Source organism: Methylobacterium sp. BI1 (assembly GCF_056680125.1).
This window is the reverse complement of the sequence record NZ_CM155267.1, coordinates 2,051,581-2,108,359: the sequence shown is the minus strand read 5'-3', so window position 1 is coordinate 2,108,359 and position 56,779 is coordinate 2,051,581. Positions and strand designations below refer to the sequence as shown.

47 protein-coding genes and 3 tRNA genes (2 of these 50 running past the window's edge) are annotated in these 56,779 nt (G+C 68.3%); 14 read left to right on the top strand and 36 right to left on the bottom strand.

The window, feature by feature from the left end; genetic code table 11:
* Both pncB and pdxR read right to left on the bottom strand, forming a co-directional pair.
* Nucleotides 1-1,097 carry the 5' portion of a nicotinate phosphoribosyltransferase gene (pncB, locus tag AC1MGR_RS09825; RefSeq protein WP_480234464.1) on the bottom strand. Its footprint begins 196 nt before the window's first position, so 1,097 of the gene's 1,293 nt are visible here — the first part of the coding sequence; its start codon is at nt 1,095-1,097; its stop codon lies off the left edge, out of view.
* Nucleotides 1,098-1,240: 143 nt separating this feature from the next.
* Nucleotides 1,241-2,707, bottom strand: coding sequence for a MocR-like pyridoxine biosynthesis transcription factor PdxR (gene pdxR, locus AC1MGR_RS09820; protein WP_480234463.1), 1,467 nt, complete (start codon nt 2,705-2,707; stop codon nt 1,241-1,243).
* A 240-nt stretch (nt 2,708-2,947) separates the two neighbouring features.
* Between pdxR and AC1MGR_RS09815 the strand changes: the two genes are divergently transcribed.
* The gene (locus AC1MGR_RS09815; RefSeq protein WP_108038654.1) at nt 2,948-5,110 is read left to right on the top strand and encodes a molybdopterin oxidoreductase family protein; all 2,163 of its coding nucleotides are present in this window, start codon (nt 2,948-2,950) and stop codon (nt 5,108-5,110) included.
* A 162-nt stretch (nt 5,111-5,272) separates the two neighbouring features.
* Here the strand turns inward: AC1MGR_RS09815 and AC1MGR_RS09810 are convergent, their stop codons facing one another.
* Nucleotides 5,273-5,776, bottom strand: a complete 504-nt coding sequence (locus AC1MGR_RS09810) for a pyridoxamine 5'-phosphate oxidase family protein (protein ID WP_108038652.1) — start codon at nt 5,774-5,776, stop codon at nt 5,273-5,275.
* 65 nt (nt 5,777-5,841) lie between these two features.
* Complete coding sequence (locus AC1MGR_RS09805) at nt 5,842-7,215, bottom strand: GGDEF domain-containing protein (RefSeq protein WP_480234462.1); 1,374 nt, start codon at nt 7,213-7,215, stop codon at nt 5,842-5,844.
* Nucleotides 7,216-7,585: 370 nt separating this feature from the next.
* Here AC1MGR_RS09805 and AC1MGR_RS09800 point away from each other — a divergent pair, with 370 nt between their 5' ends.
* Complete coding sequence (locus tag AC1MGR_RS09800) at nt 7,586-8,734, top strand: Mrp/NBP35 family ATP-binding protein (RefSeq protein ID WP_480234461.1); 1,149 nt, start codon at nt 7,586-7,588, stop codon at nt 8,732-8,734.
* Nucleotides 8,735-8,739: 5 nt separating this feature from the next.
* Complete coding sequence (gene mobA, locus AC1MGR_RS09795) at nt 8,740-9,360, top strand: molybdenum cofactor guanylyltransferase MobA (RefSeq protein ID WP_480234460.1); 621 nt, start codon at nt 8,740-8,742, stop codon at nt 9,358-9,360.
* A 4-nt stretch (nt 9,361-9,364) separates the two neighbouring features.
* Here mobA and AC1MGR_RS09790 read toward each other — a convergent pair whose 3' ends face one another.
* From AC1MGR_RS09790 to AC1MGR_RS09725, 14 genes are all read right to left on the bottom strand, one after another.
* Nucleotides 9,365-10,267: an EamA family transporter gene (locus AC1MGR_RS09790; protein WP_480234459.1), complete on the bottom strand. Its 903-nt coding sequence runs from the start codon at nt 10,265-10,267 to the stop codon at nt 9,365-9,367.
* A gap of 118 nt (nt 10,268-10,385) precedes the next feature.
* Entirely contained in the window at nt 10,386-10,844 is a 459-nt protein-coding gene (locus AC1MGR_RS09785; RefSeq protein ID WP_108038642.1) for a peptidylprolyl isomerase, read from the bottom strand.
* Nucleotides 10,845-10,848: 4 nt separating this feature from the next.
* Nucleotides 10,849-11,277 carry a hypothetical protein gene (locus tag AC1MGR_RS09780; protein ID WP_480234758.1) on the bottom strand — a complete coding sequence of 143 codons (429 nt, stop codon included), beginning with the start codon at nt 11,275-11,277 and terminating at the stop codon, nt 10,849-10,851.
* A gap of 46 nt (nt 11,278-11,323) precedes the next feature.
* On the bottom strand, nt 11,324-11,869 hold the full coding sequence (locus tag AC1MGR_RS09775; RefSeq protein ID WP_480234757.1) for a peptidylprolyl isomerase: 546 nt from the start codon (nt 11,867-11,869) through the stop codon (nt 11,324-11,326).
* 51 nt (nt 11,870-11,920) lie between these two features.
* Nucleotides 11,921-12,421: a pantetheine-phosphate adenylyltransferase gene (gene coaD, locus AC1MGR_RS09770; RefSeq protein WP_056221017.1), complete on the bottom strand. Its 501-nt coding sequence runs from the start codon at nt 12,419-12,421 to the stop codon at nt 11,921-11,923.
* Nucleotides 12,422-12,540: 119 nt separating this feature from the next.
* Entirely contained in the window at nt 12,541-15,285 is a 2,745-nt protein-coding gene (gene gyrA, locus AC1MGR_RS09765; protein ID WP_480234458.1) for a DNA gyrase subunit A, read from the bottom strand.
* A gap of 226 nt (nt 15,286-15,511) precedes the next feature.
* A complete protein-coding gene (locus AC1MGR_RS09760; RefSeq protein ID WP_108038638.1) occupies nt 15,512-17,074 on the bottom strand; it encodes an efflux transporter outer membrane subunit in 1,563 nt (520 codons plus the stop codon).
* A gap of 101 nt (nt 17,075-17,175) precedes the next feature.
* Nucleotides 17,176-20,337 (bottom strand): efflux RND transporter permease subunit, encoded by a 3,162-nt coding sequence (locus AC1MGR_RS09755; RefSeq protein ID WP_480234457.1) that lies wholly within the window; start codon nt 20,335-20,337, stop codon nt 17,176-17,178.
* Nucleotides 20,338-20,394: 57 nt separating this feature from the next.
* A complete protein-coding gene (locus tag AC1MGR_RS09750) occupies nt 20,395-21,678 on the bottom strand; it encodes an efflux RND transporter periplasmic adaptor subunit (RefSeq protein ID WP_480234456.1) in 1,284 nt (427 codons plus the stop codon).
* 576 nt (nt 21,679-22,254) lie between these two features.
* Nucleotides 22,255-22,332, bottom strand: a tRNA-Pro gene (locus AC1MGR_RS09745).
* Nucleotides 22,333-22,435: 103 nt separating this feature from the next.
* Nucleotides 22,436-25,648: an efflux RND transporter permease subunit gene (locus tag AC1MGR_RS09740; RefSeq protein WP_480234455.1), complete on the bottom strand. Its 3,213-nt coding sequence runs from the start codon at nt 25,646-25,648 to the stop codon at nt 22,436-22,438.
* Nucleotides 25,649-25,810: 162 nt separating this feature from the next.
* A complete protein-coding gene (locus AC1MGR_RS09735; protein ID WP_108038787.1) occupies nt 25,811-26,962 on the bottom strand; it encodes an efflux RND transporter periplasmic adaptor subunit in 1,152 nt (383 codons plus the stop codon).
* A 122-nt stretch (nt 26,963-27,084) separates the two neighbouring features.
* Complete coding sequence (locus AC1MGR_RS09730) at nt 27,085-27,408, bottom strand: rhodanese-like domain-containing protein (RefSeq protein ID WP_108038630.1); 324 nt, start codon at nt 27,406-27,408, stop codon at nt 27,085-27,087.
* A 61-nt stretch (nt 27,409-27,469) separates the two neighbouring features.
* Nucleotides 27,470-28,774, bottom strand: a complete 1,305-nt coding sequence (locus AC1MGR_RS09725; RefSeq protein WP_480234454.1) for a glycosyltransferase family 4 protein — start codon at nt 28,772-28,774, stop codon at nt 27,470-27,472.
* Nucleotides 28,775-28,892: 118 nt separating this feature from the next.
* Here AC1MGR_RS09725 and AC1MGR_RS09720 point away from each other — a divergent pair, with 118 nt between their 5' ends.
* Nucleotides 28,893-29,762, top strand: coding sequence for an MBL fold metallo-hydrolase (locus AC1MGR_RS09720; RefSeq protein WP_480234453.1), 870 nt, complete (start codon nt 28,893-28,895; stop codon nt 29,760-29,762).
* Nucleotides 29,763-29,811: 49 nt separating this feature from the next.
* Here AC1MGR_RS09720 and AC1MGR_RS09715 read toward each other — a convergent pair whose 3' ends face one another.
* Entirely contained in the window at nt 29,812-30,516 is a 705-nt protein-coding gene (locus AC1MGR_RS09715; protein ID WP_480234452.1) for a glutathione binding-like protein, read from the bottom strand.
* A 184-nt stretch (nt 30,517-30,700) separates the two neighbouring features.
* On the opposite strand from AC1MGR_RS09715, the gene AC1MGR_RS09710 reads away from it, so the two are divergent.
* Nucleotides 30,701-30,934, top strand: a complete 234-nt coding sequence (locus tag AC1MGR_RS09710; RefSeq protein ID WP_108038622.1) for a hypothetical protein — start codon at nt 30,701-30,703, stop codon at nt 30,932-30,934.
* Between the two features lie 40 nt (nt 30,935-30,974).
* Nucleotides 30,975-31,166 carry a hypothetical protein gene (locus AC1MGR_RS09705; protein ID WP_108038620.1) on the top strand — a complete coding sequence of 64 codons (192 nt, stop codon included), beginning with the start codon at nt 30,975-30,977 and terminating at the stop codon, nt 31,164-31,166.
* Nucleotides 31,167-31,464: 298 nt separating this feature from the next.
* Here AC1MGR_RS09705 and AC1MGR_RS09700 read toward each other — a convergent pair whose 3' ends face one another.
* Nucleotides 31,465-31,764, bottom strand: a complete 300-nt coding sequence (locus tag AC1MGR_RS09700) for a hypothetical protein (RefSeq protein ID WP_480234451.1) — start codon at nt 31,762-31,764, stop codon at nt 31,465-31,467.
* Nucleotides 31,765-31,911: 147 nt separating this feature from the next.
* On the bottom strand, nt 31,912-32,061 hold the full coding sequence (locus tag AC1MGR_RS09695) for a hypothetical protein (RefSeq protein WP_156394287.1): 150 nt from the start codon (nt 32,059-32,061) through the stop codon (nt 31,912-31,914).
* A 623-nt stretch (nt 32,062-32,684) separates the two neighbouring features.
* Between AC1MGR_RS09695 and AC1MGR_RS09690 the strand changes: the two genes are divergently transcribed.
* Nucleotides 32,685-34,559: a hypothetical protein gene (locus AC1MGR_RS09690; protein WP_480234450.1), complete on the top strand. Its 1,875-nt coding sequence runs from the start codon at nt 32,685-32,687 to the stop codon at nt 34,557-34,559.
* A gap of 493 nt (nt 34,560-35,052) precedes the next feature.
* Here AC1MGR_RS09690 and AC1MGR_RS09685 read toward each other — a convergent pair whose 3' ends face one another.
* Nucleotides 35,053-35,595, bottom strand: a complete 543-nt coding sequence (locus AC1MGR_RS09685) for an NUDIX hydrolase (RefSeq protein WP_480234449.1) — start codon at nt 35,593-35,595, stop codon at nt 35,053-35,055.
* 295 nt (nt 35,596-35,890) lie between these two features.
* Here AC1MGR_RS09685 and AC1MGR_RS09680 point away from each other — a divergent pair, with 295 nt between their 5' ends.
* The 3 genes from AC1MGR_RS09680 to AC1MGR_RS09670 all read left to right on the top strand — a co-directional run bounded on the left by AC1MGR_RS09680 (nt 35,891) and on the right by AC1MGR_RS09670 (nt 36,736).
* Nucleotides 35,891-36,073: a hypothetical protein gene (locus AC1MGR_RS09680; RefSeq protein ID WP_108038609.1), complete on the top strand. Its 183-nt coding sequence runs from the start codon at nt 35,891-35,893 to the stop codon at nt 36,071-36,073.
* Between the two features lie 236 nt (nt 36,074-36,309).
* Nucleotides 36,310-36,386, top strand: a tRNA-Pro gene (locus AC1MGR_RS09675).
* 38 nt (nt 36,387-36,424) lie between these two features.
* On the top strand, nt 36,425-36,736 hold the full coding sequence (locus AC1MGR_RS09670) for an ETC complex I subunit (protein ID WP_055950667.1): 312 nt from the start codon (nt 36,425-36,427) through the stop codon (nt 36,734-36,736).
* A gap of 212 nt (nt 36,737-36,948) precedes the next feature.
* Here the strand turns inward: AC1MGR_RS09670 and AC1MGR_RS09665 are convergent, their stop codons facing one another.
* The 10 genes from AC1MGR_RS09665 to AC1MGR_RS09620 all read right to left on the bottom strand — a co-directional run bounded on the left by AC1MGR_RS09665 (nt 36,949) and on the right by AC1MGR_RS09620 (nt 47,086).
* Nucleotides 36,949-38,520 carry a SpoVR family protein gene (locus AC1MGR_RS09665; RefSeq protein ID WP_480234448.1) on the bottom strand — a complete coding sequence of 524 codons (1,572 nt, stop codon included), beginning with the start codon at nt 38,518-38,520 and terminating at the stop codon, nt 36,949-36,951.
* 76 nt (nt 38,521-38,596) lie between these two features.
* On the bottom strand, nt 38,597-39,898 hold the full coding sequence (locus AC1MGR_RS09660; RefSeq protein WP_480234447.1) for a YeaH/YhbH family protein: 1,302 nt from the start codon (nt 39,896-39,898) through the stop codon (nt 38,597-38,599).
* A gap of 106 nt (nt 39,899-40,004) precedes the next feature.
* Nucleotides 40,005-41,951, bottom strand: a complete 1,947-nt coding sequence (locus AC1MGR_RS09655; RefSeq protein ID WP_056474078.1) for a PrkA family serine protein kinase — start codon at nt 41,949-41,951, stop codon at nt 40,005-40,007.
* A gap of 198 nt (nt 41,952-42,149) precedes the next feature.
* The gene (locus AC1MGR_RS09650) at nt 42,150-42,596 is read right to left on the bottom strand and encodes a 4-aminobutyrate aminotransferase (protein WP_108038599.1); all 447 of its coding nucleotides are present in this window, start codon (nt 42,594-42,596) and stop codon (nt 42,150-42,152) included.
* A gap of 133 nt (nt 42,597-42,729) precedes the next feature.
* Nucleotides 42,730-43,260 (bottom strand): MerR family transcriptional regulator, encoded by a 531-nt coding sequence (locus AC1MGR_RS09645; protein ID WP_480234446.1) that lies wholly within the window; start codon nt 43,258-43,260, stop codon nt 42,730-42,732.
* A 7-nt stretch (nt 43,261-43,267) separates the two neighbouring features.
* The gene (locus AC1MGR_RS09640) at nt 43,268-43,588 is read right to left on the bottom strand and encodes an integration host factor subunit alpha (RefSeq protein WP_055950496.1); all 321 of its coding nucleotides are present in this window, start codon (nt 43,586-43,588) and stop codon (nt 43,268-43,270) included.
* 116 nt (nt 43,589-43,704) lie between these two features.
* Nucleotides 43,705-44,712: a beta-ketoacyl-ACP synthase III gene (locus tag AC1MGR_RS09635; protein WP_480234445.1), complete on the bottom strand. Its 1,008-nt coding sequence runs from the start codon at nt 44,710-44,712 to the stop codon at nt 43,705-43,707.
* 28 nt (nt 44,713-44,740) lie between these two features.
* On the bottom strand, nt 44,741-45,775 hold the full coding sequence (plsX, locus tag AC1MGR_RS09630) for a phosphate acyltransferase PlsX (RefSeq protein ID WP_480234444.1): 1,035 nt from the start codon (nt 45,773-45,775) through the stop codon (nt 44,741-44,743).
* Nucleotides 45,776-45,965: 190 nt separating this feature from the next.
* Nucleotides 45,966-46,490, bottom strand: coding sequence for a YceD family protein (locus AC1MGR_RS09625; protein WP_480234443.1), 525 nt, complete (start codon nt 46,488-46,490; stop codon nt 45,966-45,968).
* Nucleotides 46,487-47,086 (bottom strand): ubiquinol-cytochrome C chaperone family protein, encoded by a 600-nt coding sequence (locus tag AC1MGR_RS09620; protein ID WP_480234756.1) that lies wholly within the window; start codon nt 47,084-47,086, stop codon nt 46,487-46,489. Before AC1MGR_RS09620 ends, AC1MGR_RS09625 begins: the two co-directional genes overlap by 4 nt.
* Before the next feature lie 267 nt (nt 47,087-47,353).
* Between AC1MGR_RS09620 and AC1MGR_RS09615 the strand changes: the two genes are divergently transcribed.
* Both AC1MGR_RS09615 and AC1MGR_RS09610 read left to right on the top strand, forming a co-directional pair.
* Complete coding sequence (locus AC1MGR_RS09615; RefSeq protein ID WP_108038591.1) at nt 47,354-47,851, top strand: outer membrane protein assembly factor BamE; 498 nt, start codon at nt 47,354-47,356, stop codon at nt 47,849-47,851.
* A gap of 115 nt (nt 47,852-47,966) precedes the next feature.
* Entirely contained in the window at nt 47,967-50,420 is a 2,454-nt protein-coding gene (locus tag AC1MGR_RS09610; protein WP_480234442.1) for a PAS domain-containing protein, read from the top strand.
* Nucleotides 50,421-50,425: 5 nt separating this feature from the next.
* Here AC1MGR_RS09610 and AC1MGR_RS09605 read toward each other — a convergent pair whose 3' ends face one another.
* From AC1MGR_RS09605 to AC1MGR_RS09590, 4 genes are all read right to left on the bottom strand, one after another.
* Nucleotides 50,426-50,650, bottom strand: a complete 225-nt coding sequence (locus AC1MGR_RS09605; RefSeq protein ID WP_480234441.1) for a hypothetical protein — start codon at nt 50,648-50,650, stop codon at nt 50,426-50,428.
* Nucleotides 50,651-50,691: 41 nt separating this feature from the next.
* Entirely contained in the window at nt 50,692-51,414 is a 723-nt protein-coding gene (locus tag AC1MGR_RS09600) for an HAD-IA family hydrolase (protein ID WP_480234440.1), read from the bottom strand.
* Nucleotides 51,411-53,309, bottom strand: coding sequence for a PAS domain S-box protein (locus tag AC1MGR_RS09595; RefSeq protein ID WP_480234439.1), 1,899 nt, complete (start codon nt 53,307-53,309; stop codon nt 51,411-51,413). Before AC1MGR_RS09595 ends, AC1MGR_RS09600 begins: the two co-directional genes overlap by 4 nt.
* A 168-nt stretch (nt 53,310-53,477) precedes the next feature.
* Complete coding sequence (locus tag AC1MGR_RS09590; protein ID WP_480234438.1) at nt 53,478-54,569, bottom strand: alkene reductase; 1,092 nt, start codon at nt 54,567-54,569, stop codon at nt 53,478-53,480.
* Nucleotides 54,570-54,877: 308 nt separating this feature from the next.
* Between AC1MGR_RS09590 and AC1MGR_RS09585 the strand changes: the two genes are divergently transcribed.
* Together AC1MGR_RS09585 and AC1MGR_RS09580 are read left to right on the top strand one after the other, a co-directional pair.
* Nucleotides 54,878-54,953, top strand: a tRNA-Ile gene (locus AC1MGR_RS09585).
* A 104-nt stretch (nt 54,954-55,057) separates the two neighbouring features.
* Nucleotides 55,058-56,779, top strand: the 5' portion of a protein-coding gene (locus tag AC1MGR_RS09580; RefSeq protein ID WP_480234437.1) for a DUF6538 domain-containing protein. 21 nt of this gene lie beyond the right edge of the window; 1,722 of the gene's 1,743 nt are visible here — the first part of the coding sequence; it begins with the start codon at nt 55,058-55,060; its stop codon lies off the right edge, out of view.

The window sequence follows — 56,779 nt, the reverse complement described above, 5'->3', positions numbered from 1 at the left end:
TTGGTGAGCAGCGTGCCCCAGCCGTAGCCGATCCGCATCCGGCCGTGAAAATGGGCGTGGATCGCCTCGATGGTGTCGATGTCGAGCCCGTCGGAGAAGATGGCGAGCTTTTCGCGCGGGTCGGAGCCCCGGGACCGCCACCAGGCGATGGCCTCCTCGCCGCCGGCGATCGGCTCCTTCGAGTCGATCCGGATGCCGGTCCAGGCGTTCATCCAGTCGGGGGCGTTCGCCAGGAAGCCCGTGGTGCCGTAGGTGTCGGGCAGCATCACCAGGAGGTTGCCGGCATAGTCCTGCTGCCAGTCGGCCAGCACCTCGTAGGGCGCGCGGGCGAGGCCCGCATCGTCGTCGGCCAGCGCGGCGTAGACCATCGGCAGCTCGTGGGCGTTGGTGCCCACCGCCTCGACCTCGCGGCGCAGGGCGATGAGGCAGTTCGAGGTGCCGAGAAAGCGGTCGCCCAGGGCCTCGTGCATCGCCTCCACGCACCAGTCCTGCCAGAGGAAGCCGTGGCGGCGCCGGGTGCCGAAATCCGCGATGGAGAGGCCGGGCAGGCGCTGCAGCTGCTCGATCTTCTCCCAGACCCGGGTCATCGCCCGGGCATAGAGCACCTGCAGGGCGAGCTTGCCGAGGTGGCGCACCACGCCCCGCGTGCGCAGCTCGTTGAGGATGGCAAGGGCCGGCACCTCCCACATGGTGGTCTCGATCCAGGGGCCGTGGAAGGTGAGGACGTACTGCCCGTCCCGGGCCTCCAGCTCGTAGTCCGGCAGGCGGAACCCCTCGAGCCAGTCCATGAAGTCGGCCGAGAACATCTGGCGCTGGCCGTAGAAGGTGTTGCCGCGCAGCCAGGTGGATTCGCCCCGGCTCAGGCGCACCGAACGGGCATGGTCGAGCTGCTCGCGCAATTCGCCGGCATCGACGAACTCGGCCAGCCGCACCTGCCGCGAGCGGTTCTGGATGCCGAAGGTGACGCGGGCATCGCGATGGCGGCGGAAGATCGTCTGCGCCATCAGGAGCTTGTAGAAGTCCGTATCGAGCAGCGACCGGACGATCGGGTCGATCTTGAAGCTGTGGTTGTACACCCGCGTGGCAAGATCGAGCATGGTTCGGATCACGGCCCCTCTGAGGGCGCTCCCGGCGCCCGCGCGGCCGCAGAGGCGCACGGCTTCGCGGGTCGAGTCAATCGGTCGCCGCGCAGGGTGGGGGTGCGGGGGCGACGGCAGGGGGCGGCCTCGGATCCGTCGCGTCAGTCCGGGGCCCGAAGCATCCGGTGCAGCTGGCCGACCGCCGCCTCGATCTGCAGCTCGGTGAGCGACGAGTACCCGAAGACCAGCATGTCGTCCCGGGCTTCGGGGTCGAAGTCGTAAGCCGCGCCGCTCGAGAGGGCGTAGACGCCGATGCCCTGGGCGCGGGCCCTGAGCTGGATCTGCCGGGCGGGCGGAAAGCCCGCCGGCAGGCGCCAGACCAGGTGGAGGCCGCTCTCGCTGCCCAGGACGACGGCCCCGTCGAACGTCGTCCGCAGCGCCGCGACGAGGCAGTCCCGTCGCGCCTTGTAGACCTGCCTCAGCCGGCGCAGGTGCCGGTCGAAGTGCCCCTCGTCGATGAAGGCGGCCAGCGCGGCCTGCTCCAGCCAGGCCTGGCCGTTGCTCATCCGGGCCTTCAGCATCCGGGCCTCGTCCCAGAACATCCGCGGGACGGTGGCGTAGCCGATGCGCAGGCCCGCCCCGACGGACTTGGAGAAGGTCCCGACGTAGAAGACCCGCCGTCCCCCATCGAGTCCGGCCAGGGCGGTCAGCGGCGGCCCGTCGTACCGGAAGTCGCTGTCGTAGTCGTCCTCGACGATGTAGCTGTCGGTCTCCTCCGCCCAACGCAGCAGGGCCAGGCGCCGCGTCAACGGCAGGGTGGACCCGGTGGGGAACTGGTGCGAGGGCGTGACGTAGAGCAGGCTGCCCCTGGCGGCGGGCAGGAGGTCCGTCCGCAGACCCTCGCCGTCGACCGGGACCGGATGGATCTCCAGGCCGGCGTTCCGGAAGATCAGCGAGGCGCCGAGGTAGCAGGGGTTCTCGATGCAGAGCTGCCTGGTATGTCCCTTCAGCAGGTGGAACACGAGGTTGAGGGCGTCCTGACCCCCGGTGGTCACGATGACCTGATCCTCGGTGACCGCCACCGCCCGCGCCCGCCGGAGATGCGTGCTGATGGCCGTGCGCAGGTCCGGGAGACCGGCCGGATCGCAGTAGTCGGTGAGATAGGCCGTCTCCCGGCCGAGGAGCCGCGTCACGATCCGTCGCCAGATCGCCAGCGGGAAGCCGGCCGGGTCGGACCGCCCGACCCAGAAGTCGAGCTCGGGCCGGTCCCCGCCGCCGCCGGGCGAGCCCGCGAAGCACAGCAGGGGCTCGCTCGACGCGTCCGGTACCGGTCCGTTCGTGAGCGACCGGCTGCCCTGCTGGATCAGCAGGAGGCTGTCCGGCGGGATCGGCTCCACGAACAGGCCCGCCGTCCCGCGCGCCTTGACGTAGCCCTCCGCCGTCAGGCGTTCATAGGCCAGCATCACCGTGTTGCGTGACACGCGAAGGCGCTCCGCCAGCAGGCGGCTGGGCGGCAGCGCCATCCCGGCCTTGAGCTGGCCACCCAGGATGATCTCGCGAACTTGATCGAAGACCTGGGCCTGGAGAGGCTTCTCGGACTTGGCGTCCAGCGTCAGTGTCAGTTCCACAGGGTCCATCCCGTCCGGCTTCGCGCAGTCCGGCACAAACTCCGGTCCGCGCCCTCACGCCCGCGATCCCGGACGCCCGGTCCGCCTCCGCGACAAAACGGTTGGTACCATGGCTGGCCATGCATTTGGCCCTTCCGCCAGTCCAAAATTTGGAATTGTTAGCACTTCAGTGCATTGTGTCGGCGCACCGAGCCGGCCCGCCAGGAACAATAAGGCGGGACGCTCGGCCGTGGAGGAAACATGAACGAGATCGTCAAGCCCGACTCCCTGCTGGTCGCCCAGGCCGAGAGCCTGACCGAGACCTTCTTCGGCGGCTGCCCGCACGATTGCCCCGACACCTGCTCGATGCTGTTCGAGGTCAAGGACGGGGAGCTGCTCGGGGTGCGCGGCAACCCGGACCACCCGATGACCCGGGGCGGCCTCTGCGTGAAGCTGAAGGACTACGAGAAGCGCCACTACCACCCGGACCGGCTGCTCTACCCGATGAAGCGGGTCGGGCCGAAGGGCTCCAAGCAGTTCGAGCGCATCAGCTGGGACGAGGCGCTGGACACCATCGTGACGCGCTGGAAGGCGATCATCGACCAGTACGGGCCGCAGGCCATCGCGCCCTACAGCTATCTCGGCAACCAGGGCCTCGTGCACGGGCTGAACGGCGGCGACGCCTTCTTCAACCGCATGGGCGCCACGGTCATGGAGCGCACCTTCTGCGGCGAGGGCTCCTGCACGGCGTGGCTGCTGACGGTCGGCCCGACCGCCGGCCTCGACCCGGACAGCTACATCCACTCCAAGTACATCGTCATCTGGGCCTGCAACTCGGTCAGCACCAACCTGCACCACTGGGCCATCGTGAAGGATGCCCAGAGACAAGGCGCCAAGGTCGTCGTTATCGACACCTACGCCTCGCGCACCGCCAAGGCGGCCGACTGGCACATCGCGCCGAAGCCCGGCACGGACGGCGCGCTGGCCATGGCGCTGATCAACTCCATCATCGAACAGGGCCTCGTCGACCAGGACTACGTCGACAACTACACCGTCGGCTTCGAGGAGCTGAAGGAGCGGGCCAGCACCCGCACGCCGGAGTGGGCCGCCGAGATCACCGGCATCCCGGCCGAGGACATCCGCAAGCTCGCCCGCGAGATGGCGACCGAGCAGCCGGTGGGCATCCGCATGGGCGTGGCGCTGGAGCGCCACTACGGCGGCGGCCAGACCATCCGGGCGGTCTCGTCCATTCCGGCGCTGACGGGCGCCTGGCGCCATGTCGGCGGCGGCGTCACCCAGTTCGGCGTGTGGGAGCATCCCTACAAGTTCGACGTGATGTGCCGGCCCGACCTGATCCCCGAGGGCACCCGCGTCGTCTCGAACCTGCAGATCGGTCGCGCCCTCACCGGCGAGATGAAGCTCGATCCGCCGATCATGTCGATGATGTGCTGGAACTCGAACCCGGTCACGCAGGCCCCCGAAACCGACAAGATCGTCGAGGGCCTGATGCGCGAGGACCTGTTCATGGTCTCCGCCGAGCATTTCATCTCGGACACCGCCTCCTACGCCGACATCGTTCTGCCGGCGACGATGGGCGCGGAGATGGAGGACATGATCCTGTCCTGGGGCCACCTCTACCTGACCTACAACACCAAGTGCGCGGACGCGCCCGGCGAGGCGATCCCGAACAACGAGATCTTCCGCCAGCTCGCCGCCCGGCTCGGCTTCGAGGAAGAGAACTTCAAGTGGACCGACACGGAGTGCCTGGAGCACTACGTCGACTGGAACGCCCCGGCCTGCGAGGGCATCGACCTGCAGTACATGCGCGAGCACGGCTTCGCCCGGCTCAAGGTCGGCACGCCGGACGACCGGGCGCCGCATAGGGAGGGCAACTTCCCGACGCCGACCGGCAAGTGCATGTTCATGGTCGAGGGGGCCACGAACTTCGTCGCTCCGCCGTTCCGGCAGATGTACGAGGGCTTCCAGCCCGGCGAGGCGCTCGATCCGCTGCCCGACTACCTGGGCCCGCGGGAATCCCACACCAACGATCCGGAACTCGCCAAGCGCTTCCCGCTCAACATCGTCTCGCCCAAGAGCCACTACTTCCTGAACTCCTGCTACGCGAACATGGAGGACAAGCAGAAGGGCCAGGGCGAGCAGTTCGTGATGATCAACCAGGTCGACGCCGATGCCCGCGGCATCCGGGACGGCGACCGGGTCCAGGTCGCCAACGATCGCGGCGCGTTCAAGGGCGTGGCGCGCATCACCGACGACGTGAAGGCCGGCATCGTGGTGGCCACGCTCGGCTACTGGCGCCAGCTCAACGAGGGCACGGTCAACAGCATCTCGTCGCACGCGTTCACCGACATGGGCCACGCGCCGTCCTTCTCGGACAACCTCGTCGAGGTCGCCCGGGCGAACTGAGGCCGACGGCGGGAACGCGCGGGGGTCCCACGGGGCGCTTGCGCGTCCGGCCGGGCGCCCGCGGTTCCGGCGCGATGCCTGCATGCCGACGGGGCGTCACGAACGACGGAGGGCGGCGCGCCTCTCGGCACGCCGCCCTCCGGGTCACCGAAAGCCCGAGGCTCAGGCGAGGTCGACCTTCTTGGTCTCGGTCTTGGGCGACTCGCCGGTCAGGGCGGCCTTCACGTAGCCGTAGATGTGCAGCATCGTGGCGTTGGGGCTGTCCCAGTACTCGCCCTTCTCCGGGTGCACGCGCAGGAGGGCGACCTCGGGATCCTCCTTGCCGTTGGGGAACCAGGTCTTCAGGCTCTCGCTCCACTTGTCGTTGATGATCGCCTGGTCGGTGACGATCTCGGCCTTGCCGGCGATCGAGACGTAGGTCTGGCTCGACGGATCCGAGTAGGCGAGGTTGATCTGGTTGTCCTTGCTGATCTCGGCGGTCTTGGGCGAGTGCAGCTTGGTGAAGAACCACAGGTCGCCGTTCTCGTCCGCCTCCTGGCACCACATCGGGCGGCTGTAGAGCTTCCCGTCCTGGTCGGCGGTGGTCATCATCGCGACCTTGACGTCCTTGATGAGGGCGAACAGCTTCTTGGCGCCCTCGTGGTCGCGGTGGTTGCCCTGGTGCATGGGATCGCAGTCTCCAACTCGTCGAAAGGCTTTCCGGCGCGCTGATCGGCAGCCGGACCGTGTGCTCAACGAGCCAGGACCGCATTGGTTTCGGCGTGGCGCGCCGGCGCCGGCGGCGCAAGGTTATGTATCGGCGCTTGCCGGGCGGACTTCCGGCGCATCGCGCCGAACCGGCCGAGGCGACGGTCGTCGAGGCCGACCGCCGGCTCGCCGATGGCCCGGACCACGTGGCAGTTCCGGCCCAGGCCCTTGGCCGCGTAGAGGGCTGCGTCCGCCTCGGCCAGGAGCTCGGCCGGCGAGGTCGTCCGGCCGGCGGGCGCCATCGCGACGCCGATGCTGACCGTGACGCAGGGATGGCCGTCGCCCCGGGCCGCATGCGGGATCTCCAGCCCGGCGATGCCCGCCCGCAGGCGGCGGACCACGCGGGCGACGGCGCGGGCGTCGCAGCCGCGCATCAGCACGGAGAATTCCTCGCCGCCGTAGCGGGCGACGCAGTCGCGCCCGCCCCGCGTCTCCCGCGCCAGCGCCTCGGCGATCCGGCGCAGGCAGGCATCCCCGGCCGGGTGCCCGTAGGCGTCGTTGAAGCGCTTGAAGTGGTCGACGTCGATCATCAGCAGGGCGGTGCCGCGCGCCTCGCGGGCGGTCCGGGCCAGGGCGGCATCGAGGGCGCGGCGGTTGGCGAGGCCCGTCAGGGCATCCGTCTCCGACAGAACGGTCAGGACCCGGCGATCCTGCTCGAGGCCGGCCGAGCGCAGGATCTCGCGCAGGGAGACGAGGTAGGCCCGGCGGCGCACGCCCTCGATCTGGTGATTTCCGTAGAGGACGAAGAAGGCGCCCGCCACGGTCTGGAAGGCGAGGCAGAGGGCGAGCTCCGGGGCGAGGTCCGTCCGCAGGGCGATGCTGGCGAACGAGGCCGCCGCGCTGAGGCCGGTGAGGAGGAGCGCGTGGGGGAAGCGCAGCACAAGCATCATGGTGGCGAACACCATCATGAGCGGGTACTCGATGTAGCAGATGGCGCTCACCGCCTCCCGCTCCAGGCTGAACAGCAGGATCGGCACCGCCGTCACCAGCAGCATCGTGGCGGTGACCATGCGCTCGCGCCGCGGCCCCGGCATCCGGGTGACGGACCAGGCGAGCAGCAGGCCGAGGGGCGTGACCAGGAGCAGCCGCAGGGCGATCGCCAGGGGCAGCATGCCCGGCATCAGCAGGGCGGTGGTCAGGTTGTAGGCGTTGTGGAAGATCAGGCCGATGAGGATCGTGCGCCGCAGGTGGAGCGCCCGCTCCCGGCCGGTATCGATCTCGTAGCGCGCCGAGACGGGCCGGGAGAACCGCAGCAGGTACGGGCTCATGGTCAGGTCGCCCTGGGCGACGTCGCCGCGCGGGCGCAGCCGCGACGGCCGCGCGGGGGCGGAAAACCTCTGTCGGATCCAGGCGTACACGGATGAGCGATCCTGCAACGGTCGAGGCCGCCGACGGGCGGTCTCTTTGTGCTGCATCGAACGTTGCGACGGGCCGCGCGGACCCATATCGACGGCCCTCCCGTCGACTCATGCCTAGCGAAACCTGAACGCCGTCGCGGAAAGCCTCCCCGCCCGTTCGCGGCACGGCGCCCCGCCCCGGAGCGTCCGAGATGCTGCCGCGACCAGGGGTCTCGCCCCCGACAGGCCCGGGAAGCGCTTGCACTCGGGCACCGCCTGTGCTGTCGCATGGGTTCGTCGCGCGTGGGCCGGTCGAGGCCGCAGCGTCCGCGATCCCCTCTGTGTCGCCGCGTCTCGGCCCTCCGGCCGGTCCCGGCAAGGAGCCCGAACCTTGGCGATCACCCGTGACGACGTGCTGAAGGTGCTCTCGAGCGTGACCGTCGATGCCGCGGGCACCACCCTGCCCGCCTCGGGGCGCCTGTCCCAGGTGGTGGTGGACCCGACCAACCGGGTGATGTTCTCCATCCTGATCGACCCCAGCGAGGCCGAGCGCTTCGAGCCGATCCGGCGCCGGGCCGAGGGCGCGATCCTGGCGACCCCGGGCGTCTCGGGCGTGTTCGCCAGCCTGACCTCCGAGCGCGGCCCGAACCAGCCGGCCCAGAACGCCCCGCAATCCGCCGCGCCGCAGCCGCCCTCCCCCGGGCGACCCGCCGCGCCGCCGCCGCCGCGGACCGGCCCAGCCCTGCCGGGCGTGCGCCACATCGTGGCCGTCGCCTCCGGCAAGGGCGGCGTCGGCAAGTCGACCACGGCCTGCAACCTCGCGCTCGCGCTATCGGCCCAGGGCCTGAAGGTCGGCCTGCTCGATGCCGACATCTACGGGCCCTCGGTGCCCAAGCTGTTCGGCCTGTCGGGCAAGCCCCGCGTCATCGAGGAGCGTCTGCTGGCCCCGATGGAGGGCTTCGGCATCAAGGTCATGTCGATCGGCTTCCTGATCGAGCCCGAGACGGCGATGATCTGGCGCGGGCCCATGGTGCAGTCGGCCATCACCCAGATGCTGCGCGAGGTCGCCTGGGGCGAGCTCGACGTGCTGGTGGTCGACATGCCCCCCGGCACCGGCGACGCGCAGCTCACCATGGCGCAGGCGACCCCGCTCTCCGGGGCGGTCATCGTCTCGACGCCGCAGGATCTGGCCCTCATCGACGCGCGCCGCGGCGTGACGATGTTCCGCAAGGTCGCGGTGCCGATCCTCGGCGTCATCGAGAACATGGCGACCTTCATCTGCCCCCATTGCGGCACGGCCTCGCACATCTTCGGGCATGGCGGCGCGCGGGCCGAGGCCGAGCGGCTGGAGGTGCCGTTCCTCGGCGAGGTGCCGCTGAACATGACGATCCGCGAGACCTCCGACGCGGGCCGCCCGGTGGTGGCGGTGGACCCGGACGGGCCGCACGCGCAGGTCTATCGCGGCATCGCCGCCAAGCTCTGGGGCAACCTGACCGGCGGCCCCGCGCCGCGGGCGGCACCCCGCATCGTCATCGAGTAGCCGCGATGGCGCCGGTGCTGGGCGTGATCCTCGCCGGCGGGCTGGCGCGCCGCATGGGCGGGGGCGACAAGCCCCTGCGGCTCCTCGGCGGGCGCACCCTGCTCGACCGGGTGCTCGCGCGCTTCGCACCCCAATGCGCCGCCGGGGTGATCCTCAACGCCAACGGCGATCCCGGCCGCTTCCCGGATTTTCCGGGCGCGGTCGTGCCCGACGGCGTGCCGGACAATCCGGGGCCGCTCGCCGGCATCCTCGCCGGGCTGGACCACGCGGCCGCCCATCATCCGGCCGCGTGCCACGTCGCCAGCGTCTCCGGCGACGCGCCGTTCCTGCCCCGCGACCTCGTCGCCCGCCTCGCCGAAGCGGGCGGGCGGGCCGACACCATCGCCATGGCGGCGTCGGGCGAACGCGAGCACTTCACGGTGGCGCTCTGGCCGGTGGCCCTGCGGGCGGACCTGCGCGAGGCCCTGGTCACGCGCGGCGAGCGCCGGGTCGGCGCCTTCCTGAGGCGCCACGGCGCGGTGGCGGTGTCCTGGCCGGCGGAGCCCGACGACCCCTTCGCCAACATCAACGCGCCGGAGGATCTGGCGGCGGCCGAGGCCCGCCTCGCCGGGCGCGACGACGCCTGACGCCTCAGGTCGGGGCGCTCCTGGCCGCGGCGCGGGCGCGCCAGCGCGGATAGAGCAGCCCGAGGGCGAGGCCGCCGAGGACGAGGCCGGCGGCCCCGAGCTTCCAGGCCGGCAGGGGCTCGCCGAGCCAGACCGCCGAGGCCCCCATGCCGAAGACCGGCACCAGCAGGGCCATCGGGGTGATCTGGGCGGCGGGATGGCGCGCGAGCAGCCAGCCCCAGATGGCGTAGCCGAACATCGTGTTGCCCACCGACTGCCAGACCACCGCGGCCCAGGTCGTCAGGTCGGCCCGCAGGAGACCGTCCCGGATGGCCTCCCAGCCCTCCAGCAGGAACGAGGCGGCCAGCAGCGGCGGTGCCGAGAACAGGCTCGCCCAGACGACGTAGGGCAGCATCGCCCGCGCCCCGCTGCGTTTGGCCGCCATGTTCCCGCCGGCCCAGCTCGCGGCGGCGCAGACCACGAGTCCGAGGCCGAAGGGCGTCGTCGTGGCATCGGTATGGGCGGCGATGACGGCGAGACCGGCGGCGGCGAGAGCGAGGGCCGCCCATTGATGACCGGGCACCCGCTCCCCGGTCAGCCGCATCGACAGGCCGATGGTGAAGAAGACCTGGACCTGGATCACCAGGGAGGCGAGGCCGGGGGCGATGTGTCCCCGCAGGGCGATGAAGAGCAGTCCGAACTGTCCGGCCCCGATCAGCAGGCCGTAGGCGGCGAGGTTGCGCCAGGGGACCGCTGGGCGGGGCAGCAGGAACACGCCGGGCACGGCCGCGAGGACGAAGCGCAGGGCGGCGAACAGCAGCGGCGGCAGGTGGTCGAGCCCGATCCGGATCACCACGAAGTTCGTGCCCCAGACCGCCACCACCGCGAGGGCGAGGAGGCTGTCGCGAAGCGGGAGGGTGCCGGTCATGGGCCGCCATGTCCCAGGTGGCGGGCGCCCTGCCAAGTCGTGGCGGGCCCCGAAACGAAAGAAGTGTCCGCACCTTCGCGCGGACACTTCCCTCGAACGTCGATAGTGGCGGGCCGGATCAGGCGGCGCCGACGGTGGCCTTGACGATCTTGTCGGGGGAGCGCGGCGGCTCGCCCTTGTTCAGGGTGTCGACCACGTCCATGCCTTCCACGACCTTGCCCCAGACGGTGTACTGCTTGTCGAGGAAGCGGGCATCGCCGAAGCAGATGAAGAACTGCGAGTTGGCCGAGTGCGGGAAGTTGGTCCGCGCCATCGAGCAGGTGCCGCGCACGTGCGGCTCGGCGTTGAACTCGGCATTGAGGTCGGGCAGGTCGGAGCCGCCCGAGCCGGTGCCGGTCGGGTCGCCGGTCTGGGCCATGAAGCCGTCGATCACGCGGTGGAACGGCACGCCGTCGTAGAAGCCCTGGGCGGCGAGCGTCTTCAGGCGCTCGACGTGGTTGGGGGCGAGGTCGGGACGAAGCCCGATCACGACGCGTCCCTTGGTGGTCTCCAGGATGATGGTGTCGGTCTCTGCCATGGGTCTAGACTCCTTTTCCCTTGGGCTCTTGGTAGATGAAGCGGAGCGCGATGGGGCGCCCCGCGATGGCCGCGCCGAGGGCGGGGGTGATCCGGGCCGGCGTGCAGCGCCGGATCGCCGCCAGGGTCGCATCCGCGAGGATGCGTTGGGCGCGGGTGTTGGAATTCGGCGTCGAGAAGGTGACGCGCGGCGTCCCGATGACGCTGCCGTCCCGCCGGAGCGCGAAGCGGGTGGTGATCTCGGCTTCGCCGGTGCGGGACAACCCCCGGGGGACCTCCCAGCACGCCGCGAGGATGGGATAGAGGTCCCGCAGGGTGTCGGCCGGTTTCGCGCTCTCGGCCGGGCCGCTCAGCGGAACCCGTACCGTGCCGCGCAGGGTTTCCGGGAGGGTCAGCGGGCCCGTGGAGGGCGCCGCCCGCGCGGGGAGCCCCACGGCGACGAGCGCCGCGAGAGCCCCGAGGTGGGCGCCGCCCCGCAAACTACTTGGCTCCCTGCGCCATCTGCATCTTCACGATCTTGTCGGGGTTCTGCACTGCCCCGCCGGGCGCGCCGGGGGCCGCCTTCTTGATCGCGTCCACGGCCTCCATGCCCGAGGAGACGAGGCCGACCACGGTGTACTGCCCGTTGAGGAAGGGGGCGTCGCCGAGGCAGATGAAGAACTGCGAGTTGGCGGAGTTCGGGTCGGACGAGCGGGCCATGCCGACCGTGCCGCGGCGGAACGGCGCCTGCGAGAACTCGGCCGGAATGTTCGGCAGGCTCGAGCCGCCGGTGCCGTTGCCCTTCGGGTCGCCGGTCTGGGCCATGAAGCCGTCCATCACCCGGTGGAACTTGAGGCCGTTGTAGAAGCCCTGCTTGATCAGGGTCTTGAGCTGGGCGACGTGCTTCGGCGCGATCTCCGGGCGCAGCTCGATGGTGACGCGGCCATCCTTGGTGTCGAGGTACACCGTGTTCTCGTCCACCGCCCAGGCTGCGGGCGCCGTCGCGAGGAGGCCGGCGAGGCTGAGGAAGGCGATGCGGCGATTCAGTCCAAAGGCCATGGTGTCAGCATGCTTTCGTTGGTCGTGGCGAAGGAGGGCTCAGGCCGCCCGGAAGCGCTGCGCGAGGCGCGTCGCAACCAGCGGCGGCACGAAGGGCGAGACGTCGCCGCCCATGGCGGCGATCTGGCGGACGAGGGTGGCGGTGATCGGCCGGACGCCGGTGGAGGCCGGCAGGAACACGGTCTGCACCTCCGGCGCCATGGCGCCGTTCATGCCGGCGAGCTGCATCTCGTAATCGAGGTCGGTGCCGTCGCGCAGGCCGCGGATGAAGACGCTGGCGCCGACCCGCCGGGCCGCCGTGACCGCGAGGTCGTCGAAGGTCACGATCGTCAGCGCCGTGCCCTCGGCCTCGGCCAGGGGCTCGCAGGTGGCGCGGAGCAGCTCCGCCCGCTCCTCGGGCGAGAACATCGGCGCCTTGCCGGGATGCACGCCGATGGCGATGACGAGGGTCTGCACGAGTCGACAGGCCTGACGGATGACGTCGAGGTGTCCGTTCGTGACCGGGTCGAACGAGCCGGCGTAGAGGGCGGTGCGGATCATCGCGGCCCGGGGTAGAGCATTTCGTCCCGAAACGGAACCTCCGGCCCGGACACGAAAACGGCGTAAGCCTCCCGACGCGGCGCGGACGGCCGTGAGGCCGCCCGCGCCGGCGCGTGCGATCAGGCCTGCACGGCCTCCTCGCCGCCGTCGGTCTCGTCCTCGCCCTCGATGTGCTCGACGGACACGACCTTCTCGGTCTTCTCCGTGTTGAACACGGTCACGCCTTGCGAGGCGCGACCGACGATGCGGATGTCGTCCACCGGCACGCGGATGAGCTGGCCGCCATCGGTGACCAGCATGATCTGGTCGGAGGGCTGGACCGGGAAGGAGGCCACGAGGTTGCCGTTGCGGGCATTGACCCGCATCGCCGTGATGCCTTTGCCGCCGCGGCCCGAGGTCCGGTACTCGTAGGACGAGGTCCGCTTGCCGAAGCCGCGCTCGGAAAGAGTGAGGACGAACTGCTCGTTCGCGCCCATCTCGTTGTAGCGGTCCAGGGAGATGGCGCTGGCCTCGGCCACCCCCTCCTCCGCCTCGGGGCTCGCCGTCTCCTCACCCTCCACGCCGTCGCCGATCACGGCGCGACGCATCTTGAGGTAGCCCGCCCGCTCCTCGGGCGAGGCATCGAAGCTGTTGAGGATCGTCATCGAGATGACTCGGTCGTCCTTGGCGAGGTTGATGCCGCGTACGCCGGTGGAATCGCGGCCCTTGAAGACGCGCACGTCCTCGACGGGGAAGCGGATGCACTGGCCGGCCTGCGTGGTGAGCAGCACGTTCTGGTCGGCGCGGCAGATCTCCACGTGGACGATGTGGTCGCCCGCGTCGAGCTTCATGGCGATCTTGCCGGCCCGGTTCACCTGCACGAAGTCCGAGAGCTTGTTGCGCCGGACCCCGCCGCTCGCCGTGGCGAACATGACGTCGAGGGTCTCCCAGGAGGCCTCGTCCTCGGGCAGCGGCATGATGGTGGTGATGCGCTCGGTGCCGGCATCCATCGACAGGATGTTGACCAGCGCCTTGCCGCGGGCGTTCGGCGCCGCCATCGGCAGGCGCCAGACCTTCTCCTTGTAGACCTGGCCCTGGTTCGAGAAGAACAGCACCGGCGTGTGGGTGTTGGCCACGAACAGGCGGGTGACGAAATCCTCGTCGCGGGTCGCCATGCCGGAGCGGCCCTTGCCGCCGCGGCGCTGGGCCCGGTAGGTCGAGAGCGGCACGCGCTTGACGTAGCCGGCATGGGACACGGTGACGACCATGTCCTCGCGCTGGATCAGGTCCTCGTCCTCGACGTTCGAATCCCAGTCGAGGATCACGGTGCGGCGCGGGGTGGCGTAGGCCTCGCGGACCTCCGCGAACTCGTCCTTGACGATGCCCATGATGCGCAGGCGCGAGCGCAGGATGTCGAGGTAGTCGGCGATCTCGTCGGCGAGCTTCTTCAGCTCGTCGCCGATCTCGTCGCGGCCCAGGGCGGTGAGGCGCTGCAGGCGCAGGTCCAGGATGGCGCGGGCCTGCACCTCGGAGAGGCGGTAGGTGCCGTCCTCGGCGACCCGGTGGCGCGGATCGTCCACCAGGGCGATGAGGGGCGCGATGTCGTGGGCCGGCCAGTCGCGGTCCATCAGCGCCTCACGGGCGGTGTTGGGATCGGGCGAGGTCCGGATCAGGCGGATGACCTCGTCGATGTTGGCCACCGCAATGGCGAGGCCGCACAGGACGTGGGCGCGCTCGCGGGCCTTGTTGAGCAGGAACTTGGTCCGCCGGGACACCACCTCTTCGCGGAAATCCACGAAGGCCTGGAGCAGGTCCTTGAGGTTCATCAGCTCGGGGCGGCCGCCGTTCAGCGCCACCATGTTGCAGCCGAAGGACGATTGCAGGGGCGTGAAGCGGTAGAGCTGGTTCAGCACCACCTCCGCCATGGCGTCGCGCTTGATCTCGACGACGATGCGCATGCCGTCGCGGTCGGATTCGTCGCGCAGATCCGAGATGCCCTCGACGCGCTTCTCCTTCACCAGCTCGGCGATCTTCTCCATGAGGGTCGCCTTGTTCACCTGATACGGGATCTCGGTGAAGATCAGCGCCTCGCGCTCCTTGCGCAGCTCCTCGACATGGGACTTCGCCCGCATGATGATCGAGCCGCGGCCCGTGGCGTAGGCCTGGCGGGTGCCGGCGCGGCCGAGGATCGAGCCGCCGGTGGGGAAGTCGGGACCGGGCAGGTACTCGGTGAGCTGCTCGATCGACAGTCCGGGATCGTCGATGAGCGCGACGCAGGCATCGATCAGCTCGCCGAGATTGTGCGGCGGGATGTTGGTGGCCATGCCGACCGCGATGCCGCCGGCGCCGTTGACGAGGAGGTTGGGGAAGCGCGCCGGCAGGACGGTCGGCTCCTCGCGCGACTCGTCGTAGTTCGGCTGGAAGTCGACGGTGTTCTTGTCGATGTCGGCGAGCAGCGCGTTGGCCGGCTTGGCGAGGCGCGATTCGGTGTAGCGCATGGCCGCCGGCGGATCGCCGTCCACGGAGCCGAAATTGCCCTGCCCATCGATGAGCATCAGGCGCATGGAGAAGTCCTGCGCCATGCGGACCAAGGCGTCGTAGATCGATTGGTCGCCGTGCGGGTGGTAGAGACCGATCACGTCGCCGACGATGCGGGCCGACTTGACGTATTTCCGCTCGGGCAGGTGCCCGCTCTCGTAGGCCGAGTAGAGGATGCGCCGGTGCACGGGCTTGAGGCCGTCGCGCGCATCCGGCAGCGCCCGGCTCACGATCACGCTCATGGCGTAATCGAGGTAGGAACGCTTCATCTCGTCGGTGATCGACACGGGCTTGATGTCGGAGGCGGGCGGCGGCGTGCCGGCGCCCGGAATGTCGTTCTCTGCCAAGGTCTTCGGTCTCTACCTGTCCGGGGGCCGGAGCGTCGGCGGCAAGGATGGCGTCCGCCCGCTCACGGCGTTGTCGCGCGCGTCTCCGGCGGTTCGGCCGGACCGTGCGGTGTCCTGCCCAAACCTATAGCGCATCTCGTCGGCCCAGGCCAACAAATCGCGCCTTAACCCCCTGGTAACGAACGGTTTGCCCCGTGCGGCCGGACGCTCGCGCAGGCCTCGGTTCCTAGAGGAACTTCGCCGGGTCGGTGCTGGGTGGCGCCGGCTTCACGTCGGCGCGGTTCCACCAGCCGCCGCCCAGCGCCTGGAACAGGGCGGCGGTGTCGGCGTACTGGTTGGCGCGCGCACCCGCCGACGTCACCAGGGCCGAGAGGTAGGATTGCTGCGCGATCAGCACCTGCGTGCTGTTGAGGGCGCCCGCCGCGTATTGCTTGCGGATCAGGCCGAGGCTCTCGTTGGTGGCCCGCTCGGCGGCCGAGGCCGCCGCCACCGCCCGGGCGTCGGACTGGAGCGCCCGCAGGGTGTCGGCGACGTTCTGGAAGGCGCCGATCACCACGGCCCGGTACTGGGCCTGGGCCTCGGTCAGCGTCTCCTCCGCGGCGCGCTGGCGCCGGAACAGGGTCCCGGCATCGAAGATCGGCTGTGCCACGGTGCCGACGATGCCGTAGAACGAGGCGGCCGAGGTCGCGAGCTGCGCGATCCGCACCGCGCTGGCGCCGCCATTGGCGGTGATGTTGAACTGCGGCAGGCGGTTCGCCACCGCCACCCCCACCGCCGCGCTGGCCTGCTGGACGTTGGCCTCCGCCGCCTTCACGTCCGGGCGCTGCTGCACGAGGCGCGAGGGCAGGCTCACGGGAAGGTTGGTGGGCAGGCGCAGAGAGGCCAGGGTGAAGGTCGGCGCGATCTCCTCGCTCGGCAGGCGCCCGACCAGGGCGGTCAGGAGGTTGCGCTGCTGCGCGAGCTGCTTCTCCAGCGGCGGCAACAGCTGCATCGAGACCGAGAGGGCGGCCTGCTGCACCACCACGTCGGCCCCGGCGATCTGCCCGAGGGAAAGCTGCTTGTTGTAGAGGTTCAGGACCTCGGTCTGGGCCTGGATCACCTTGCGGGTGGCGTCGATCTGGGCGCGCAGCGACGCCTCCTGGATCGCCGCCAGGACCACGTTCGTGGTCAGCGTCAGGTAGGTCGCCTCGAGCTGGAAGCGCTGGTTCTCGGCCTGGGCCTCCAGGGATTCGATCTGGCGCCGGTTTCCGCCGAACACGTCGGGCGTGAACGAGACCGTCACCTGCGGCGTGTAGAGGCTGTAGAACAGCTGCCGGGTGTCGTTGAGCGGCCCCTGCAGGGCGCCGCCGGGGGCTTTCTGGCGCGAGCCGAGGCCGTTCCCGCTGACCACCGGGAACAGCGTGCCGCGCTGCGCCTCGACGTTCTCCTGCGCGATCCGCAGGGAGGCCTGCGCCGCGTCCAGGTTCGGGTTGTTGGCCAGCGCCTCCGCCACCAGGCGGTCGAGGGCGGGCGAGCGGAACAAGGTCCACCACTGGCCCGGCACGTCGGCGCCGGAGACGAAGTTCTGGTCGGCGGAGCCGCCATGGGCGGTGCGGATGTTGTCGGTGGCGGTGGGGTTGCGCAGGGGCTCGCGGGTGTAGCGGGTGACCGGCGGGTCGGCCGGCGGCACGTAATCCGGGCCGACGACGCAGCCGCCGAGGCCCGTGACCGCGAGGACGAGCAGACCCTCGCGGAGGCGGCGCCTCCGGCCCCGCCCGGCGGGTGCCGCGTTCTGGGGGGATGCCACCATGGTGCCGAGAAATCCTGTCGCCGTCCTGGGCCGTAGAGGCGCCGGGCCGGGACCGAAGTCAACGCGTCCGGCGGCGCACGCGCGGGGCTGTGACCGGCCCATCACGCGTGCTCCGCCTGCGCCGCCGCCCGGGCGGCGGCTTCCGACGGGATCGCGGCCGGCACGCGCCGGGAGAACAGGGCGATCAGGATCGGGACCACCACGAGGATGAGGTTCGGCGCGAGCAGGATGCCGCCGACCACTACCAGGGCGAGCGGCTTCTGGACCTGCGAGCCGATGCCGGTGGAGATCGCCGCCGGCAGCAGGCCGACGCAGGCGGCGACGCAGGTCATCATCACCGGGCGCATGCGCACGTTGGCGGCGTGCCACACCGCCTCGGTCCGGGCCCAGCCCTCGTCGACGAGCTGGTTGTAGTAGGAGAGCAGGATCACGCCCTCCATGGTCGAGATGCCGAACAGGGCGATGAACCCGATCGCCGCCGAGATCGAGAACGGCGTCATGGTCAGGAACAGCGCGAAGATCCCGCCGATCATCGCCATCGGGATCACGCTCAGCGTCAGCACCATGTCGGTGACGGAGCTGAAGTTGACGTAGAGCAGCAGGGCGATCAGCGCGATCGTCACCGGGACCACGATGGTCAGGCGCTGCACGGCATCCTGCAGGTTGGTGAACTGGCCGACCCATTCGAGGTGGAATCCGGGGGGCAGGGTCACCTCCTCGGCGATGCGGCCCTGCGCCTCCAGCACCGCGCCGCCGAGGTCGCGGCCGCGGACCGAGAATTTCACCGGAATGTAGCGCTCCTGGTTCTCGCGGTAGATGAAGGCCGCACCGGAGACGAGCTCGACGGTGGCGATCTCGGAGAGCGGGACCTGGACCACGCCGCCGGCGGGGTTGGCCGCCCCGACGGTAATGTTGCGGATAGTCTCCAGGCTGCGGCGGTACTGCGGCGCGAGGCGCACCCGCATGGGGAAGTGCCGGTCCGAGCCATACTCGTAGAGGTCGCCCGCGGTCTGGCCGCCGATCGCCGCCTGGACGGTGGTGTTCACGTCGCCCGGCGACAGGCCGTAGCGGGCCGCCTTGCGCCGGTCGATGTCGATCCGCACCGTGGGCTGACCGAGGGAGGCGAACACCGCGAGGTCGGCGATGCCCGGCACCTTCGCCAGGGTGGCCTTGATCGCCTCCGCGGTCTTGGTCAGGTCGTTGAGGTCGTTGCCGTAGATCTTGACCGAGTTCTCGCCCTTCACCCCGGAGGCGGCTTCCTGGACGTTGTCCTCGATGTACTGGGAGAAGTTGAACTCGATGCCCGGGAAGGCCTCGTCGAGCTTGGCCGAGAGGTCGCGCACGAGCCCCTCCTTGTCGACGCCCTTGCGCCAGGTGTCGAAGGGCTTCAGGGGCGCCAGGATCTCGACGTTGAAGAAGCCGGTGGCATCGGTCCCGTCGTCCGGGCGGCCCTGGTGCGAGAGCACGGTGACCACCTCCGGCACCTCCGCGATGATCTTGCGCAGGCGCTCCACGTAGGCGTTGCCGGCCTCCAGCGAGATCGAGGCCGGCATGGTGCCGCGGATGTAGAGGTTGCCCTCCTCGAGCTTGGGCAGGAATTCGAGGCCGAGGGTGCGGGCGGCGATGCCCGAGATGCCGAGCACCGCGGCCACCACGAGGAGCGACAGCACCTTGTTGCGCAGACCGAAGCGCAGGATCAGCACGTGGCCGAAGCGCAGGAGCCGGACCACGAGTGTGTCCCGCTCCTCCACGTGCTTGGGCAGGATCAGGGCCGAGAGGGCGGGCGAGACCGTGAAGGTGGCGATGAGGCCGCCGAGCAGCGCGTAGGCGTAGGTCTTGGCCATCGGTCCGAAGATGTGGCCCTCGACGCCCGACAGGGTGAAGAGCGGCAGGAAGCCCACGATGATGATCGTGGCCGAGAAGAAGATCGCCCGGTTCACCTCGGCGCCCGCGATGGCGATGGTGCCGAGGCGGCCGGTGAGGCCCCCCGGCGGCGCCTGTCCCGCGCCGTGCTCCGGTTCGGCGAGGTGCCGGAACACGTTCTCGACCATGATCACGGTGGCATCGACGATCAGGCCGAAATCGATGGCGCCGAGGGAGAGGAGGTTCGCCGAGTCCCCGCGCAGGACCAGGATCAGGATGGCGAAGCCCAGCGCGAAGGGGATCGTCGCCGCCACGATGATCGCGCTGCGCAGGCTCCCGAGGAACAGCCACTGCACCACGAAGACCAGCGTCACGCCGAAGACGAGGTTGTGCATCACCGTATGGGTGGTGGTGTGGATCAGCCCGCTGCGGTCGTAGATGCGCTCCACCCGCACATCCGGGGGCAGGATGCCGCTGGCGTTGATCTTGTCGATCTCGGCATTGACGAGGCGCAGGGTCGGCAGGCTCTCGCCATCCCGGCTCATCAGCACGATGCCCTCGACGATGTCGTCGTCGCCGTCATGGCCGACGATGCCGAGGCGCGGCGCGTGCGAGACCTGCACTTCGGCGACGTCGCGCACCAGCACCGGCACGCCGTTGACCTGGGTCAGCATCGTGTCGCGGATATCGTCCATGTCGCGGATCAGGCCGATGCCGCGGACCACGGCCGACTGCTCGCCCACGTTCAGGGTCTGGCCGCCGACGTTGATGCTCGAATTGTTCAGCGCGGTGACGAGCTGGACCAGGGTCATGCCCTGGGCCTGGAGCCGGTTCAGGTCGACGGCGATCTCGTATTCCTTGGTCCGGCCGCCGAAGGCGGTGACGTCGACCACGCCGGGAATCGCCTTGAAGCGGCGCTGCAGCACCCAGTCCTGCAGGGTCTTCAGGTCGGTGGACGAGTAGCCCGGGGGGCCTGTCACCTTGTAGCGCATGATCTCGCCGACGGGGCTGGTCGGCGAGATCTGCGGCTGGGCGCCGTTGGGCAGGGGCGGCAGCTGCGACAGGCGGTTGAGCACCCTCTGCAGGGCCTCCTGGTAGGTGAAGGCGTAGCTGAACTGCACCTTCACGTCGGAGAGGCCGAACAGCGAGATCGTGCGCACCACCGTGGCGTTGGGGATGCCGGCGAGCTGCACCTCCAGGGGGATCGTGATGTAGCGCTCGATCTCGTCGGCCGATTGCCCGGGATTCTGGGTGATGACGTCGACGAGCGGCGGCACCGGATCGGGATAGGCCTCGATGTTGAGCTGCGTGTAGCTGGCATAGCCGAGTGCCAGCATCACCAGGAATAGCAGGCAGACCAGCACACGCTGGCGCAGGGCGAAGACGATCAGGCTGTTCATGGCAGAGTTCTTCCGGCCGAGGCCCGAGGACGAGGATGGGGGCCCAGGCCCGCCGGGTCAGGACGCCTTGTCACCGCTCGCCGCCCGATCCATGAACACGGCGCCGCGCGTGACGATCGCCTCCCCCGCCGCGACGCCGGCGGTGACCTGCACCATCCCGCGGGCGGAGAGGCCCAGGGTGACGTCGCGGGCCTCGATGGCCCCGTCGGGCCGCGCGATCCAGACATGCGCCTTCGCGCCCTCGTACACGATGGCGGCGGCGGGCACGGCGGGCGCCACCTGCCCCGGCCCGGTGAAGATCGTGAAGGTGGCGAACATCTCGGGCTTGAGGACCTGGTCCGGATTCTCCACCTCGCTGCGCACCGCCAAGCGCCGCGTCGCCGGGTCGAGGCTGGCGGACATGTAGTTGACCCGCGCCTTGAAGATCCGTTCGCCGAAGCCCGCCACCGTGGCCTCGACCTCCTGGCCGATCCGGATGCGCGGGATCTCGCTCTCGCGCACGTTGGCCACCAGCCAGACGGTCGAGAGGTCGCCGATGACGAAGACCGGGTCGCTGGCGGTGGAGAGGTACTGCCCGAGGCCGACCTTGCGCTGGACGATGGTGCCCGCGATGGGCGCCCGGATCTGGGTCTCGGGGCTCAGGGTGCCCTTCTTCTCGAAGGCGGCGATCTCCGCATCGGTCTTTCCGAGGAGGCGCAGGCGGTTCTTCACCGCTTCGAGCCCGGCCTCGGCGGTCTTCAGGTCGCTCTGCGCCCCGATGACGTCGTTCTGGGCCGACTGGTAGTCCTTCAGCGCCACCGCCTTGGCCTGGAACAGCTCCTGCTGGCGGGCCGCGATGGTCTGGTCGAGCTTCAGCAGCGCGGTCGCCTTGGCCAGGGTGTTGAGGGCGGTCTGGTAGTCGTTCTGGGCCTGGACCATGTCCGTGGCCTCGAGGGTGAGGAGCACGTCGCCGGCCTTCACCTCGTCGCCGGCGCGGACCAGCACCTTGGTCACCCGGCCGGCATAGGGCGAGGTCACCGGCACGTTGTCGTCCTCGTTGAGGGCGATGCGGCCCTCGGCCGTCCCTTCCGGCCGGAAGCTGATCGCGGCGATCGGGAGGATGTCCAGGGACGCGCGCTGGGCCGGGCTCGGCCGGAAGAGCCGGGCCGGCCCGCCCTCGCGGGGATCGCCGCCCGCGGCGGTCTCCGCCTCGCTCGTCCCGAAACGCTCGCGAATCGCCGTGCTCAGCCCTGTAAAGACGCTCAGGACCGGGGCGGGCCAGAGACTAGCGGCCACCACTAGGCAGATTAGCAGTCCGAGGGGCGCGAGAATGGTCGCGATGGTGCGCTTTGTCCCGGTCATGTCCCGCAGAAGAGCTTTCAGGTTGGTCGCCGATGGTCAGGTCGGAGGCGCATGCGCGGCTCGGACGACCTGATGGGGCTATCCGAATGCCAAGGATTGGGGTTGGAAAAATTCAGGAATACGTGTCTCACCCAGTCAAAGGCTTCCCCGTCCGAAGGTCGGACAGGTTGAGGGCGCCGGCGGCGACTGTCTTGCCCAAGACTGTCTTAGCCAAGTCGCATCGTGTTTGTGTGACGCCATTCATGGCAATTTTCCGATTGGAGTCCCGCGCCCGCATCGACGACCGCGCCGTCGTTCCGCCCGCGGGCGTCGCGTCGGCGTGGGTGAGAGGGGCCAAGCGTGAGCGCGAGTCAATCCGCCGGTCACGCCTCAGGGCGGACCGCGGCGGCCGTCCCTCGCGGGGGACGGGCCGGCTGACGATTTCGTGTTCGGATGGTTGGCCGGGGCTGGGCGCACGGGGCGCTGCCGGCGATCCCCGTGCAGGCCCTGCGCCGATGCCGGCATGCGGGCGCTCTCGCAGCCCGTCATCGATGGTCAGGATCGGGAAGATCTCATTGTGGGGGCAATGAGTTCAAATGGTCGGAGCGAGAGGATTCGAACCTCCGACCCCTAGTCCCCCAGACTAGTGCGCTAACCGGGCTGCGCTACGCTCCGACGCCCCTCGCGGGGTGAGGGGTCTTTAGCTTTCCGGTCTGCGGGGCGCAACCCCAAAACACGAAGCCCGGATGCGGGGTCCGCATCCGGGCTCGGGTCACTGTCAGGCGTGGGACGGCGCCGGGTGCGGATCGTGCTTGTCCGGCGTGGTGTTGTGCGGATCCTTGCCGCGCTTCTTGGCGAGCCAGATCAGGAAGTTCCGGATCACCACGTAGAAGACCGGGGTCAGGAAGAGGCCGAACACCGTCGCGCCGATCATGCCGAAGCACACGGCGGTGCCGAGCGCCTGGCGCATCTCGGCGCCGGGGCCGGTGGCGATCACCAGCGGCACCGTGCCGAGGATGAAGGCGAAGGCCGTCATCAGGATCGGGCGCAGGCGCAGGCGGCAGGCCTCGACGGCGGCGGCCACGGGGCCCTTCCGCTCGGTCTCCTCCAGCTGGTGCGCGAACTCGACGATCAGGATGGCGTTCTTGGCCGCCAGGCCGATCAGCACGATCAGGCCGATCTGGGTCAGGATGTTGTTGTCCTGGCCGCGCAGCTGCACCCCGAACAGGGCCGCGAGCACGCCGGTGGGCACCACGAGCAGGATCGCCAGGGGCAGCGCCCAGGATTCGTACTGCGCGGCGAGCACGAGGAAGACGAGGAGCACACCGAGCGCGAAGACGTAGATCGCGGTGTTGCCCGCCGCCTTCTGCTGGTAGGCGATCTCGGTCCAGTCGTAGGCGTAGCCGTCGGGCAGGTTCTCCTTGGCGATGGCCTCCATGGCGTCGAGGGCCTGGCCGGTGGAGATGCCGGGCTTGGCCGTGCCCTGGACCGGCACCGAGTAGTAGAGGTTGAAGCGCTGGACGATCTGCGGGCCGGTGATCTCGCGGATCGTGGCCAGCGTCCCCATCGGCACCAGGGCGCCGGTGGAGGAGCGGACCTTCAGCTGCTCGATGTCCTGCTTCGAGACGCGGAACGGGGCGTCGCCCTGCACGCGGACCTGATAGATGCGGCCCAGGGTGTTGAAGTCGTTGACGTAGGCACCGCCCAGGGCCGTCTGTACCGTCGAGAAGACGTTGGAGAGCGGCACATTGAGCATCCGCGCCACCGTGCGGTCGATGTCGAGGTAGAGCTGCGGCGTGTCGTTGCCGAAGGTGGTGAACACCCGCTGGACGTCGTTGCTCTGGTTGGCCTTGCCCAGGACCTCGCCGACGGCGCCGAGCAGCGGGCCGATGGCCGAGCTCTGCCGGCTCTCCACCTGCATCTTGAAGCCGCCGCCCTGGCCGAGACCGCGCACCGGCGGCGGCGGGATGACGATGACGCGCGCCTCCTGGATGTCGGACGTGGCCTTGATCACGTCGTTGGTGATCACCGCCGCGCTCCGCCCCTGCGTGGCCCGTTCCTTGGCGCCCGCCAGGGTGATGAACATCACGCCCGAGTTGGTGGTGTTGGTGAAGGTCGCGCCGTCGAAGCCCGCGATGATGACGGTGTTGGTCACGCCGTCGATCTTGCGGGCCGCCGCGGCCGCCCGGTTCACCACTTCGGTGGTGCGGTCGAGGGAGGCGCCCGAGGGCAGCTGCACCACGCCGATGAGGTAGCCCTGGTCCTGGTCGGGGATGAAGCCCGTGGGCGTCGTCTGGACCAGGTGCAGGGTGGCGGCGATGACGGCCGCGTAGACGAGCATCATCGCGATCAGCCCGATCGCGTAGTTCGTCAGACCGTAGATGATCCGCCCATAGGTGTTCGAGAGCCAGTCGAAGCCCTTGTTGAACATGTCCGCCAGCCAGGCGACGAAGCGGAAGAGGAAGAACTTCGGCTTGGCGTGCTCGTGGTGGGGCCTCAGGAGCAGCTTGCAGAGCGCCGGCGACAGCGTCAGCGAGTTGAACATCGAGATGATGGTCGAGGCCGCGATGGTCAGCGCGAACTGCTTGTAGAACTGGCCGGTGATGCCCGGGATGAAGGCGGTGGGGATGAACACCGCCGAGAGCACCAGGGCGATGGCGATGACGGCGCCGCCGACCTCGTCCATGGTCTTGTGCGCTGCGTCGCCCGGCGACAGGCCCTCGGCCATGTTGCGCTCGACGTTCTCCACCACCACGATGGCGTCGTCGACCACGATGCCGATGGCGAGCACGAGCCCGAACAGGGTGAGGTTGTTCAGCGAGAACCCGAAGGCCGACATGGCCGCGAAGGTGCCCACCAGGGAGACCGGGATCGCGATCACCGGGATGAGCGCGGTACGCCAGCTCTGGAGGAAGACCAGCACCACGATGACGACCAGGCCGACGGCCTCGAAGAGCGTCTTGTAGACCTCGTGGATCGACTCTTCGATGAACTCCGTCGGGTTGTAGGCGATGCGGTACTCGATGTCCGGCGGGAAGTTCTTCTTGAGGTTGTCCATCACCTTGCGCACCGACGCCGCGGCGTCGAGGGCGTTGGTGCCCGGGCGCTGGAAGGCGCCGATGCCGATGGCGGGCGTGTCGTTGAGGAACGAGTTGGTGGTGTAGTCCTTCTGGCCCATCTCGACGCGGGCGATGTCCTTGACCCGGACGAGGCGGCCGTCGGCGGCCTTGACGATGACGTCGGCGAATTCCTCGGGGCTTTGGAAGCGTCCCTGCGACTGCACGATGAGCTGGAAGGCCTGGCCCGTGGCGGCGGGCGGCGAGTTCAGGGCGCCGGCGGCCACCTGCACGTTCTGCTCGGACAGGGCCGTGATGACGTCGGAGGTGGTCAGGCCGTAGGCCGCGAGCTTGTTCGGATCGAGCCAGACGCGCTCGGCGTACTCGTTGCCGCCGAAGATGGTGATATCGCCGACGCCGTCGAGGCGCAGGAGCTCGTCGCGAATGTTCAGGTAGATGTAGTTGGCGAGGTAATTCTGGTCGTAGGTCTTCTTCGGCGACAGCAGGTGCACCACCAGCATCAGGTCCGGCGAGGCCTTGCGGACGGTGACGCCGAGGTTGCGCACGTCCGGCGGCAGGCGCGGTTGCGCGACCGAGAGGCGGTTCTGGACGAGGACGTTCGCGATATCGAGGTTGGTGCCGACCTTGAAGGTCACCGTCAGCAGCATGTTGCCGTCGTTGGTCGACAGCGACGTCATGTAGAGCATGTTGTCGACGCCGTTGACCTCCTGCTCGATCGGGGTCGCGATCGTGGCCGCCACCGTCTCGGCGTTGGCGCCGGGGAAGCTGGCGCGCACGGTCACGGTCGGCGGCACGATCTCGGGGTACTGGGCCACCGGCAGCGACAGGTAGGCGACGTAGCCGAGGATCAGGAAGACGATCGACGTGACCGACGCGAAGATCGGCCGATCGACGAAGAAGTGGGCAAAACGCATCGCTTGAACCTCTCGCCGCATGCGGCCCGCACGCGCGGGTCCGAGGCGGCACCGTTTCTTCGTCCGCGGTCTGGTGGCCGCTCCCCGGCCGTGGCCGGTCGGGGATGATCGTCGCGGGAGCCGCGCCCGCCTCGGCGCTCGCCCGTCAGGTCGCGTGTGGCGTCAGGTCTTGCTGGGCGGCAGGGTCGAGGATTCGGCCGCCACCTTGGCACCCGGACGGACGCGGGTGACGCCGTTGACCACGACGTTCTCGTCGCCCTTCAGGCCCTCGCGGATCACCCGGTAGCCGTCGACCTTCGGACCGAGCTTGACCTCGCGCAGGGACACCGTGCCGTCGTCGGCGACGATGTAGACGATGCGCTTGTCCTGGTTGGCCGAGACCGCCTCGTCGGGCAGCAGGATGCCCTGATAGGGCTTCGTGGCGGGCAGCGAGACGACGCCGAACAGGCCCGGCTTGATGAACCCGTCGGGGTTCTCGACGGTGGCGCGCAGCAGCACCGTGCCGGTGGCGTTGTCGACGCGGTTGTCCACGAAGTCGAGGGTACCCTTGCGGGTCGGCTTCGCCTCGCCGGTGAGGGCGATCAGGATCGGGACGCCCTTGCCCTTCTGGGTCTCGCCCATGCCGATACCGAGGCTGCCTTGGTACTTCAGGAACGAACGCTCATCGACCGTGAAGCCGAAATAGATCGGGTCCAGGGAGACGATGGTGGTGAGCAGGGTCTGGTCGGTGATGACGATGTTGCCCTCGGTCACCAGGCGCCGGCTGATGCGGCCCGAGATCGGGGCTTTCACCTCGGTAAAGTCGTAGTTCAACTGAGCCTGGCGCAGCTGCGCGTCGGCGCTGTCGACATCGGCCTGCGCGGTCTGGGAGGCCTGCCGGCGCTGGTCGGTGACCTGCTCGGAGATGTTGCCGGACTTGCTGAGCGTCTGGGCACGGTCGAGGTCGGTCTGCGAGAAGTTCAGCCGGGCCTTGGCCGAGACCAGGGCCGCCTGGGCCTGGTCGAGGGCCGCCTTGTAGGGGCGGCGGTCGATGACGAAGAGCAGGTCGCCCTTCTTCACCGTGGCACCGTCGGTGAAGTTCACCTTCTCGAGGTAGCCGGTGACCCGGGCCCGGACGTCGACGATGTCGACCGGGTCGAAGCGGCCCGTATAGGTGTCGGTCTCGACGATCTCGCGGACCACCGGCTTCGCCGTGGTGACCTTCGGCGGCGGTCCGCCCGGGGCCTGGGCCTGGGCGGGGGCGACGAGCACCGGCGCGATGAGCGCCGAAGCGACCAGTCCGACGACCGGAAGAAGACTGAAGATCGAGCGCATGCGCATATGGTTGTTCCCTACGATGCGCCAGCTAGAGGTCCGCCGCGACCTATGTCGTGCGCTGCCACACATGCTCCGCCCAAGACTGCGTCCGAGACCCTGCCGAAGACTCTGCCCATCCCTCAAGCCTCGACCGGCTCGCCTGAGCCGGCCCAGTCCTTGAATCCGCCCCGGTAATGCGCCTCGATCGGCAAGCCGGCGTTCTGGGCGGCCGCCAGCGCGTGGACCGAACGCACGCCCGACATGCACGAGAAGACCGGTGTCCGGCCGTCCTCGGCGATCAGCGCCGCGAGGGCCGCGGTGTCGAAGGTCGAGAGCGGATGGGTGACCGCGCCGGGGATGTGTCCTTGCTCGAATTCGTGCGGCTCGCGCACGTCGATCACCAGCATGGACCGGTCGGCGAGGCCGGCCTTGATCGCATCCCGGTCCAGGTCGACAACCTTCATCCGTCTATCCTCTCTGGGACCGTCCCATGCACGGTCGGACAATGACGGATGTTCTTAGGCGTCAGTCGTCAGGACGGCAAATGGTGCGACCCAGCGCGTCCTCGACGGTCCCGAAGTGTCCGGTCCAGCTCGGCAGACCGGCCTCCGCCGTCCGGCGCGCGAGCGCCGCGCGCAGACCGGAGCCCGGTGCCGAGAGATCCTCGACCGCCCGACGCCAGCCGGGGCCGTCGAGGGGGTCGAGGAACGCGGCGAATGCGGTTCCGATCTCCCTGTGGACCGCAAGGTCCGAGGCGACGACCGGCAGGCCCGAGGCCGCAGCCTCGACCACCGGCAGGCCGTATCCTTCGGCGAAGGACGGCATCAGCAGGGCGGTGGCCGAGCGCAGCAGGGCCGCGAGTCCGTGGCTCGACAGGCCGCTGACCTCGATTACGTGGGTGCGGATGGCGGGGCACCGCTCCAGCAGGTCGATGATGTTCTCCGCTTCCCAGCCGCGCCGGCCTACCAGAACGAGGCGGGGCGTGTCGGGCCCGTGGCGCTCGGCGAGGTCGCGCCAGAGATGCAGCAGGGCGAGGTGATTCTTGCGCGGCTCGATGGTGCCGCAGGCGACGAAGGTGGGCCGCTGGGGCGTGAAGGACGGCCCCTCCCCCGCCGGACGGAACACCGGCTCGACCCCCAGGAGCGCCACCGTCACGGGCGGCGTCGGCCGCCCCAGGCTCGCGCAGTGGCGGGCGAAGCGCTCGCCGACGTCGCGGGAATTGACCAGCACGTGCGCGGCGTGGCGAGCGATGCTCTCCATCCGGACGCGGTGCCGCGCGGCCTCTCCCGGCCGCCCGTATTCCGGATAGTCGATCGGGATGAGGTCGTGGACGAAGAAGACGGGCTGGATGTCGCGTCGGTCGTAGAGCCAGTCGAAGCGGCCGGGCTTGTCGAGGCGCAGGTGCGAGGTGTGCAGGTAGACGGTCCCGGGCGGCAGGACCTCCGGGCCGCGGGCGCGCAGGGTGGTGGCCGCCGTCCGGGCCTGGATCCGCCGCCGGTCCCCGGTGCCGCCGCGCCCGGGGGCGGGCGGCAGCGGACCAGTGTCGCCCGGCGCTCCGAGGGCCGAGACCAGACGGCGGTAGACCGGGTCCTGCGTCGCGTCACGGTCCTCGACCCAGCCGGCCGCCACGGCCTCGACGATGCCGAGCGCCTCCGCCCGGGCCAGCACGCGGGGGCCGAACGCCGTCGAGACTAGGCCGAAGCGGTCGCCCGGCTGGGCCAGGACGTGCCGGGCATAGGCGAGGTCGACCCGGTCGATACCGCTCGGGCTCGGATGCCGCAGGCGGGTGATCAGGCGGGTCAGGTCGAAGGCGAGGCTCGGGACGGGCATGATCCTCCGGTGGCGTTCAGGTGCGGTGCCGTATGGCCGGCCTCCGCCTCGCGCCTATATGCGCACGCCTCAGCCCGAGGCTACCCGCGGCCGCAGCCGCCAACGAGAGCAACGCGTCGTGTCTCCCGGATACCTGCCCTTCGCCGGCGCCCTCGACCTGCCCGCCTACACCTGTGACAATTGCGGGTTCTGGCAGCGCCACTTCGAGCGGCCGCCGGCCTGCCCGATGTGCCTCGATGCCCGCCATGTGGTACCGCAGAAGGGCTGGCAGTTCTGGACCGAGCGCGAGGCGCAGGACCGCTTCCCATGCCACTGGGAGGAGCTGGAGCCCGGTGTCTGGCGGTTCTGGAACGATCCCGTTTCGGGCATCGGCCCGAGCGCCTACCTCGTCCAGACGCCTTCGGGGAACATGGGCTTCGAGGCCTGCCCGGTCTTCAGCGAGGCGGCGCTCCAGCACATCGCGAGCCTCGGCGGCATGCAGGTGCTGTCCTCCTCGCACCCCCATGCCTACGGCGCCCTGGTGCAGCTGCAGGACCGCTTCGACCCGGAACTCTGCCTGCCGGCCGCCGACTTCACCTGGAGTGCCGCGCTGCAGGTGTCCTGGCCCTACGACGATTTCCTCGAGCCCCTCCCCGGCCTGGAGCTCCATCGCACCGCCGGCCATTTCGACGGTCACGCGGTGCTGTTCGATCGGGCTCGGAAGATCCTGTTTTGCGGCGACGCCCTGAAGTTCGAGCTCGACCCGCAGGATTTCCGGCGGGCGCTGAACATCTCGGCCCACAAGGCCTTCGTGCGCGGGGTGCCGCTGACCACGAACGAATTGCGGCACTACCGCGACGTCTTCGCCCAGCTCGACTTCACCCAGACCTGGACACCCTTCGAGCCGGCCGCCAATTGCGGCCGGGCCGAAGTGCTGGCGTTGATCGACGGCATGCTGGCGACCCGACCGCACGCCGCCCCGGTGCCACTCGAGACCCTGCGGCGCTAATGCCAAGCCGTGGCGCGGATGGCCTCTCCGCGGCGCGGCTTCGGCCGGATCAGCTTCGCGTCGCGGCGGTCTGGCCGAACATGACCTTCTTGGCCTCCTCGCTCAGGGTCTTCCCGAAATCCGGGTTGATCTCCGGGGCGCGGGCATAGGCGGCCTTCGTCGCCGGGCGTTCGGCGATCGCCTGGAACCAGCGCTGCAGGTTCGGGAAGTCTGCCAGCCGCTGGCCCTGCTTCTCATAGGGGACGATCCAGGGATAGCTGGCCATGTCGGCGATCGAGTAGTCGGCGCCGGCGACGAAGGGCCGGTCGGCGAGGCGACGGTTGAGGACGCCGTACAGCCGGTTGGTCTCCTTGACGTAGCGGTCGATGGCGTAGGGCACCTTCTCGGGCGCGTACTGGGTGAAGTGGTGGTTCTGGCCGAGCATGGGCCCGAGGCCGCCCATCTGCCAGAACAGCCATTGCAGCACCTCGGCGCGGCCGGCCACGTCCCGGGCGATGAACCGGCCGGTCTTCTCGGCGAGGTAGAGCAGGATCGCGCCGGACTCGAACAGCGAGACCGGGGCGCCGCCATCGGCCGGTGCGTGGTCGACGATGGCCGGCATGCGGTTGTTCGGGGCGATCAAGAGGAAATCCGGCTTGAACTGGTCACCCTTGCCGATGTTCACCGGCTTGAGGGTGTAGTCGAGCCCCGCCTCTTCCAGGAGCATCGTGACCTTGTGGCCGTTCGGGGTCGGCCAATAGTACAGATCGATCATTGCGGTCTCCGCGCTGGGCGCCGGGGCTCGGTCCGGTCGCGTCGGGCCCGAGGTGGGGCTCGGAGGAACGGGGGTCAAGCTCGGACGGAGGACGGCCGCGGGCGGTCGTTCAAATGCACCGCAGTTTCACAACGGGGAATTCAGGGGACCGTGGTTGCCTCGCTGCAGACGAGGGAGCGACGGGATGGTCAACGCAATTTCGGCGAGCACCGGCGGGATCCTGGCGGCGACGCAGCGCTACGCCACGGCGGCCGAGGGGATCGCGACCATCGGCACCAGCCTGCCGAGCGCGACCCAGGTCGATCTCTCGACCACCGCCGTCCAGCTCATGCAGGAGAAGGCGAATATCGGGATGAACACCGCCATCCTGAAATCCACGCTCGATTCGGAGCGCCGGGTCCTCGACATCCTTGCCTGAGCCACGACGCGGCGCGCCCTTTATCGGAGGATCGACATCCATGACGATCACCGTTCCCCTGACGCAGGTCGGGATCATCCGCGCCACCGAGATCGTGCATGGCGCCCGGAACGACGCGGCGCGACGGCACGAGACCGAGCCGCGCACCGTCTCCGTCGAGGTGGATCGGGCCCGGGATGGCGGGGGTGAAGTGGTGGGCCGCCAACGCCGTATCGTCGATGTGCGGGTGTAGAGCGCCTTTCCTCGCGAACAACGGCAAGGTTCGCAGGCGCACCCCATCTGCGGGGTGGACGCTCCCCATGCCCGATCTGGATTTCTGCCCGGATCAGGCTCCGGACCCGTTCGTTCCGTGCAGAACGCGACCACAAGGGTCCGTCGTCGTGGGGATCGGCGCGTCTTGGCCGCCGTCCTGGCGGATTCCGCGCCTTACCGCTTTCATCAGGGAGTCCCCGGCCCCCGTGCCAGGGGCGTCGGGAACGCCGTCGCTCTTCCGCCTGAGCTCGATCTCGGAAGACGGGCGCGGGCCTGCCTCAGGCCGCCTTGGAGTTGCGGGTGGGCCGCTTCGCATCCGCGCTTGTCTCGCGCCCCTTGGCGGCGATGTCGCGCAGCATCTTGACCATGGCGTCCGTCTGGTCGTCCGTGGCGTCTTCGAAGGCCGCGTCCGTGTTCCAGGCGTCGCCCCGGCGCAGCATGAGCACGGCCCCGGCCGCAGCGGCGCAGAGGCTCGCGCACAGGGGCGCGGCCATCAGTGCGGTCAGGATGCCGTAAGGCAGCAGCAGAACCGTCGAGATCACGCCACCGCCCATGGTGGCCAGTAGAATCAAGAACATCGATCGACCCTCGTTCGAGCTTTCATAGCACGGTTCGGGCGCGGCGATGGCTTTGGCTGCCGGCATCATGACCGGCGCGTTAACGTGGGCGGTCGAATGCGCGATGTGTTCGCGACGTCTTGTTCGGCCGTCCCCCGGCAAGGCCCATCAGGACCAGACGCGCAGGATGATCAGCAACCCGACGGGCACGACGAACATCAGCGCGATCGCCCACTGGATATCGTTCCGCGCGCGTTTCACCTCGCCCTCCAAGGCGTCGATGCGCGCCTCGAGGGCACGGTATCTCGCGTCGCTCATGCCCGGCTCCGTCGATTCGATTCTCCGCTGCGATGTGCCGGTGCCGCCCCGGCGCTGTCCAGGGAATGGGGAGCCGGTGGAGCGCGCGGCGGTGCGTCCCCGGCGCGGGACCGGACGGGGCTCCGATCGATGTCACCGGCTCGACGGTTGGTACCAAATTCTGCCTGTCGGGGTACACTGTGCCCCAGCCGAGGACGATCATCCGTGGCGTACCTATCCGCCTCTTCGACCCGGCGAGCTGACTCACTGTCATCGTGTTCCACTTGTAAACGTCACGGACATCCGTCGGGATCGGCTGAAGGCGCAAGAGGCCGTGGCCGGCGCGTAGCGTTGTCGGTCGCCGCGTTCGCGTACGCGCTGGGGCAGGACACGTACAACGCCATTCAGGCCGCTGACACCAACGTCGGTCTGGCTAGATCGACCGCAGTCGCACCATCACTCTGCGGCTGGCTGCGGTCTACTCGCAGGCACACCACTCTTCACCGCCGACAAGACCCGTGCCCACTTGATCGACACCCCCAACGTCTTGGCGGTGGCTGGGTCCGACCTGATCGTGGGCCAGCCGAACATCACACGGCAAGATCCGACCAAAAGTTCGCTTTGCACTCAAACGACACCAACCTATGTTCATTCTGATGCGTAATTTTCTCGCCCTCGCACTGGCTGCACTCGCTGTTATCGAAAACGTTCAGGCGGATCAGATCCTCGGGTCCGGCCCTATCGACGAAAGCAATCGCGTGGTTTTGCCCGGCGGTCCGACGCCAGACTCGCTGGTGATCGGCACGACCAATGCGCTCACGGTGCCATTCGCGCGTTCGGTGACTGGCGCAGCTACTCGCCCCCTGCTCGACAAGCTCGGAGATCTGCCGTTCACGCCGCCGGATATGGGCGCCGCAACCGATGGCACCACGGCAGTGGATGCCGCCTTCGCGCGCCTGATGACCGTTCCCGGCGACGTCACGATCTCGCCGGGCGTATGGCGGCTCTCACAGTCGGCGACGTGGCCGAAGGGGCGCGTCTACCATTTCGCCATGGGAGCCCAGATCAAGCCTGACGCGGGCGTGACGATAACTATCAAGGGGTCGGTTGACGCCGCGCCGTCGGGCCAGATCTTTGCCGGTGTCGGCAAGGTCGTGGGGCTGCGCTTCAACAGGCCGGAATGGTGGGGGGCGGTCGGCGAGTACCAGAATACCGTCGACAGCCAGCCCGCCTTCCAGGCCGCCTATGAAAGCGCTCAGCTGTCGTTCTCGCCGAAAGACCCACTGAACTATACCCCCGGCAGTCGCCCCATCGTCGAGATCGGTAACGGCTCCTACAATTTCTGTCGGCCGTGGGATGTGTCGCCGGTTCTATCGCAACCCATCGAGATCCGCGGGCCCGGCATCACGAACTCCGGCGGCATCCTCCAGACCTGCGCGTCGTTCACCGGCTACGCCCTGCTTCAGATTCATGGTGTGCAGACCGGGGCCGATCCGACGCACGACTTCTTCATCCACGACTTCTCCGTGCGCAACTCGATGCGCACCAGCGGTGCCACGGCCGGCATCGCTTTCAACCCCGAGGGGGCCGGGTATTGGCTCAACGGCCCGAAGAAGAGTCGCTTGCAGGACGTTCTCGTCTACGACTTCCCTATCGGCTACGATGTCCAGAATACCGTCGTGATGCAGATGGAGCGCACAGCTTATACCGTTGCGAGCAGCAGTAAGACGAACAACACTGCTGTGCGCCTTAAGGCGACCGGATCCAATGAAACCGCGAATACGAGCGAGATTGACATCATCGCGAGTCGGTTCATTCCCTGCTTCGATGCAAATGCTCCCGCATCTTGCGCCAATACGATCAATGTCGACATGGTAGCCGATACAACGGCGCCCGGCCTTAACGGTGTCGCTGCCATTCGCTTTGAGAATACGAGCTTCTACCGATCGAATATCGGCGTTCGAGGACGTGCTTCCAACAAGTCCAGCATCAACGATGTATGGTTCAATGGGATGTCAGGTACGCAGTTCGATGGTACTGGCTGTAAATTCATTGATTTCAGGACGCTGGGCCCTGAGTCTCAGATCAACAACATACACATCGACCATGTTTATCATACAAAATCGGCTGCAAACTGCGTTGCACAAACTTTCTCTGCCGAGGGCGGAGGATCTGTTCGTGGCATCTTCTCGACGAACAATTGGTTCATTGGTCTGGGTGGGCCCGCCAGTGTATTCTACGCCATCAACGGGCTCACCTATACTGGTAACCAGATCGTTGACCCAATGGAAAGCGGCCCTGCTCCGGTAGTCATCGGAGCATCGCGAAATTTTACGGTGATGAACAATATTATCGCCAAGACGGCGCCTAGTACGCTGCCCTTTGGAGTTCAGGTCGACGCCTCAAGCGATGTGGGGGTTGTCGCTTATAACGTGGTGAAGGGTATTCGTAACGCGGCTGTCAATAACCTCAGCAAGTCTTCCCAGATCATCGCAATTCCCAACGTCGGTGCGCCGTAACGCACGGTTCGCACGCTTCCAGCTATCGCGCTCCTTTGCGGCGATGGCTCCCCCCTCACCGCTTGGACTGTTTGGCCGCCGACATTAAGAACATCCCTCCTGCGCATGGGCTCGACCCTCCGGGTCTGGTGACATGTGCATCCCAAGTCTGCGACTCGAAATGATCCGTCAGCGAGGTGCGATGCTTCCGTGGACGTTTCGGGAATTGCCGGCAAGCGCGCGGCGCAACGTTCGGACGTTCACCGGGAGCTTCCCGCCCGATGTCCCATGCATGCGCGGCCAATGATGGCTCCGTACCAAAGCTTCGATCTTCTCCGGGGTAGTCCCGCGGGCCTGATCGACCTCATTCGCCGTAAGCCACCGTGTTGTTCGCCTACCGCTATCGGACGTGCTCATCTTCTGCTGTGACCGATGTGGTCCGTAGCACGCCGGGCAAGGCTTCTGCGGCTCTGAAAGGTGCAGAGCAAGCCTTTGTCCAGTGCGCGCCCTCGCCTCATGCACCGGCAAGGGCCATCAGGATCAACCCAACGTGGCCTGCATTCGCGATTTGCCCGGAGAGAGCGAGGTGTTTGGCGTTCTGGCGCGATACCAGCACCACCTCGATGTCCTCGGTCGGCTCCGGATGTGACGCGCCGGCGATGACGCCCGTTGCCCGGATGAGGTGCAGGCGGTTGGCGTAGCGCGCCGGGTCGACGCTGAGGACGGCAAGAGGGGCGAACGTCCCGCCAAAGAATCCTGTCTCTTCGCGAAGCTCCCGTGCCCCCACTGCCACGGCATCCGTGTCGTGAGCGTCCATCACGCCTCCCGGAAGCTCCAGGCTGATATCCTGGAGCCCGTGCCGGTATTGCCGAACGAGGACGACGCGATCGGCTTCATCCGTTGCGAACACATGGACGAAGTCGGGGAATTCGAGAACGTAGTAGGGCGCAATCGCCACGCCGTCGGGCGTCTCGCAATCATCCGCCCTGACGCTGATCCAGCGATCCTGGAAGACGTGTCCCGAGCGGTGAATCGTCCAGCGCTTGTCACCGGCCATCCTGGATCCCTTTCCGCAGCCGGGCGGCAATGCCGGGCGGTGGGACCGATACCCGAAAAATTCGCAGACACCCTATGGGTGTGGCGGTTCGCACGGGAATGCCGGTCACGCGCGGCTGACCCGGTCGCCATCCGGCGATCGGCGCCACGCATCCTCCCGACTGAGAGGAGGCATTCCACCGTCCGGACCCATCCAAAGCGGATTTTTCCCTTTCTGAGACGTCCTGAGGGAACCGGTGGGGCACCGGCAGCGATGTCTGCGTGAATTCCACAGTCAGGCTTGCCAAGGAGCTGCCATGTCCTCTCAGTCCGCCAAGCCGTACCGCATCGGTGTCCGCCCTGCGCCCGGCAACCGGTCCCGATACCTCTGGACGATCTACGGCACGGAGACGATGTTCTACGAGGCGTCCCAGACGGAGCATGCTTCCGTGGAAGATGCCCTCGCCGAGGCCAATGCGCGGCTCTCTGAACTGGCTTGATCTGTCAGCGGCCCTGACATCCAGGAGCCTCTCGTCGTCGGTCGCATCGAGGGAGGCCGCCAGGCCTCCTGCGCAGCGCTTGCCGGTTCGCGCGCAGGTTCGGGCCGCGGGAAACACCATGCCGGGTTGGACGCGGTGCTCTGCACCCGGGGGAACAGCCGATTGCAGATGCCGGCGCGTGACCCAGTTGCCATTTGCCCCCCGAAACCGTACGTCCCCTCTACGCGCAAGCGTGTCGGGGTGTAGCGCAGTCTGGTAGCGCATCTGGTTTGGGACCAGAGGGTCGTAGGTTCGAATCCTATCGCCCCGACCATTGTCTACCGCCGAGGCTCCCTGGAGTTGGACGACCCGATGTCGAGCGCCCGCATCTACCAGCCCGCGAAGGATCCGACGCAGTCCGGGACAGCGCGCGCCAAGGCCTGGGTGCTGGAATTCGATCAGACCGCGCCGCGCGAGACCGATCCGCTGATGGGGTGGACCGGCTCGTCCGACATGCTGCAGCAGGTCCATCTCGAGTTCGAGACCCGCGAGGAGGCCGTGGCCTACGCGACGCGGGCCGGCCTGTCCTACCGGGTCGAGGAGCCGCAGAAGCCGATCCTGCGCAAGGGTCTGTCCTACTCGGACAATTTCAAGTTCAACCGCACCGCCCCCTGGACCCACTGAGACGCTGTCTCCAGCGCGTCAGATCTGGATCAGGATGGTGATGGCTCCGAAGATCAGGACGGAGCCCACCGCCGCGGCGAGCAGGATCAGGGCGGCGCGCGATTCGCGCAGATCGTCGTTCATCATGGCCTCAGGCTAACGCGGCCGGAGGTCGCCGCCAATCCTCGCGCGCGTGGCGTGGCCGCGTGGACCGATATGCCGCGCCCGCCCTCTCAGAAGAAGATCGGCCGGGCGCTGGCATGGTGCTCGGCCAGGACCGCCTCGTTGGCCGGATCGATCTCCTTGAGAACGGCGTCGTAGCCCCAGAGATCGGCGAGGTGCTGAAGCACTCGCTTGGCGTCGTCCTTCTGCAGGGTGATGCGATTCAGGGCACGGTGATGCACGATGAGGCGCCGGTCGCCTTCGAGATCGACGTCCACCACCTCGATATCCGGGTCGAGCCAGGCGACGTCGTATTGGCGGGCGAAGGAGCGGCGCATCTTGCGATAGCCGCGCTCGTCGTGGATCGCCTCGACGTAGAGCTCCGATTCGTCGGGGTCGTCGACGACGTGGAACAGGCGCATGTCCCGCATCAGCTTGGGCGACAAGAACTGCGCGATGAAGCTCTCGTCGCGGTAATTCGCCCAGACGTCGCGCAGGGTCGCCATGGCGTCGCCAGTGCCGGCGATCTCGGGGAACCACGCCCGGTCCTCGTCCGTCGGCTGCTCCACGATGCGGGCGATGTCCTGCATCATGGCGAAGCCGATGGCGTAGGGATTGTGGCCGTTATAGCCGCGCTCGTTGTAGTTCGGCTGGCGCACGACGTTGGTGTGCGACTGCAGGAACTCCAGGTAGGCCGCCTCGCCGATCAGGCCCTTCTCGGACAGGGCGTTCATGATCCGGTAGTGGCAGTAGGTGGCGCAGCCTTCGTTCATCACCTTGGTCTGGCGCTGCGGATAGAAGTACTGCGCCACGAGGCGGACGATACGCAGGATCTCGCGCTGCCAGGGCCGCAGGCGGGGGGCAGCCTTCTCGAGGAAATAGAGGATGTTCTCCTGCGGCAGCTCGAGGAGCGCCTTGCGCCGCTCCGCCGCCATGTCGGGGCGCCCGGCGGCCGTCTTCTGCGGCAGAGTGCGCCAGAGGTCGTTGTAGATCTGCTCGCCGTGCTCGGCGCGCTCGCGCTCGCGGCGCTGCTCGGAGGCGAGGTCGGGTCGCTTCTTGCGCGGATAGCGGTGGACGCCCTGGCTCATCAGCGCGTGGGCGGCGTCGAGCACGGCTTCGACGGCCGCATGGCCATGGCGCTCCTCGCAGCGTGAGATGAAGCCCTTGGCGAAGTCGAGGTAGTCGAGGATGCCCTCGGCGTCGGTCCATTGCTTGAAGAGGTAGTTATTCTTGAAGAAGTGGTTATGGCCGAAGGCCGCGTGCGCGATGACCAGCGTCTGCATCGTCGCCGTGTTCTCCTCCATGATGTAGGAGATGCACGGGTCCGAATTGATGACGATCTCGTAGGCGAGCCCCATCATGCCGCGCCGGTAGCCGGCCTCGTGCTGGGCGAAGTGCTTGCCGAAGGACCAGTGCTTGTAGAACAGCGGCATGCCGATCGACGCGTAGGCGTCCAGCATCTGCTCGGCTGTGATGATCTCGATCTGATTGGGGTACCACGACAGGCCGAGCTCCCGCGCCTCGACCTCGCAGGCATCGTGGATGCGCCGGATCGTGTCGAAATCCCAGTCGTTCCCGGTGAAGAGCGGCTCCTGGCTACCGGAGATCCGCTGGGGCGTGGGGCGGATGATGCTGCCGACCATACGATTTACGCCTTCCTCGATGGAGCCGTGCTCGAAGCGTCCGTGTCCCGCGTGGCCATGGCCCGACTCGCCGGTGTCAGGCCTCGGCTTCCGCCCGGGCGTCCTTGCGCCCGAACAACTCGCGGAACACAGGGTAGATGTCGCGGCGGTGGTTGACCTTGCGCATGGCGATGGGTGCGCCCGTCTTCGCCAGGCTCTCGTAGGTCCGCCACAGGGTGGTGCGATGCTCGACGAAGCCGGCCCGCGGGCCATTCTCGTCCCCGACCTCCAGATAGGCGAAGTGCTGACAGGCCGGCAGGATGTGGGCGCGCAGCAGCTCCGTCGCGGTCGGACCGTCGCTCGACACGTTGTCGCCGTCGGAGGCCTGCGCGGCGTAGATGTTCCAGTCGTTGGGATCGTAGCGCTCGGCGATGACGCGCTTCATCTCCACCAGCGCCGAGGAGACCAGGGTGCCGCCGGTCTCCCGCGAGCCGAAGAACGTCTCCTCGTCCACCTCCGTCGCCTTGTCGGTGTGGCGGATGAAGACGATCTCCACGTGCCGGTAACGTCGGGTCAGGAAGATGTGCAGCAGGATGTAGAAGCGCTTGGCCAGATCTTTCATGTGCTCGGTCATCGAGCCCGAGACATCCATGAGGCAGAACATCACCGCCTGCGCCACCGGGCGCGGATAGGTCTCGAACCGGCGGTAGCGCAGGTCGAGGGGATCGACGTAGGGGATGCGCTTGGTGCGCTCGCGTAAGCCCGAGAGCGCCAGCAGCAGGTCCGGCAAGTCGGGATCGCTCGACGGGGTCGCGGCGATGCGGGCCTCCAGGGCGGCGATCTCGTCGGGCTTCGGCCGCTTCAGAGCGATGCGCCGGGACATGGAGTTGCGCAGGGTGCGCGTCAAGGCGAGGTTGGCGGGCGAGCCCGAAATCGTATAGCCGGCCCGGCGAAGCCCTTCGGTCTCCACCACGGAGAGCCGGCGCTTGGCGAGATCGGGCAGTTCGAGGTCTTCGAGGAAGAGCTCGAGGAATTCCTCGCGGGTCAGGACGAAGCGGAAGGCGTCCTCACTGTTCTCCGAGCCCTCGCCGCCCTCCCCCGAGCCCTTGCCGCCGCCGCCCGACGGCGGGCGCTCGATCCGGTCGCCCTCCACATAGGTTTTGTTGCCGGGCAGGATGTGGTCGTGCAGGCCGGTGCCGGATTGGCGGGCGAAGCGCGGCTCCCGAACCCCGTCGACCGGCACGGAAACGCGGCCGTCCTTGCCGAGATCCTTGATGTCCTTTTCGCGCGCGGATTCCCGCACGGCCCGCTGCGCCACGTCCTTCACGCGACGCAGGAAGCGCTGGCGGTTGGCGAGGCTCTTGCCCCCGGGATTCAGACGGCGGTCGACGATGTGCATCCGATGTGTGTGCCTTCGCCCTCAAGACCAATGTGGGATCGGCGGAGCGGGGTGACCACCCGTGGCAGCCACCCCGTCCCCGTGCGGACAAGGCTCGGTCGATGCCCTAGCCCGCCTGCTTCACCCGCATGTACCACTCGACCAGACGGCGGACCTGCCGCTCGGTGTAGCCGCGGGCCACCATCCGGTCGACGAACTCGCCGTGCTTCTTCTCCGTCTCGCCGTCCTTCTTCGAGCCGAAGGAGATCACCGGCAGGAGCTCCTCCACCTGACTGAACATGCGGCGCTCGATGACCTCGCGCAGCTTCTCGTAGCTCGTCCAGGAGGGGTTGCGGCCGCCGTGCTGCGCCCGCGAGCGCAGGGCGAACTTCACCACCTCGTTGCGGAAGTCCTTCGGATTGGCGATGCCCGCCGGCTTCTCGATCTTGGTGAGCTCCTGGTTCAGGAGTTCGCGGTTGAGGAGCTGTCCGGTCTCGGAATCCTTGAAATCCTGGTCCTCGATCCACGCATCAGCGTAGTCGATGTAACGATCGAACAGGTTCTGGCCGTAATCATGGTAGGATTCGAGGTAGGCTTTCTGGATCTCGTGACCGATGAACTCCGCGTAGCGCGGCGCCAGCTCCGTCTTGATGAATTCCAGGTAGCGCTTCTCGGTTTCGGGCGGCAGCTGCTCGCGCCGCAGGGCCTGCTCCAGCACGTACATGAGGTGGACCGGATCGGCCGAGACCTCGGTCGTGTCGTGGTTGAAGGTCGCCGCCATCACCTTGAAGGCGAAGCGGGTCGAGATCCCGTCCATGCCCTCGTCGACGCCGGCCGCGTCCTTGTACTCCTGCATCGAGCGGGCGCGGGGATCGACCTCGCGCAGGGACTCGCCGTCGTAGACCCGCATCTTCGAGAAGGCGTTCGAGTTGGCGTGCTCGCGCAGGCGCGAGAGCACGGAGAAGCGGGCCAGCATCTCCAGGGTGCCCGGCGCGCAGGCGGCGTCGGACAGTTCGGAGCCCGAGACCAGCTTCTCGTAGATGCGCTGCTCCTCGGTCACCCGGAGGCAGTACGGCACCTTGATCACGTAGATCCGGTCGATGAAGGCTTCGTTGTTCTTGTTGGTCTTGAAGGTCTGCCACTCGGATTCGTTCGAGTGGGCCAGGATCACGCCGGTGAACGGGATCGCGCCGATGTTCTCGGTGCCGACATAGTTGCCCTCCTGCGTCGCGGTGAGCAGGGGGTGCAGCATCTTGATCGGCGCCTTGAACATCTCGACGAATTCGAGGACGCCCTGGTTCGCCCGGTTGAGGCCGCCGGAGTAGGAGTAGGCGTCAGGATCGGCCTGAGAGAGGGTCTCGAGGCGCCGGATGTCGACCTTGCCGACGAGGCTGGAGATGTCCTGGTTGTTCTCGTCGCCGGGCTCGGTCTTGGCGATAGCGATCTGGCGCAGCCGGGAAGGCCGGACCTTGATGACCTTGAACTTCGAGATGTCGCCGTTGAATTCGTCGAGGCGCTTGAGGGCCCAGGGGCTCATCAGGCCGGTGAGGCGGCGCTTCGGAATGCCGTAGCGCTCCTGGATCTCGGCCCCCATCGTCTCGGGGTCGAACAGCCCGAGGGGGCTCTCGAAGACCGGGGAAACCTCGTTGCCGGCCTTCAGCACGTAGATGGGATGGGTCTCCATCAGGGCCTTGAGGCGCTCGGCCAGGGAGGACTTGCCGCCGCCGACGGGGCCGAGCAGGTAGAGGATCTGCTTGCGCTCTTCCAGGCCCTGCGCCGCGTGGCGGAAGAACGAGACGATCCGCTCGATCGTCTCCTCCATCCCGTAGAACTCGGCGAAGGCAGGGTAGACCCGGATCGTGCGGTTCATGAACACGCGCCCGAGGCGCGGGTCCTTCGCCGTATCCACGAATTCCGGCTTGCCGATCGCCTCGAGAATGCGCTCGGCGGCGGAGGCGTACATCAGCGGCTCGTCGCGGCACGCTTCAAGATACTCGGAGAGGCTCATCTCCGTATCGCGACGCGCCTCGTAGCCACGGGCGAAGCTCTGGAACAGGTCGTTCGTCGACGGCATAGGCTTTCCGATCCCCTCACGACAGCGACAGCTTCATCCTGTCTCGCCTTGGATGCAACTGACAGGCCCAGTTTTGTCGCAGCGCATTCACCACGGAATTTGGGCGTGTGATGCGTGCCACAGTGCAACAGGCGGGCCCGCCAGTCGGGTTCGGTGTGGGGCTGCGGACGGCAGGCCGCCGCGGCTCCGGGCTCAGGCTCAGAGGTCGGTGGACTCCTTCTTCGCCGCGTCCGGCTTGGCCGTGTCGGATTTGGCGGCATTCACCGTGATCTTGATGTTCTGGGTCTGGACGTTCCCGTCGGAATCCTTGACGTCGACCGTCACCTCGTCGCTGCCGGTGAAGCCGTCCTTGCTCTGGTAGAATACCGCCTGCACGGCGGCCTCCTTGCTGGGGCAGCGATACTTCGCCGGGGTCTTGATCTTTCCGACCTTGGTGATGAGCGAGCCGTTCTTCGGCGCGCCGCTGACCCGGATCTCCGGCATCGGGCCGGTGGAGCAATCCTTCTTCAGATTCGGCACGATGGCGAGGCGCACGCTCTTGCCGCTGGCGGCGGTCTCGCTGCGGGTGACCGTGGTCTGCGCCAGGGCCGGCCCGGCCAGGAGGGCGCCGGCGGCCAGGAAGGTGAGGGAACGGGCGAGCAGCATGCGGGACGAACTCCGATCACGCCGGGCGATCCGCGCGGGACGCGGCGGATTGGGTCCGGGTGTAGCGGATGTGGGGATCGCAGGCGCGGCCGTCGAGTGGCTGGCTGCCCTGCCCTCGGTCACCGCTCCACCCTCAGGCGTCGCCGATGGGTTCGGGAGGCAGGCGCAGGGTGGCCAGGGCGGCGCGGCACGCCTTGAGGTCGGCGAGGGCGTCCGCCAGGACTGCCCGCTGCTCGACGGTGAGGCCGTCGCCAGGGGCGGGATCGGCCGACGGCGCCTCGTGCTCGGCATCCTGAAGCGAGGGGGCGGCCGCCACGGCCTCGCCGCGGCCCACCGACTGGACGAAGCGCAGGCCCCGCTCCCGCAAGACCCGTTGAGCGCCCTTGATGGTGTAGCCCTGCCCGTGCAGCAGGCGCTTGATGCCTCTGAGGAGGTCGACGTCGTCGGGCCGGTAGTAGCGCCGGCCGCCGGCCCGCTTCACCGGGCGGATCTGCGTGAAGCGCGTTTCCCAGAAGCGCAGGACATGCTGGGGCACGTCGAGCTCGTCCGCGGCTTCCTTGATGGTCCGGAAGGCGCCCGCGCTCTTCTCGGAGGCCTCGCGCACGGGCGTTTCCCCGTCGCGAGGGTCTGACTTCACTTCGTCGATCCGCGCGGCGAGGGACATGGCGGCCCTACTCGTCGTCGTGCTCGGCCGCGCCGTTCAGGCCGTTGATCCGGGCCTTCAGCACGTTCGAGGGCTTGAACACCATGACCTGGCGCGGCTCGATCGCCACCTCGACGCCGGTCTTCGGGTTGCGGCCGACCCGGCGGCCCTTGCTGCGTACCACGAAGGACCCGAACGAGGACAACTTCACCGTCTCACCGCTGGCGAGGCAGGTGCAGATCTCGGACAGCACCGTCTCGACCAGGGCGGAGGACTCGGTCCGCGAGAGACCGACCTGCTGGTAGACGGCCTCGCTCAAATCGGCGCGTGTGACCGTCTTTCCCGTCATGCGACATTCCCCAAGGCGATTCGAGTTTTCTTAGTATCTCTATGATTGCGCACGCTAATCGGCGTTCAGGCCCGGGTCAACAGTGCGTGAGGCCCCGTTTCGGAAACGGTCGGCGCCTACCAGCGGATGAGGGCCGCGCCCCAGGTGAATCCGCCGCCGATCGCCTCGATCATCACGAGGTCGCCGGGCTGGATCCGGCCGTCCTTGCGGGCGACGTCGAGGGCCAGCGGGATCGAGGCCGCCGAGGTGTTGCCGTGTCGGTCGACGGTGAGAACGACTTTTTCGCGGGCGATGCCGAGCTTGTCGGCCGACGCCTCGATGATCCGGCGGTTGGCCTGGTGCGGCACGAACCAGGCCAGATCCTCGGCGGTGGTGCCGGAGACCCGGAAGGCGTCGTCGATGACGTCGGTCACGGAGCCCACGGCGAAGCGGAAGACCTCCTTGCCGGTCATCCGCAGGTGACCGGTGGTGCCGGTGGAGCCCGGGCCGCCATCGACGTAGAGTTTCTCCCGATGCCGTCCGTCCGAGCGCAGGCTCGCGGTGAGCACGCCCCGGTCGGCACTGGTGCCCTCCCCGGCCTGCGCTTCCAACACAACGGCGCCGGCGCCGTCGCCGAACAGCACGCAGGTCGTACGGTCCTCCCAATCGAGGATTCGCGAGAAGGTCTCGGCCCCGATGACCAGGGCACGCTTGGCGCTCCCCGTGCTGAGGAATTTGTCCGCGGTGGTCACGGCGTAGACGAAGCCGGCGCAGACCGCCTGCACGTCGAAGGCGAAGCCGCCGCGCAGGCCGAGGGCCGCCTGGATCTCGGTGGCGGTCGACGGGAAGGTGTGATCGGGCGTCGAGGTGGCGCAGATGATGAGGTCGATGTCGTCGGCGGTGAGGCCCGCTTCGTCGAGGGCCGCCCGGGCGGCACGCGCCCCGAGGACCGAGGTCGTCTCGGTGGCGTCCGCGAGGTAGCGCTGGCGGATGCCGGTGCGCTGGACGATCCAATCGTCGGAGGTGTCGACGGTGCGGCTGAGCTCGTCGTTGGTGACGCACCGGGCCGGCAGGGCGGAGCCGCAGCCGACCACGACGGAGCGCAGGACCTTGCTGGAGGAGGCCGTCCCGGGAGTGACCGTCATGGGGCCGTCCTTCTGTTCGCGGACCGGCTCATGGCGCGGCCGGGGCCGGCGTCAGGTCGAGCATGTCGCGGATGGTGCGCATCAGGTCGTGCCGGGCCATGTCGTGGGCGAGGTCGACCGCGGCCGCGAAGCCGTGTGCGTCCTCGGAGCCGTGGCTCTTGATGACGATGCCCTCGAGTCCGAGGAACACACCGCCATTGGCCCGGCTCGGGTTCATCTTGTCCCGCAGGGCCTTGAAGGCCTGGCGGGCGAAGAAGTAGCCGATCTTGGCCGAGAGGGTTCGGCTCATGGCGGCGCGCAGGTAGCTGCCGATCTGCTTGGCCGTCCCCTCGGCGGTCTTCAGGGCGATGTTGCCGGTGAAGCCCTCGGTGACGACGACGTCCACCGTGCCCTTGCCGAGGTCGTTGCCCTCGACGAAGCCGTGATAGGCGAGGTTCGGCAGATCGGTCTCGCGCAGGTAGCGCGCCGCTTCCTTGACGGCCTCGTTGCCCTTCATCTCCTCGGTGCCGACGTTGAGCAGACCCACCGTCGGCCGGTCGAGGTCGAACACGATGCGGGCCATGGCCGAGCCCATCACCGCCATCTCGACGAGGTGCTCGGCATCGGTGCCGATGGTCGCGCCGACGTCGAGGACCACGCTCTCGCCGCGCACCGTCGGCCAGAGGCAGGCGATGGCCGGGCGCTCGATGCCCGCCAGGGTCTTCAGGCAGATCTTCGACATCGCCATCAGGGCGCCGGTGTTGCCGGCGGAGACGGCGGCATCGGCCTCGCCGTCCTTCACCGCCTGGATCGCGCGCCACATCGAGGACTTGCCGCGCCCCGAGCGGACGGCCTGGCTCGGCTTCTCGTCCATCGAGATCGCCATCGTCGTATGGCGGATCTCGACGGCGCCCTGCAGGCGCGGTTCGGCGGCCACCAATGGCGTGAGGATTGCCTCATCCCCGAACATCAGGAACGTCATCTCGGGATGGCGCTCGCGGGCGATGGCGGCGCCGGGCACCACGGTCGTGGGGCCGTGGTCGCCGCCCATGGCGTCGAGCGAGATGCACACTCTCTGGGACATGGTGGGTGGCCGGTGGCCTCTGATTGCGGAGAAGAACGGCCTCCCGGCGGGAGGCATCACGGTGGACGAGGGGGGCGGCGGACGACCGGCCCCCCTGCCCGGCGCGGCGGAAAATAGCGATTGAGGCCCGGCGGGCAAACGAAATCTGAGCGTTTGGCCGAAAGCCGGCCGGATCGGCCGGTCGCGGATCTCAGTCGTTGGCGGGCTTCAGCCCGCGCAGGGCCGCCAGGGGCGGCTCGTCGAGATCCTCGATATGGGGTTCGAAGGCGACGCCGGGCTTGCGCGGATAGGGATCGAGCCCGAGCGCCAGGAACTCGGCCGTGATCCTACCGAAATCGATCTTGCCGCCCACGATCGGATCGGGGACGTCGGCATCCTCCGCATCGGTTCCGGCGAGCCGGTCGGTGTCGGTGAAGAGCAGGTCGACCGGTTCGGAAACCGGTCCCTCGAAGGGCTCCAGGGACACGGTGCAGACCTGCGTCACCTGCGCCGTCACGGTTCCGCGCACCCGGAAGGCCGAGGGTGGGCCGCTCGTCTCGAAGGTGCCGACGAGATCGCGGATGGCCGGGATGTTGAAATCCGCTGCCAGGGCCGCGCACTCCTCCGGGCTCGCGGTGACGACGAGCCGCCCGTCGCTGCGGCGCAGGCGGTCGACGCTGACGATCCGCGAGAGCGGTCCGGTCTCTTCGTGACGGGGCGTATCGTGGCGAGTCATGGGACGATCCGTGTCGTGGCGCCGTCCGGCCCGGACAGGGGCGCGGCGAAGATTTGCGGCGGTGGGAAAGCCGGGCCGGTGCCGATCAGCCCGTCGAGATCGGTTCGGGCCAGGGCGGCGTCGCTGGCGAGGACGTAGCGGGCGAGCTCCGTCGCCGCCTCCGGCGCATCGGCCCCGAGGACGTTGCGCGCGAGCGCGGCCGTGAGCGCCGTCGTATCCCTGGCATCGAGGGCGGCATCGTAGCCCTCGGCCCGGCCGTAGAAGGCGGATCCGAGCTTCTTCATGCGCTTGGGGACGCCGAAATCGCCGATGCCGGATTCGCGCAGGGAGGAATCAAGCTGCAGGAATACCGAATTGACGAGGTCCTGGGCCACGTCGGCCGCCGGTTCCGGCAGCCGGTTGAGGCGTCGCAGCACGAGGATCATGTGCAGGATCAGACACTCGAACCGGCCTTCCAGCGTGTCCGGCACGCCGAGGCGAAGGTACAGGTCCGGATGGCGGGCCGCCGCGTTGATGCGGCCGTGCAGCGTCTCGATCACCCGCTCGCGCGGGCTCGACCGGCTCCAGCTGCGGAGACGGTCCAGGAGCCCCGTCATCATGCGGATCTCTCCGGGACAGCGGGCGCGAAACCGGTGCGGACGGCCGGCGGGTGTGGCCGGGCTTGCCTTGTCAAAACCATAACCCCGCGTTACGGCAGCGAACGGTCAAGGTGCAACCTCCATCGGGATTCTTCTGCCTCGGTGCCGGGTCGGGATCGGGGCCGCAAGTCGCTTTCACGGAAGACGCCTTCACGGAAGTTGCCTTCACGGAAGTTGCCTTCACGGAAGACGCGTTCAGTTTTTCACTGTCAGCAAGGGTGGCCGATGTCGCGCCGTCTCGTCTCGTCGCTCGCTCGCCTCGCCGTCCTCGGCGTGATCGGAGCCGGTGTGTCCGGCTGCATCGGCGAGGACATCCGCCACGGCTACCAGATCGACCAGGCGGCCCTCGCCACCGTGAAGCCCGGGATGAGCGCCGAGCAGGTGCTGCAGATCCTCGGCACGCCGTCCACCGTCTCCACCGTCGGCAACAAGTCGTGGTACTACATCAGCCAGAACACGCGCCGGACCGTCCTGTTCCTCGGCGAACGGGTCGAGGACCAGAAGGTCACCGCCGTCTATTTCAACGGGGCCTTCAAGGTCGAGCGCGTGGCGCTCTACGGCCTGCAGGACGGCAAGGTGTTCGACTTCATCGAGCGGACCACACCGACCAGCGGTGCTGACCGCGCCTTCCTGAGCCAGCTCTTCCGCGGCCTGACCAAGTACGAGCCGTTCGGCAGCGGCTCCGGCGCCAGCGTGGTGCCCGGCGCCAACCGCGGCCTGTAAGCATCGCGACCCGTCCCGGGGAGCCGGGCGACCGGTCGACTGAGGGTGGGTGCGCGTGGCACCTGCCGTGAATCGCGCGCCCGGGCTCGGCTCCCGGCGGGCAGAGGACCCGAGGATGCCGTTTCGCGAAGCCTTTCTCGTCGAGGGTGGCGAGACCGGCGCCCTCCTGCGCCACCATGACTGGTCGGCGACCTCGCTCGGCGCGCCGGGCGGCTGGCCCCAGGCGCTGAAGACGCTCGTCGGCGTGATGCTCGGCTCGCAGCAGCCGATGCTGATCGTGTGGGGGCCGGACTACATCACCCTCTACAACGACGGCTACGCCATCATGTGCGGCGCACGGCACCCGGCCGCCCTCGGAGGCTCGTTCCGCGACCTCTGGCACGACATCTGGGATCAGGTGGAGCCGATCCTCGCCCGCGCCTATGCGGGGGAGGCGACGCATATGGACGGCATCGCCTTCATCATGCACCGCAACGGCTATCCGGAGGAAACCTACTTCTCCTTCGGCTACACGCCGGTGCGCGATGAGGCCGGGCAGGTCGCCGGCATGTTCTGCGCGTGCGCCGAGACGACGGGCCGGGTTCAGGCCGAACGTCGGGCGCGTGCCGAGCGCGAGCGCCTGGAGCAGCTCTTCGCCCAGGCTCCGAGCTTCATGGCCGTCCTGCGGGGACCCGAACATCGCTTCGAGCTCGCCAATCCGGCCTACCGGCGGCTCGTCGGCGACCGGCCGCTCCTGGGCCGGACCGTCGCCGAAGCCCTTCCCGATGCCGTGGCCCAGGGCTATCTCGGGCTCCTCGACACCGTCTACCGCACCGGCGAGGCCTTCACGGCGACGGCCTCGAAGCTCACCCTGCAGGGCGTCGCGGACGGGGCGGAGATCGAACTCTACCTCGATTTCGTCTACCAGCCGATCTTCAACGACGACGGCGCCGTCACCGGCATCTTCGTCGAGGGCGTCGACGTCACCGACCGGGCCCTCGCCGAGATCGCCCTGCGCCGGAACGAGGCGGAACTGCGCTTCCTCAACGCCGACCTGGAGCGCCAGGTCATCCTGCGCTCCAACGAGCGCGGCCTGACCTGGCTGGTCAGCCCGGACCTCCTCGGGGTGTTCCACCCGGACGGCTATTTCGAGCGCTTGAACCCGGCCTGGGAGGTCGTGCTCGGATGGTCCGAATCCGAGATCGCCGGCCGGTCCGTGCTCGACCTGATCCATCCGGACGACGTCGAGCGTAGCGCCGAGGCCGTCCGGACCCTGGCGGCCGGCAAGCCAGTCTTCCGTTTCGAGAACCGCTATCGCACCCGCGACGGCAGCTACCGCTGGCTGTCCTGGACGGCGGTGCCGGAGGGCGGGCGCTCCTATTGCAGCGGCCGCGACATCACCGAGGACAAGGCGCGGGAGGCCGCCCTGGACCAGGCCCAGGAGGCCCTGCGCCAGGCCCAGAAGATGGAGGCCGTGGGCCAGCTCACCGGCGGCGTCGCCCACGACTTCAACAACCTCCTCACGGTCATCAAGTCCTCCACCGACCTCCTGAAGCGGCCGGGCCTCGCCGAGGATCGCCGCCGCCGCTACGTCGACGCAATCTCCGACACCGTGGCGCGGGCCGCCAAGCTCACGGGCCAGCTCCTCGCCTTCGCGCGGCGCCAGGCCCTCAAGCCCGAGACCTTCAACGTGGGCTCGGGCGTCGCCGCGATCAGCGAGATGGTCGGTACCCTGACCGGCGCCCGCATCGCCATCGTGGTCGAGGTGCCGGAGACGCCCTGCTACGTGCATGCCGACCCGAGCCAGTTCGACACCGCGCTGGTGAACATGGCGGTCAATGCACGCGACGCCATGGAGGGCGAGGGCCGGTTGACGATCCGGGTCGGCTCCGTCGAGGGCATTCCCCCCCTCGACATCCGGGCGGGCGCCTTCGTCGCCGTGTCGCTGACCGATACCGGCTCCGGCATCGCGGCCGGGGACCTGCATCGGATCTTCGAGCCCTTCTACACCACCAAGGGCGTCGGCCAGGGGACCGGCCTCGGCCTGAGCCAGGTCTTCGGTTTCGCCAAGCAGTCGGGGGGCGAGGTCGTCGTCGAGAGTGCGCCGGGGCGCGGCTCGACCTTCACCCTCTACCTGCCGCGCGTGTCCGGCATCTCCGAAACCGCCGGGCCCCCCGAGGAGGCCGAGCCGCTGACGGAGGGGCACGGCACCTGCGTCCTCGTCGTCGAGGACAATCCGGAGGTCGGCCGTTTCGCGACCCAGACCCTGGCCGAACTGGGCTACCACACGGTCTGGGCGACCTCCGCCGCCGACGCCCTGCGTCAGCTCGAGAAGATCCCCTTCCGCTTCGAGGTGGTGTTCTCCGACATCGTCATGCCGGGCATGAACGGGATCGAACTCGCCAAGGAGATCGTCCGGCGCCGGCCCGACCTGCCGGTGGTCCTGGCCAGCGGCTACAGCCATGTCCTGGCCGAGGAAGGCGCCCACGGCTTCGAGCTGCTGCACAAGCCCTACTCGGTGGAGCAACTCTCACGGGTCCTGCGGAAGGCGGTAGCCCGCAGCCGTCGCGGGCGGCGCGATCGACTCTGACCGCGTCAGCGGCTTCCGGGCTCGCTGAAGTCGAGCTGCGCGATCAGGCCCGCGAACAGGTCGGAGACTTCGGACTCGGGCTGGGGGGCATAGGTCGCCTGAAGGCCGCCCGCGAGGCAGGCCACCAGGAAATGTGACCGCGCCCCGCGGGTCCGAGACCGGCGGGCCACCGGCTCCCGCTGCGCCGTGGCGGTCGGGCCGATCGGTTGCGATCGCTGCGTCTTGTCCATGCACACGCTTTCCGAGCGCCGCGTCGCTTCGGACGCCTCACTTAATCGACGTTAACGTGGCGCGCCGAGTGGGCAAGAGGCAATCCGGCCGGCGGGCGGGCTGTGCACTTTCCAATCCCCTGTGGCGGGGCCGACACGATGGCCCGGCCGATCGCGGCCGCATCGGTGAAGAGATGCGCCGGCGTCCGCGCCGCGAGAGCGTCGGCACGGGTATAGCCCCAGCTAACGGCTCCGAAGGCACAGCCCGCTTCCGTCGCGGCCTGATGGTCGCGGATTTCGTCGCCGATATAGAGCACCTCGGACGGTGCGCGGCCGGCGTCACGGATCAGGGCCCGCAGGCGCCGCGCCTTGCCGAACAGCGACGCGCCGCAGGCAAAGTGGCTGAAGCGCCGGGCCGACGGTCCCAGCGCCCGCCGGATCGTCGCTTCCCGGTTCGAACTCGCGATGCCAAGGCACAGGCCGGCGCCCTCAAGGTCGGCGAGCAGATCCGGCACGCCGGGAAACAGTGGGATTCCCGCGATGTCGCGGGCGGCGAGCCGGTGCATGTGCCGGGTGATCAGCGGAAGCTTCCAGGCGGGAATCCTGAGATGCCGGACGATGCCCCGCGCATCCATGCCCCGCAGGGTTTCGGTCTCGTGCTCGGCGATGCGGGCGAAGCCGTAGCGGTCGGCCACGCCGTTGATGACGCCGGCGAACCAGGGAAAGCTGTCGGCCAGGGTCCCGTCGAAGTCGAAGACGACGAGGCGATACCGCCCGAAGCTCACGATCCGAGGTGTTCCACCGGGACCACGAGGCGCATGACCAGTCCGCTCGGGGCCCAGTCCTGTTCCAGCGTGCCGTCCAGTTGCCCGACGACGCTGCGCTGGGCCAGGACCGTGCCGAAACCCTGCCGGGTCGGCGGACCGGTCACCGTGGGGCCGCCGCTCTCCGTCCAGGTCAGGATGTAGGACGCGCCTTCGCGCCGGCCGGTGAGGCGGACGCTGCCGGTCTCGGTCGAGAGGCCGCCATACTTCATCGCGTTGGTGGCCTGCTCGTGCATGATCAGCGCCAGCGCGGTCGCGGCGCGCTCGCCCACGGCCACGTCGTCCCCCTCGACGACGATCCGCGCGCGCCCGTCCTGTACGTAGGCCGCCATGATCAGGCGCATCAGGCCGAACAGGGTCTGGCCCTTCACCGCGGGGGCGCTCGCCGGGGAATGCGGCCGGACATATTCGTGCGCCTGCGCCAGGGCGCCGAGGCGTTCGCGGAAAGCCGACACGAACGGGCGCGCCGCCGGGTCGGTCCGGGCCGAGAGGCCGGCGATGCCGCCGACCACGGCGAAGATGTTCTTGATCCGGTGAGAGAGCTCCTTGATCAGGAGGTCCTGGGCCTCCTCCGCCCGCTTGCGCTCGCGCAGGTCGCGGGTGACGGTGGCGTAGCCGACGAAACGGCCGGAATCGTCCCGCACCGGGAAGATGTTGTAGAGGACCGCGATCCCCTCCCCTGTGCCGAAGTGCCGGAAGGCGAGCTCGCCCTCCCACCAGCCCTGCCGCTCGACCGCGGGCAGGACCGTTCCGGTGACGAGGGCCTGGCTCTCGGGTATGAAGTAGTCGAGGAGCTGAGTGCCCGCCACGGCCGTCACGTCGGGGAGCCCGACGAGGCGGCGTCCGGCCTCGTTGATGTGCTGGACGAACCCCTCCCGATCGGCCATGCCGATGAAGTCCTGCGACTGCTCGACGATGGCGGCGAGCTTGCGTGCCTCGGCCTCCGCTCGCTTCAGGTCCTCGATGTCGGTGCAGGTGCCGAACCAGCGCTCGATCCGCCCCTCGGCATCGTGGAGCGGCATCGCCCGCCCCAGGGTCCAGCGATAGGCCCCGGAATGGTGGCGCAGGCGGTACTCGACCTCGTAGGGCTCGCCGGTGGCCAGGCTGTGGCGCCAGCGTGCCCAGGCCCGGTCCTGGTCGTCGGGATGGAACATGCCGTTCCAGGCCTCGCCGTCCGTCGAGCCGGGCGGGACGCCGGTGAATTCGTACCAGCGGTCGTTGTAGAAGTCGTGATAGCCGTCGGGTCGGGTGGTCCAGACCATCTGCGGCATCGCACCGGTCATCACCCGGAACCGTCGCTCGCTCGCCTGCAACTCCGCCTCACGGGCATCGACCTCGTTGCGAGTCCGCGTCAGCTCGATCAGCGTCGCGGCCTGCCGGGCCAGAGCCTCTAGCATCTCGGCCTGCACGGGGGTGATGCCCCCGGGACGCGCGACGCTGTCGAGGACGCAGAGGGTGCCGAGGGGATAGCCCGAGCGCGAGCGGAGGACCGCGCCGGCGTAGAAACGGAGCTGCCGCTCTCCCGTGACGAGCGGGTTGTCGCGGGTGCGTGGATCGCGGGTCAGGTCCGGGATGACGAGGAGCCCATCGGCCGCGAGGGCATGCGCACAGATCGACATCCGCCGGGGTGTCTCGGGCAGCTCGAACCCGACGCGTCCCTTGAACCATTGCCGGTCGGCTTCCACGAGGCTGACCAGGGCGATCGGTGCGTCGCAGAGAAGGGCCGCGATGCGGGTCAGGTCGTCGTAGACGGCTTCCCGGCCGGTCGCGCCGAGGTCCAGGCTGGCGAGCTCCGCGAGCCGATCGGACTCGGTCCATCCGGTCGGCGCGACTGAGCAGGCATCGGTCGAAGGCAAAAGCGGCTATCCTCGTCGGTCGCAACACATAGGATGTCTCCCGTCAGAGCGATAGCGCCAACTGTCTTCGATGTGAGCGACGTGAAACCCAGATCGACCAAGTCTCACCTCGGTCGAGGCGCTGTCTACTGTCGAGAATTAGACACGGGACGGCGCGCGCCGATAGGCTCAGGCCGCCTGGGCGGCATCCTGGGTCGGATAGTCGACGTAGCCCTCCGGACCCTGGCTGTACCAAGTCTTCGCCTCGTCCTTGTTCAACGGGGCGCCTTTGAAGAGCCGCTCCGGCAGGTCGGGGTTGGCGATGAAGGGACGCCCGAAGGCGATGGCATCGGCCTGTCCTTCGTCGAGCGCCGCCTGCGCGCGCGGGCCGTCGTAATCCGAGTTCAGGATCAGGGGACCGTCGAAGGCCTCCCGCATCGTCGGAGCGATCGGCGGGTGATTGGAGGTGCCGAAGGTGCCGTTCGGGCCAGGCTCCCGGAGTTCGAGGAAGGCGATCCCGATCTGCGACAGAGCGGCCGCCGCGGCGCCGAACAGGGCCTCCGGATTCGAATCGTCCACGCCCTGAATCGCGCCGTTGGGCGACAGGCGCACGCCGGTGCGCTCACGGCCGACGGCATCTGCGACCGTGCGCGTGACCTCAGTGAGCAGGCGGAGACGGTTCTCGACGGAGCCGCCATACGCATCGGTGCGGAGGTTCGTACCGTCGCGCAGGAACTGGTCGATCAGGTAGCCGTTCGCGGCATGGATCTGGACGCCGTCGAACCCGGCCTTGAGGGCGTTGCGCGCGGCGCGGTCGTAGTCGGCCAGCAGGCGCGGGATCTCGTCGAGGGGCAGCGACCGAGCCTCGGCGTAGGGCTTCTTGCCCGCGTAGGTGTGCGCGGCGTCCGGGGCCGTGGTGGCCGAGGCCGAGATCGGCTTCTGGCCGCCGAGGAAGTCCGGATGCACGATGCGGCCCATGTGCCAGAGCTGGCAGACGATCTTGCCACCGGCTTCGTGCACGGCCTTCACCACCGGCTTCCAGGCCTCGACCTGTTCGTCGGACCAGATGCCCGGGGCGAAGGGCCAGCCCAGACCTTCCTGCGAGATGCCGGTCGCCTCCGTGAGGATCAGGCCGGCGCTGGCGCGCTGGCGATAGTATTCCACCATGATCGGGGTCGGCACGTGCTCGCGCGAGGCGCGGCCGCGGGTCAGCGGCGCCATGAAGACGCGGTTCTTGGCGTCGATCGCACCGATGCGGATCGGGTCGGACAGGGAAGGCATGCAGGAGACTCACGTTGTTTCAAGGACAAACGGACGGCACGCAGCTTCGGCCGCGCCCATCGACACTGTCATGTGGTCACCACGCCGGGCACGGCCAGACACGGGTGTCCGCCAAGGCGCCAAGCCTGTGCGGGCGCGCACGCGCCGAGCGGCTGTTTGGGTCTCCCGCGCCCGGCGGGTCCGAGCCGCGTGCATAGGGTCGGAGCGCCGTCACCGCATCCGATCCTCCGTCGGTCCGTGCGTCGAAATCCGGGGTGACGCGCGTCTCTCACTCAGGTATCGCTCGTGCCATCGCTGTTGAAGCGAGAGGGCCTGTAGCTCAATGGTTAGAGCCGACCGCTCATAACGGTCTGGTTGCAGGTTCGAGTCCTGCCGGGCCCACCAATCCCCCCTCAAGTGCCTGATAAGTCAGGAATGGCCGGTAAGTCAGAGGCTTAGAGAAGGTGACTGCTACACGCGGGCGCTACACATCGAATGGCGACGACGCGATGGCAGTGCCTGGACTGACCCGCAGAGGGAGTGCTTACACCTATCGGCGACGCATACCTGATGACCTGCGAGAGGTCATGGGCAAGCGAGAACTGTGGGTAGCATTGCAGACAACGGACTACCGGCGCGCGTGTCTGCTAGCTCGCCAAGAGGCAGTTCGCATCGACGGACTGCTAGAGGCAGCCCGAAAAGCCAAGCAGGATGGGCGTACGTTTGATGCGGGTCGTCCGGGGCTAGTCCGCATTAGCGATGCGGAATTGCAACGGGTTGCAACAATCAAACTTCACGAGACTGAAAGGTTCGTGGCGCGGCTGCCGGCCGTACCGGATGGCGTTTCGAGAGAGGACTGGATTGGCTCCCTCGAAAACAGCCTTGAGACCTATCGAAGGAACGATGATAACGCGCGCGCCGATCTGTTTGCGCGGGCCGTTCGCTTAATCACCGACAAGAAACTGCCTATCCCAGTGCCGCATGTCCCGATGACAGACAGGGGTCTTCCGCTGTCAGGGGGCACTGATGTGGAGGTGACCCCTGAGTTTCAGCGCTTGATTGAACTCTTGCGACGCAGCCAGATCGAGCACATGGCCAGGACGATCGATCGGGCCGAAGGAGGGCACGGTGAGAACGCCCGTGATCCAATGTTCGCCAGCGTCACGTCATTTACTGCACCTCCGCCAATGGCGCCAAATGGCGTTTCCGTAGGTGAGGCAATCAAACGGTTTGAGACTGATCCGACGCGGAAGGGACTGACCGGAAGCGCCGGCATGAAGTACCGAATGACGTTCCGCGCGCTGCGGGAGGTGGTCGGAGATGATCGGCTTCTTGTTACAATCGAGCGCAGCGATTGCGCGGCAACTCAAGAGCTTTTGGCGGGGCTACCGCCGAACCTGCAAAAGCTCAAGGCATATTCAAAATTGAAAACGCTTAGAGATGTTGCGGCGCTGGCTGCGGAGCGCAATGACAGGCGTGTAGCGAGCGGTACGCTTGTTGCCCACACGCACGCGCTGTCCAGCTTTTTCAATTGGGCTCTGAAAAAAGGCCTGGTTACCGTCAATCCCGCAACACGCCTTGCCCCACCCAAGTTGCAAGAGGTCTCGCGTCGACCTTTCAACATTATCGAACTGAACGCGTTGGTAGCTGGCCTGCCCGCGTGGTCACGCTCGGCCGGAGAGGAGCGAGGGGGACGCTTTTGGGTTCCGTTGATAGGCCTGTTCTCTGGAATGCGGCTAGGGGAGATCGTGACACTCGGTGTGGCCGATGTAGATGTGAAGGATGGCGCTACATGCTTCGTGCTACGCCGGATAAAGGGACGTTCACTCAAGACTGCGGGCAGTGAGCGCGTAGTACCTGTGCACCCAGAACTAGTTAAGCTCGGATTTCTGCGCCACGTCGAATTGATGCAGAAGTCGGACGGAGTTCGGTTATTCCCAGACCTTCCAGGACGTGATCAGGATCAAGTGGCGGACCTTTTCCAAAAACGGTTCTCATACTGGCTAACAAAGGTCCTCGAAATTAAAGAGCCGGGCCTTTCCTTCCACAGCTTCAGACATGGCTTCCGCGATGCCCTCCGCGAGGCCGGTGTCCCAATCGATGCAACTAGGGCCTTGGGCGGGTGGGCACGATCTGGCGGCGTCGAAGAGCGCTATGGGCAAGGCACACGCGCTTCCACATTGGCTAATTGGATGGCCAAAGTGCAGTACGATGATTTATCGTTAGCTGCT

What these genes read in the sequence shown, in the direction of transcription:
- AC1MGR_RS09815 (WP_108038654.1), top strand. Translation starts at nt 2,948, where the DNA reads ATGAACGAGATCGTCAAGCCCGACTCCCTGCTGGTCGCCCAGGCCGAG.
- AC1MGR_RS09810 (WP_108038652.1), bottom strand. Translation starts at nt 5,776, where the DNA reads ATGCACCAGGGCAACCACCGCGACCACGAGGGCGCCAAGAAGCTGTTC.
- mobA (WP_480234460.1), top strand. Translation starts at nt 8,740, where the DNA reads ATGGCGCCGGTGCTGGGCGTGATCCTCGCCGGCGGGCTGGCGCGCCGC.
- AC1MGR_RS09790 (WP_480234459.1), bottom strand. Translation starts at nt 10,267, where the DNA reads ATGACCGGCACCCTCCCGCTTCGCGACAGCCTCCTCGCCCTCGCGGTG.
- AC1MGR_RS09785 (WP_108038642.1), bottom strand. Translation starts at nt 10,844, where the DNA reads ATGGCAGAGACCGACACCATCATCCTGGAGACCACCAAGGGACGCGTC.
- coaD (WP_056221017.1), bottom strand. Translation starts at nt 12,421, where the DNA reads ATGATCCGCACCGCCCTCTACGCCGGCTCGTTCGACCCGGTCACGAAC.
- AC1MGR_RS09760 (WP_108038638.1), bottom strand. Translation starts at nt 17,074, where the DNA reads ATGGTGGCATCCCCCCAGAACGCGGCACCCGCCGGGCGGGGCCGGAGG.
- AC1MGR_RS09755 (WP_480234457.1), bottom strand. Translation starts at nt 20,337, where the DNA reads ATGAACAGCCTGATCGTCTTCGCCCTGCGCCAGCGTGTGCTGGTCTGC.
- AC1MGR_RS09750 (WP_480234456.1), bottom strand. Translation starts at nt 21,678, where the DNA reads ATGACCGGGACAAAGCGCACCATCGCGACCATTCTCGCGCCCCTCGGA.
- AC1MGR_RS09740 (WP_480234455.1), bottom strand. Translation starts at nt 25,648, where the DNA reads ATGCGTTTTGCCCACTTCTTCGTCGATCGGCCGATCTTCGCGTCGGTC.
- AC1MGR_RS09735 (WP_108038787.1), bottom strand. Translation starts at nt 26,962, where the DNA reads ATGCGCTCGATCTTCAGTCTTCTTCCGGTCGTCGGACTGGTCGCTTCG.
- AC1MGR_RS09730 (WP_108038630.1), bottom strand. Translation starts at nt 27,408, where the DNA reads ATGAAGGTTGTCGACCTGGACCGGGATGCGATCAAGGCCGGCCTCGCC.
- AC1MGR_RS09725 (WP_480234454.1), bottom strand. Translation starts at nt 28,774, where the DNA reads ATGCCCGTCCCGAGCCTCGCCTTCGACCTGACCCGCCTGATCACCCGC.
- AC1MGR_RS09715 (WP_480234452.1), bottom strand. Translation starts at nt 30,516, where the DNA reads ATGATCGATCTGTACTATTGGCCGACCCCGAACGGCCACAAGGTCACG.
- AC1MGR_RS09710 (WP_108038622.1), top strand. Translation starts at nt 30,701, where the DNA reads ATGGTCAACGCAATTTCGGCGAGCACCGGCGGGATCCTGGCGGCGACG.
- AC1MGR_RS09705 (WP_108038620.1), top strand. Translation starts at nt 30,975, where the DNA reads ATGACGATCACCGTTCCCCTGACGCAGGTCGGGATCATCCGCGCCACC.
- AC1MGR_RS09700 (WP_480234451.1), bottom strand. Translation starts at nt 31,764, where the DNA reads ATGTTCTTGATTCTACTGGCCACCATGGGCGGTGGCGTGATCTCGACG.
- AC1MGR_RS09695 (WP_156394287.1), bottom strand. Translation starts at nt 32,061, where the DNA reads ATGAGCGACGCGAGATACCGTGCCCTCGAGGCGCGCATCGACGCCTTG.
- AC1MGR_RS09690 (WP_480234450.1), top strand. Translation starts at nt 32,685, where the DNA reads ATGTTCATTCTGATGCGTAATTTTCTCGCCCTCGCACTGGCTGCACTC.
- AC1MGR_RS09685 (WP_480234449.1), bottom strand. Translation starts at nt 35,595, where the DNA reads ATGGCCGGTGACAAGCGCTGGACGATTCACCGCTCGGGACACGTCTTC.
- AC1MGR_RS09680 (WP_108038609.1), top strand. Translation starts at nt 35,891, where the DNA reads ATGTCCTCTCAGTCCGCCAAGCCGTACCGCATCGGTGTCCGCCCTGCG.
- AC1MGR_RS09670 (WP_055950667.1), top strand. Translation starts at nt 36,425, where the DNA reads ATGTCGAGCGCCCGCATCTACCAGCCCGCGAAGGATCCGACGCAGTCC.
- AC1MGR_RS09665 (WP_480234448.1), bottom strand. Translation starts at nt 38,520, where the DNA reads ATGGTCGGCAGCATCATCCGCCCCACGCCCCAGCGGATCTCCGGTAGC.
- AC1MGR_RS09660 (WP_480234447.1), bottom strand. Translation starts at nt 39,898, where the DNA reads ATGCACATCGTCGACCGCCGTCTGAATCCCGGGGGCAAGAGCCTCGCC.
- AC1MGR_RS09655 (WP_056474078.1), bottom strand. Translation starts at nt 41,951, where the DNA reads ATGCCGTCGACGAACGACCTGTTCCAGAGCTTCGCCCGTGGCTACGAG.
- AC1MGR_RS09650 (WP_108038599.1), bottom strand. Translation starts at nt 42,596, where the DNA reads ATGCTGCTCGCCCGTTCCCTCACCTTCCTGGCCGCCGGCGCCCTCCTG.
- AC1MGR_RS09645 (WP_480234446.1), bottom strand. Translation starts at nt 43,260, where the DNA reads ATGTCCCTCGCCGCGCGGATCGACGAAGTGAAGTCAGACCCTCGCGAC.
- AC1MGR_RS09640 (WP_055950496.1), bottom strand. Translation starts at nt 43,588, where the DNA reads ATGACGGGAAAGACGGTCACACGCGCCGATTTGAGCGAGGCCGTCTAC.
- AC1MGR_RS09635 (WP_480234445.1), bottom strand. Translation starts at nt 44,712, where the DNA reads ATGACGGTCACTCCCGGGACGGCCTCCTCCAGCAAGGTCCTGCGCTCC.
- plsX (WP_480234444.1), bottom strand. Translation starts at nt 45,775, where the DNA reads ATGTCCCAGAGAGTGTGCATCTCGCTCGACGCCATGGGCGGCGACCAC.
- AC1MGR_RS09625 (WP_480234443.1), bottom strand. Translation starts at nt 46,490, where the DNA reads ATGACTCGCCACGATACGCCCCGTCACGAAGAGACCGGACCGCTCTCG.
- AC1MGR_RS09620 (WP_480234756.1), bottom strand. Translation starts at nt 47,086, where the DNA reads ATGACGGGGCTCCTGGACCGTCTCCGCAGCTGGAGCCGGTCGAGCCCG.
- AC1MGR_RS09615 (WP_108038591.1), top strand. Translation starts at nt 47,354, where the DNA reads ATGTCGCGCCGTCTCGTCTCGTCGCTCGCTCGCCTCGCCGTCCTCGGC.
- AC1MGR_RS09610 (WP_480234442.1), top strand. Translation starts at nt 47,967, where the DNA reads ATGCCGTTTCGCGAAGCCTTTCTCGTCGAGGGTGGCGAGACCGGCGCC.
- AC1MGR_RS09605 (WP_480234441.1), bottom strand. Translation starts at nt 50,650, where the DNA reads ATGGACAAGACGCAGCGATCGCAACCGATCGGCCCGACCGCCACGGCG.
- AC1MGR_RS09590 (WP_480234438.1), bottom strand. Translation starts at nt 54,569, where the DNA reads ATGCCTTCCCTGTCCGACCCGATCCGCATCGGTGCGATCGACGCCAAG.